The organism is Diaphorobacter nitroreducens (genome assembly GCF_002214645.1).
Classification (GTDB): domain Bacteria; phylum Pseudomonadota; class Gammaproteobacteria; order Burkholderiales; family Burkholderiaceae_C; genus Diaphorobacter; species Diaphorobacter nitroreducens.
The window spans coordinates 2314470-2370455 of sequence record NZ_CP016278.1; the positions used below are offsets into that span (position 1 = coordinate 2314470).

Here is a 55986-nt window from a genome sequence, read left to right on the forward strand (position 1 = left end):
ACGCAGGCGGAGCCGCTGCTCGCGGGTTACCTGGCCGGCAAGCCCCTGCCCGAAGTCCGCATGGCCTACGCACGCCTGCTGCTGGAGTCTCAGCGCCTGGCCGACGCACAGTTCCAGCTGGATGCAGTCAATCGCGAACAGGCCGACATGCCCGAAGCCTGGTTGTTGCAGGCGTCGCTACACCTGCAAGGCGGACGGCTGGAGCAGGCGGAGGAAGCACTGCGGCGTTTTACCGGCTTGCTCGAAGACCTGCCCGCCACGCCCCAACGCAAGCGCGCGCTCACCCAGGCATATCTGATGCACGCGCAAGTAGCGGAGAAGCGTGGCGACTACGCCGGGGCCGAAGGTTGGCTTTCGCGCATTGAAGATGCCGCCGAACTGCTCACGGCTCAAAGCCGCCGCGCTGCACTGCTCGCACGCCAGGGCAAATTGGAAGAGGCGCGCGCATTGATCCGCGCCGTGCCCGCAAGCACCCCGGATCAGGAACGCCTCAAGTTGCAGGCCGAAGCCCAGTTGCTGCGCGAAGCAAAACAATATGCACAGGCCTACACGGTCCTCGGCAAGGCCGTAGCGCTGGCGCCCGCGGACAACGACCTCGCCTACGACCAAGCCATGCTGGCGGAAAAGGCGGGCCGCCTCGACGACATGGAACGCCTCTTGCGCGCCATCATCGCCCGCCAACCCGACTACCACCACGCACTCAATGCCCTGGGTTTTTCCCTCGCAGAGCGGGGCGTGCGTCTGGAGGAAGCCAAGGCGCTCATCGTCAAAGCGCTTGAGTTTGCACCGAACGATCCGTTCATCACCGACAGTCTGGGCTGGGTGGAATTCCGCCTGGGCAACCGCCAGGAAGCGCTGACCATCCTGAAACGCGCCTACGAAACACAACCGGACGCAGAGATAGCAGCCCACATCGGCGAAGTTCTGTGGTCTCTGGGACAGCATGATCGCGCGCGTGACATCTGGCGCGAGGGCCTGCGTATCAACAAAGACAACGACACACTCAAGGGCACGCTCGACCGGCTGGGAGTGCGTCTGTGAGCCAGTCGCAACTGGCGGCTGACCACCGCCCTCTGCGCGGCCGGCTGGTGCTCGGGATAGTTGCAGCGGCAACCCTGGTCGCCTGCGCGCAGCCGCCACGCCCTGCGGATGCCAGCCCGGACCATTGGTCCGGCCGGCTGGCCGTTCAGGTGGAAGACGATGCAGGCCAATCCTTCAGTGCCGGTTTTGAATTGAAGGGCCACCCCTCTGCGGGAGAGCTCACTCTGATCAACCCGCTGGGCAACATCATCGCGCGTGTGGAATGGACTCCGCATCGCGCCGTGCTGGTCCAGGGGCAGGAGCGCAGGGAGGCTGCCTCACTGCAGACCCTGGTACATGACCTGACCGGCAGCGACCTACCCATTTACGCGCTTTTCAGCTGGCTGAAGGGCGAAGCCCTCCAAGTCGCCGGCTGGCGCACCAACCTCGATGCCCTGCAGCAGGGGCGCTTGTCGGCCACGCGCGAGCAGCCGCTGCCTCGCACTACGCTGCGCATTGTCTTGAGCCTCTGACCGCTTTCCATGCAAGCCCTGTACGACGTGCCGGCGCCGGCCAAACTGAACCTGTTTCTGCATGTCACGGGTCGCAGGCCCGATGGCTATCACCTGCTGCAGTCGGTCTTCATGTTGATCGATTGGTGCGATGTTCTGCATTTCGAGGTGCGCGGCAATGGGGCCGTCACACGTGAAGACCTTACCAGCGCCCTGCCTGCGGACGATCTGGTCGTGCGCGCCGCACGTGCGCTGCAAAAGGCCACCGGTTGCCCGCAAGGGGTACATATCGGCGTCTCTAAACACATCCCCGCACAAGCCGGCTTGGGTGGCGGATCTTCGGACGCGGCCAGCACGTTGCTGGCACTCAACCGCCTGTGGAAGTTGAAACTGTCACGGCAGCAGTTGCACTCGATCGCCCTGACGCTGGGCGCCGATGTTCCGTTTTTTTTGTGCGGCGCAAGCGCCTGGGTCGAGGGAATTGGTGACATAATTCGCCCTCTTGAGTTGGAGCACCAACTTCCGCCTGCGGCTTTCGCGGTGGTCAAGCCCGAAGCGGGGCTGGATACGAGAATGATTTTTTCGCATCCCTCCCTTAAACGTGATTCGAGTTGTGCTACAATTTCAGGCTTTGCTGCAACACACTACCAATTTGGAAGTAATGACCTGCAGCCAGTCGCACAGGCCTTGTGCCCTGAGATTACGCAAGCCATCAATTGGCTTGAATCAAAAGGGTTGCAAGGACGCATGACAGGCTCTGGAAGTGCAGTGTTTGCACAAATCACACACGCTGTCGATCTGCACGATGCACCCGCTGCATGGCATGTCAAAGTGTGTGAAAATCTAAAGTCTCATCCGCTAGCGGATTGGGTTTTTGGATGAAAAGATACTGGGTGAGCTGACGCAAGACAGCTGACCTGCGTAGGGGAGTCGCCAAGTTGGTTAAGGCACCGGATTTTGATTCCGGCATGCGAGGGTTCGAGTCCTTCCTCCCCTGCCAAAGATTATTTCCCACACGGGATTTAAATTCAGACGGCTGAGTCGCTCATGCAAACCAATCCCCCCGACTTCGTGGTTTTCACGGGCAATGCCAACCCTGGATTGGCTGCCGAGATCGCTCAAAATCTTGGCACCACTCTCGGCGCCATTGATGTGGGCCGGTTCTCCGACGGCGAAGTCACCGTCGAAATCAAGCAAAACGTCCGCGCCCGCGATGTATTCGTGGTGCAGTCGACCTGCGCGCCGACCAACGAGAACCTGATGGAACTGCTGATCATGGTCGACGCGCTCAAGCGCGCCTCGGCCGAACGCATCAGCGCCGTGATTCCCTACTTTGGTTACGCTCGCCAGGACCGCCGTCCGCGTTCCACACGCGTTCCGATCTCCGCCAAGGTGGTGGCTAACATGCTGCAGGCAGTGGGCGTCGCCCGCGTGCTGACCATGGACCTGCATGCCGACCAGATCCAAGGTTTCTTCGACATTCCGGTGGACAACATCTACGCGTCGCCGGTGCTGCTGGGTGACCTGAACCAGAAGAAGTACGAGAACCTGATCGTGGTGAGCCCGGACGTGGGCGGCGTGGTGCGTGCACGCGCCCTGGCCAAGCAGCTCGGCACCGATCTGGCCATCATCGACAAGCGCCGCCCCAAGGCGAACGTGTCGGAAGTCATGCACGTGATCGGCGACATCGAAGGCCGCAACTGCGTGATCATGGACGACATGATCGACACCGCCGGCACGCTGGTGAAGGCCGCCGAAGTGCTCAAGGAACGCGGCGCCAAGAACGTTTACGCCTATTGCACGCATCCCATTTTCTCGGGCCCGGCCATCGAGCGCATCGCACAAGGCACGGCCCTCGATGAAGTGGTGGTGACCAACACGATCCCCCTGAGCGATGCCGCCAAGGGGTGTTCCAAGATTCGCCAGCTCTCCGTGGCGCCGCTGATCGCCGAAACGATCCAGCGCATTGCCAAGGGTGAGTCGGTGATGAGCCTGTTCTCCGACCAGGCTTGATGATCGCTCCGCCGCTGGCGGAGGTGTCACAGCCCCAAGCCTCCTTCGGGAGGCTTGCTTGTTCGGAGACAGCACGGGCCCATGCCATGGTGGCGTGCGGTCTTTATCAACAGGGCCAGGCTGGTCGCGGCCGGCCCCTTCAGGAGTTCAAACATGCAATTCGTCGCTTTTGAGCGCGCCAAGCAAGGTACGGGTGCGAGCCGCCGTCTGCGCATTTCGGGCAAGGCCCCCGGCATCGTCTATGGCGGCTCCGCCGAGCCCCAGCTGATCGAGATCGATCACAACGCCCTGTGGCACGCCCTCAAGAAGGAAGCGTTCCACTCCAGCATCCTGGACATGGAGCTGAACGGCCAAGTCACCAAGGTGCTGCTGCGTGACGTGCAGTACCACCCCTTCAAGCAGCAAGTGCTGCACGTGGACTTCCAACGCGTGGACGAGAAGACCCGCGTGCACCTGAAGGTGCCGCTGCACTTCGAAGGCGTCGAAGGCTCGCAGGCCGTGAAGGTGGAAGGTTGCACGGTGACCCCGCTGATCCATGAACTGGACGTGATGTGCATGCCCGCGCAACTGCCCGAGTTCATCAAGGTGGACCTGAGCGGCCTGACCTCCAAGTCCACCATGGGCCTGCAGTCCGTGAAGCTGCCCCACGGCGTGAAGGCCGTGGTGCGTGGTTCCAACAAGAACCCCGCCCTGGTGTCGATCAAGCTGCCCGAAGTGGTGGCCGACGCGACCGCAGCCGCAGCACCCGCAGCCGCACCCGCCAAGAAGGGCAAGAAGTAAGCACTTCTGCCGGGCCGTCGCCCTCAGGGGCGGCCTCTTGCGTCTCAACGGCCCACCTCGCGTGGGCCGTTGGCGTTTTGTGGCCCCCTGCAAGCGCACGTCGCGCCGCTTCAGGCGCGCCGGATAATCCCAACATGATCAAACTGTTTGTGGGCCTGGGCAACCCCGGCCCGGAGTACGAGGCCACACGCCACAACGCGGGTTTCTGGTGGATCGACGCGCTGGCGCGCGAACTCAAGGTCACCCTGGTCCCCGAGCGCAGCTACCACGGCCTGGTCGCGCGCGCCAGCGTTGCCGGCCACAGCGTCTGGCTGCTGCAGCCGCAGACCTTCATGAACCTTTCAGGCAAGTCGGTGGCGGCCCTTGCGCGCTTCTTCAAGATCCCGCCGGAGGAAATCCTCGTCGCACACGACGAATTGGACATTCCGCCCGGACAGGCCAAGCTCAAGCGCGGCGGCAGCCACGCAGGCCACAACGGGCTGCGTGACATCCACGCGCAACTGGGCACCAGCGACTACTGGCGGCTGCGCATCGGCATCGGCCACCCCGGCGTGAAGGCGGAGGTGGTGAACTGGGTGCTCAAGAAGCCCGCGCCCGACCAGCGCACGCTGATCGAGGACAGCATTCTTCATTCGCTCAAGGCCTACCCTGCCCTGCTCGCCGGTGACATGGACAAGGCCACGCTTCTCGTGCACACCACCAAGCCGCCCCGCCCCAAGCCCACACGCCCCGCTCAGGCGCAGGCCGCACCACAAACGGGCCTAGATTAACTATTATTTAGATAGCTGGTAGCGCTTACCAGATAAGCGCTAGCGGCCCAAAAAGCCTCCAGGTTCAAGCCACTTTCGGTGGCTTCAGGCGCTGGAACTTCTGCCACAGCGTCTCGCGGCTTTCCTGGTGGGCCGGGTTGACCGGAATGCAGGCCACGGGACAGATGGCCACGCACTGGGGCTCATCGAAATGGCCCACGCATTCGGTGCACTTGGAGGGTTCGATCTCGTAATGCTCCTGGCCCAGGAAGATGGCCTCGTTGGGGCATTCGGGCTCGCACACGTCGCAGTTGATGCACTCGTCCGTGATCATCAACGCCATGGCGCAACTCCCTTGCGGCACATGGCGCAATGCGGTGACAGGCGGGCGGTGAACAGCATCCTGCAATTATCCGCCCACCCCTGTGCCCCCGTGGGGATGGCCGCCATGCGCCCGCGGTTTTTGTCCTATGCTCGGTCCACCACCGCCCCGGCCGCGCGCCGCAGCCTTCACTCCCATGGCCCTGTTCTTCCTCCAACGCCTCGCCACTTTGATCGCCACGCTGCTGGGCGCGTCGGCCGTGGTGTTCGTGGTGCTGGAGGTCCTGCCGGGCAACGCGGCCGAAGTGCTGCTGGGGCCTGACGCCGCACCCGAGGCCGTGGCCGAGCTCGCCGCCCGGCTGGGCCTGGACCAACCCGCGCTCGTGCGTTATGGGCAGTGGCTGGGTGGACTGCTCACGGGCCAGTTAGGGGACAGCCATGCCTACAGCGCGCCCGTGGCCGACCTGATCGGCGAGCGCCTGGCGCTGACCATTCCGCTGGCCCTGCTGGCCATGCTGCTGACCACCGCGCTGGCGCTGGCCGCTGGCGTGTATGCGGCATCGCGCCACAACCGCCTGGGCGACTGGGGAGTGATGGGGCTGGCGCAACTGGGCATTGCCATTCCCAACTTCTGGTTTGCCATCCTGCTGATCCTGCTGTTTTCGGTACAGCTGCAATGGTTCTCGGCCGGGGGCTTTCCCGGCTGGAGCGCCGAAGCCGGCGGCGGCGTGCTGCCCGCGCTGCAGGCCCTGCTGCTGCCCGCCGTGGCCCTGGCCGTGGTGCAGGCCGCCATCCTGGCGCGCATCACGCGCTCCGCCGTGCTGGACGTGCTGCGCGAGGACTTCGTGCGCACGGCGCGCGCCAAGGGGCTCTCGCAACGCGCGGCGCTGTGGGGCCATGTGCTGCGCAACGCCATGATCCCCGTGGTGACGGTGATGGGCCTGCAGTTCGCCAACCTGCTGGCCGGCACCATCGTGGTGGAGAACGTGTTCTACCTGCCCGGGCTGGGCCGGCTGATCTTCCAGTCCATCGCCAACCGCGACCTGGTGGTGGTGCGCAACTGCGTGATGCTGCTGGCGGCCATGGTGGTGGTGGTGAACTTCGTGGTGGACCTGCTGTACGCGGCCATCGACCCGCGCGTAAAGGCCCGCGGTCTATGAGCGCGCTGCCGGCCTTCCCCGCGCCCAGCCCCCACACGCCGGCGTTCTGGCGCCGTGCGCTGCGCCACCCCAGCTGCGCGATCGGTGCCGTGCTCACGCTGGCGCTGGTGCTCTCCGCCCTGCTCTCCTTCGTCTGGACGCCATGGCCGCCTTATGAGATGGCGATGGATGCCGCCCTGCAGCCCCCCGGCGCGCAGCACTGGCTGGGCACCGACGCCTACGGGCGCGACGTGGCCTCGCAGCTGCTCGTGGGCGCGCGCGCGTCCATCGCGGTGGGCGTGATTGCCGTGGGCATCGGCCTGGCGCTGGGCGCCGCGCTGGGGCTGCTGGCAGCGGCGCGCGGCGGCTGGGTGGAGGAAGCCGTCATGCGCCTGGCGGACTTCACCTTCGCGTTCCCCGCGCTGCTGCTGGCCATCATGCTCACGGCCGTTTTCGGCCCCGGCATGGTGAACGCCATCATCGCCATCGGCATCTTCTACATACCGACTTTTGCCCGCGTCACGCGCGCATCGGCCAAGGCGGTGTGGGCGCGTGAATACATCCTGGCGGCGCGCGCCTGCGGCAAGGGCCCATGGCGCATCACCTTCGAGCATGTGCTGCCCAACATCGCTTCGGTGCTCATCGTGCAGGCCACGATCCAGTTCGCGCTGGCGATCCTCGCCGAGGCCGCGCTTTCGTACCTGGGCCTGGGCACGCAGCCCCCGCAACCGTCGTGGGGACGCATGCTGGCCGAGGCCCAGACCCTCATGTTCCAGGCGCCGCTGCTGGCCGTGTGGCCGGGCGTGGCGATTGCGCTGGCGGTGCTGGGCCTGAACCTGCTGGGCGACGGGCTGCGCGATCTGCTGGACCCCCGACTGTCCCGCCAGCGATGACACCAGCGCACGCACCTCCCTCCCCTGCGCCATTGCTGGACGTGCAGCAACTGGCCATCACGCTGCGCACGCCGCTCGGCCCGGTGCGCGCCGTGCATGACGTGGACTTCGCCCTGCAGCCCGGCGCAACGCTGGGGCTGATCGGCGAATCGGGCTGCGGCAAGTCCCTTACCGCGCTCGCGCTCATGGGCCTGCTGCCTGAAGGCGCGCGCGTGCAGGGCCGCATCCGCCTGGACGGGCAGGAACTGCTGCCGATGACCGAGCCCCAGTGGTGCCGGCTGCGCGGCGACCGCATCGGTATGGTGTTCCAGGAACCCATGACCGCGCTCAACCCCGTGCACACCATCGGGCGGCAGGTGGCCGAGCCGCTGCGCCTGCACCGCGGCCTGTCCGCCCGGCAGGCGCACGCCGAGGCCGTTGCGTTGCTGGAACGTGTGGGCATCGCGCAGGCCGCGCAGCGGCTGGACGCCTACCCGCACCAGTTCTCGGGCGGGCAGCGCCAGCGCATCACCATCGCCATGGCGCTGGCCTGCGGGCCGCAGCTCCTGATTGCCGACGAGCCCACCACGGCGCTGGACGTGACGCTGCAACGCCAGATCCTGGAGTTGATCCAGGGTCTGGTGGCCGAGCGCGGCATGGCGCTGATCCTCATCTCGCACGACCTGGGCGTGATCGCGCAGAACGTGCAGCGCACGCTGGTGATGTATGGCGGCACGGTGGTCGAGGCCGGCCCCACGCGCGAAGTCTTCCGCACGCAGGCCCATCCCTACACCCGCGGCCTGTTCGCCGCACGCCCGCAGTGGGGCTCCGCACGCGTACGCGGTGCACGCCTGCCCACGATCGCTGGCACCGTGCCCGACCTGGCCGATCTGCCGCCGGGCTGCCCGTTCGCTGGGCGCTGCCCGCTCACCGTGCCCGACTGCCACGCCGCCCTGCCGCCCGCCACGGCGCTGGGCCCGAGCCACATGGCGCGCTGCATACGGCTGGGGGAGAGCGCGTGAACACTATCAATTCAATAGCTGCCAGCGCTTTCCCTACAAGCGCTACAGGCCATTTCGACCCAAATGCACCCCTTTTGCGCGTACGCGGCCTGCAGCGGGACTATCCGCTGCCCCGCACACGGCCGTGGGGGCCGCGCGCGCAGGTGCAGGCGCTGCGGGGTGTGGACCTGGACATCACCACCGGCCGCAGCCTGGGCGTGGTGGGTGAATCGGGCTCGGGCAAGTCCACGCTGGCGCGCCTGGTGATGGCGCTGGACACGCCCAGCGCCGGCAGCGTGCACCTGCTGGGGCGCGACCTGCACCGGTTGCCCGCGCACGCGCTGCGCGCCGCACGGCGCGACTTCCAGATGGTGTTCCAGGACCCCTACGGCTCGCTGGACCCGCGCCAGACGGTGGAGCGCATCGTCACCGAGCCGCTGCAGGCCCTGGGAAGCGCCACACGCGCCGAACTGCGCGAGCAGGCCGCCGCCGTGTTGCAGCAGGTGGGCCTGCGCGCGGGCGATGCCCACAAGTACCCGCACGAATTCTCGGGCGGCCAGCGCCAGCGCATCGCCATCGCGCGCGCGCTCATCACGCGGCCGCGCCTCATCGTGGCCGACGAGCCCGTGAGCGCGCTGGACGTATCCGTGCAGGCCCAGGTGCTGAACCTGCTGCAGGACCTGCAGGAGCGCCTGGGCGTCACCTACCTGCTCATCAGCCACGACCTGGCCGTGGTGCAGCACCTGTGCGACGAGGTGCTGGTGCTGCACGAGGGGCGCGTCGTGGAGCGCGGCGCGCCGCACACGCTGTTCAGCACGCCGCAACACCCCTACACGCAGGCGCTGGTGGCCGCGGTACCGCGCATCGCGCTCTAGCCGCACGGCGCCAGCGCGCCACGCCCGGCCGCGCCCTGTAGTAAAAAGCAGAGCACAACCCGCCGCACGCATTCCACCCGTCCAAGGAGATCCCGCCCATGTTCACCCGCCGTACCGCCCTCGCCTCCGGCGCCCTGGCCACCGCCGCGCTGGCCACGCCGCTGCACGCGCTGGCGCAAGGCAAGAAGGACGCCGTGACCCTGGCCCTCGCCCTGGAGCCGCCGGGGCTGGACCCCACGGCCGGCGCGGCGTCCTCGATTGCCGAGGTCACGCTCTACAACATTTACGAGACGCTCACCAAGATCAACCCGGACGGCAGCGTCTCGCCGCTGCTGGCCGAGAGCTGGGAGGTCTCGCCCGACCTCAAGACCTACACCTTCCGCCTGCGCAAGGGCGTCACGTTTCACAACGGCGAGCCGCTCAATGCCGCAGCCGTGAAGTTCTCCTTCGACCGCGCGGGCGGCGACAAGAGCACCAACAAGGACAAGCGCAGCTTTGCCAACCTGAGCACCCAGGCGGTGGACGAGTACACCGTGGTGGTGCTCAACAAGGACATCGACCCCGACCTGCTGTTCGTGCTGGGCCAGGCCACGGCCATCATCGTGGAACCCAAGAGCGCCGCCACCAACGCCACCAAGCCCGTGGGCACGGGGCCCTACAAGCTCGCCGGCTGGAGCCGCGGCGCCTCCATCACGCTGGCCGCATGGCCGGGGTGGCGCCAGCCGTCCAGCATCCGCATCCGCCGCGCCACGTTCCGCTTCATTCCCGATGCGGCGGCGCAGGTGGCCGCGCTGCTGGCGGGCGACGTGGACGCCTTCCCGCGCGTCACGCCGCGCAGCATGGCGCAGTTCAAGAACAACCCGCGCTTTCAGGTAGTGGTGAGCGGCTCGCGCGCCAAGACCATCCTCGCGATCAACAACGCGCGCAAGCCCTTGAACGACGTGCGCGTGCGCCGCGCCATCGCCGCCGCGATCGACCGCAAGGCCATCATCCAGGGCGCGGCCGACGGCCTGGGCGTGCCCATCGGCAGCCACTACGTGCCCGGCGCCTTCGGCTATGTGGACACCACGGGCATCAACCCGCATGACGTGGAGAAGGCCAAGCGCCTGCTGGCCGAGGCCGGCGTGAAGACACCCCTTACCCTCACCATGACGCTGCCGCCGGCGCCCTACGCACGCCAGGGCGGCGAGCTGATTGCCTCACAGCTCGCCAAGGTGGGCATCGTTGCCAAGCTGCAGAACGTGGAGTGGGCCCAATGGCTCAGCGGCACCTACGGCAACAAGAACTACGACCTGACGCTGATCTCGCACGTGGAGCCGTTCGACCTGGGCAATTTCGCCAAGCCGGACTACTACTGGGGCTACCACTCCGAACAGTTCGACGCGCTGTACGAGAAGATCCAGAACGCCGCGCGCCCCGCCGACCGCGCCCGCCTGCTGGGCGACGCGCAGCGCCTGCTGGCCGAGGACGCGGTGCACGCCTTCCTGTACCAGCCGCAATGGGTCACCGTGGCCCACAAGCAATTGCGCGGTCTGTGGAAGGACATGCCGGTGTTCGTCAACGACCTGTCGGCATTGCACTGGGCATAAGGAGCTGGCGCGTGCTAGCGCCAGCCCCCTCGGCACGGCCACTTCCGCCCGGGTGGAACTGCCGTTCTCTCCACACCGCCTCCGCGATGACACAAGGATCGCCATGACGCAATTGCACGAGCTGTCCGCCAGCGAACTGCTCGCCGGCTACCGCAGCCGCCAGATCTCTCCGGTGGACGCGTTGCTCGACGTGCTCAGCCACGTCGCGCGGTGGGAGCCCCACCTGCAGGCCACCTACCTGCTGCGCCCCGAGGCTGCGCTGGCCCAGGCCCGCCAGAGCGAGGCCCGCTGGCTGCGCGGCGCCCCCTGCGGCCCGCTGGACGGCGTGCCGGTCACCCTCAAGGACAACATCGCCACGCAGGGCGATCCCACACCGCTGGGCACCGCGGCGCTCCCCCTGGTGCCCGCCGCGGCCGACGCACCGCCTGCGGCCCGTCTGCGCGAGGCGGGCGCCGTACTGCTGGCCAAGACCACCATGCCCGACTACGGCATGCTGTCCTCGGGGCTGTCGAGCTTTCATCCGCTGGCGCGCAACCCCTGGGACCTGTCCAAGGGCCCGGGCGGCTCCAGCGCCGGTGCGGGCGCGGCGGCGGCGGCGGGCTACGGGCCGCTGCACGTGGGCACGGACATCGGCGGCTCGCTGCGCCTGCCGGCCAGCTGGTGCGGCATCTTCACGCTCAAGCCCAGCCTGGGCCGCATTCCCATCGATCCGCCCTACACCGGCCGCGCGGCCGGCCCCATGACGCGCGGCGTGGAGGACGCCGCGCTGATGATGCAGGTGCTGTCGCAGCCCGACGCGCGCGACAGCATGAGCCTGCCAGCACAGCCCATCGACTGGCTGCGGCTCGCGCCCGGCACGCAGCGCCTGCGCGGCCTGCGCCTGGGGCTGCTGCTGGACGCGGGCTGCGGCCTGGCTACCGATCCCGAGGTGCGCGCCGCCGTGCAGGCCGCCGCGCAGCGCCTGGCCGATGCGGGCGCCATCGTCGAGCCCATGGAGCCGTTCCTCACGCGCGCCATGCTGGACGGCATGGACCACTTCTGGCGCATGCGCTCGCACATGGACATGCGCACGCTCACCGTCGAGCAGCGGGGCAAGGTGCTGCCCTACATCCGCGCCTGGGCGGATAGCGCCGCCACGCTCAGCGCGGCCCAGGTGTACGAGGCCAGCCAGCAGTTCCACGCCACGCGCGTAGCCACGGTGCGCGCCTGCGCGGGGTACGACTACGTGCTTTCGCCCGTGGCGCCCATCACCGCCTTCGCGGCCGAGCTGCCCTCGCCCACCGACGACCCGCTGCGGCCGCTGGAGCACATTGCCTTCACCGTGCCGTTCAACATGTCGGAGCAGCCGGCCGCGTCGGTCAACTGCGGCTACAGCGCCAGCGGCCTGCCCATCGGGCTGCAGATTGCCGGACAGCGCTTTGACGACCTGGGCGTACTGCAACTGGCCCACGCCTTCGAGCAGTTGCGCGGCGCGCAGCGGCCCTGGCCCGCGCCGCCCGCGCCTTGAAGGCACGAGCCAAAATGGCCTCCAGCGCTTGATAGACAAGCGCTAGCAGCTATAAAAAGTGAAGTATCAGCGCTCGGCTGTGGCCAGCCGCACGGCCAGGCCCAGGAACACCAGGCCCGCCACGCGGTTGAGCATGCGCTGCGCGCGCGCCGAGCGCTGCAGCAGCGCGCCGAACGCCCCGCTGAAGCATGCGATGGCCCCGAACACCAGGAACGTGGCCAGCATGAACACCACCCCCAGCACCAGGATCTGCCGCGCCATGCCGCCGCGCGCGGGGTCGGCAAACTGCGGCAGGAAGGCCAGGAAGAAGATCAGCACCTTGGGGTTGGTCAGGTTCATCACCACACCGCGCCCCACCATGCGCAGTGCACCACCGGGCACACGGGCGCCCGGCGCCATCGCCGCGCCCGTAGCGGGCGCCTCCTCGGGCACGCTGGCCGGCGCCCGCAACGCCCCCCAGGCCAGATAGGCCAAATAGGCGGCGCCGCAGAACTTGAGCACCGTGAACGCCACGGCCGACGCGGCAAACACGGCCGCCAGTCCCAGCGCCACGGCCGTGGTGTGCCCCACCAGCCCCAGGCACAGCCCCAGCACCACGCACATGCCCGCGCGCCAGCCGCGCTGGGCCGACTGCAGCAGCACGAACAGGTTGTCGGGCCCCGGCGTGAGCGCCAGCAGCACGGAAACACCAAAGAACGCGACAAGGGTTTCGATCGAAGGCATGGGACGGTCTGAGGGTGGGACAGAGAACCGCCGGAGCGGCGGCGCACCATTCTGCACCGCGCACACGGCGGGCGCGTGCGCAGGCACGACAATCGACGGTTTCGCCCGCTTTTCACGGACTTGTCTGCCATGGACTTTTTATTCGTGGTGGCCCTCGCGGCCACCGGCGCCTACATGCTCAACACCCAGCAGCAGCGCCGGCGCATCGTGCTGCTGGCGCAGCATCTGCAGCCCTACCAGATCGAACGGCTCATGGAGACACTGACCCAGGGCTACCTGCGCGCCATGGGCGAACAGGACCCCGAGCGCCGCCAGCAGGTGCTGAACCTGCTGGCCAGCAGCGAGGCACAGTTGAGCGAACAGTTTGAGCGCTTTGCGGCGGACTTCCGCCGCGTGCCCGCACCGCTGGCGCGCGCGAGCCGCCTGGCGCTGGGCCTGCCGTTTGCCACGCAGTTGCTGCCCGCCGCCACCTTCGACATGCGCGAGGCCATTGACGTGCACGCGCGCGGCATCGCCCGCGTGGCGCGCAACGACGTCGGCCTGTCGCCGCGCGACAAGGCCTTCACCATGACGGCCGAGCTGCTGCTGATGCAGCACACCTGCCACTGGTTCTGCAAGTCCAAGACCGTGGCATCGGCCCGCACGCTGGCGCGCCACCAGACGCCGCACGCCCAGCTGGTGGCTGCGGTTTCGCCGGAAACGCGCGCCGCCTACCTCGCCCTGACCGGCCCAGCGCGCTGAAGCGCGGCGGGCGCGGCAACTCGCGCCCCCGTCCTACCCTGCCGGCGCCGGCGCCCGGTTCCAATCAACCAGCCCATGAATACCCTCCCCACCGACAACGATCCCGTCCAGGCCTGGATGGCGCTGGGCGTGCAAAGCGCCATCCTTGCGCGCACCATGCCCGCCGTGCGGCACGACCTGGCGGGGCCGCTGTCGGCCATGCGCATGGCGGCCACCGTGCTCAAACGCCGGCTCGGTACGGGCGAGTTGCCGCCCGCACAGGCAGTGGAGCGGGTGGAGCAGTTCGAAGGCCACCTGACCCGCCTGGCCGACAGTGCCAAGCGCCTGCGCCATTGGGACCTGCCCGCGCAGGACAGCGCTCAGCCCCTGGCGGCCGTGGCCGCCCAGGCGGTTCAGCTGGCCCGGCCGCTGCTGGCCATGCGCGGCACCGACCTGCAAGCGCCCGGCCCGTTGCCCGAGACGCCCGTCGCGGCACACACCACCCTGTGCCTGCTGCTGGGCGCCCTCTATCACCTGGCGGAAACGGGCTCCCCGCCTCCCGCACGCATCACGCTGCAGGCCGCGCAAGGCCGCAGCGGCCTGCGGGTACAGGCGGACGGACAGGCAGACGCCGGCCTGGCGGCATTCGCCTCCCAGCCAGTCCCGCCACTGGATGCCGCTGCGCTGCTCTGCCTGGCGCGGCATGGCGGCGCGCATGTGCAATGCGGCGCAGGCTGGGTGGAGCTGGACGCGGCACCTGCACGACCAGACGTTACGCCGTGACGATCCAGCCCTCCAGCGGGTCCATGTCGGGCGGCAGGCCGTAGCGCAGGTCGCCCTGCTGCCGGCAGCGCCATGCCCATGCGGCCTGCAGCAGGCACAGCACCGCATCCACGCGGTCGCCGCTGCCGTCGTCCAGCAGTGCCGCGCGCTGCGCGGCATCCACTGTCAGGCGCAGGCCCAGGCGGGTGTCGCCGCACTCCAGGCGGCGCAGCAGTTCCGTGCGCGCCGCGTGCCGGTCGGCCGTCTGGCGCGCACGCGCGTCGCTCTTGTAGCTGCGCCGCCCGATCAGCTCGCGCGCCAGCAGGCCGGGGTAGGCCTCCAGCGCCACGCGCCGCGGGTCCCCGGCATGCAGGCCAGGCAGGTGCACGCCGGCCTCCAGCAGCAGCGGCACGCCCGCATGCAGCATGTAGGCCACGGGTGGGTTCACCCATTTCATCGACGGGCTGGAGCCCGCGGGACGGTCCGTGGCGCGGTGGGCCAGCTTGGCGCCGGCAGGGCGCGCGGCGCAGAACGCGGCAAAGGTTTCACGCACTTGCGCGCGCGTGAGGCCGCGGTAGTGCGCGATGCTGCTCGCCCATTCGAGCGGCCAGCCGAGTCCGGTGAGCAGTTCGCGGGGCAGGCCGAAGGGCAGATCGAAGCCGCCCACCCACGCGCGCGGCGCGGCCAGCCATCGGCCGAAGGCGGCGAGCGTATCCAGCGGCTGCAGGTCTTGCAGCACCACGCTGCCGCCCTGCAGCGCGCCCAGCGCCAGCACGATGGGCTTGCGCCGGCTGGGACTGCTGGAAAAATCGCACCCTACCAGCAGCATTGCAGCCAGGGCCTGTTCACACTATTTTTGCCAGTGCGAAGGGCGTGAAAACCGCGCCAATCTAGGCGCGTGACGACGCCAAGGCCGGGGCCTTGGCTAGGAGGGCAAGGACGCGTGGCGCGGTTCTCACTCCGGCCCCCTCGGGTTGCGATCAAAACGGGACATTCGCGGCGGTGCCAAGCCGCGCTGGGGTCACACCCCAGCTTCGTTTGGCGCCTTGCGCCTGGCCCCTTTTGATCGCAACGCATCTGGCAAAAACAGTGTGAACAGTCCCTAGCCCAGCGCCAGCGCCACCACGCCGGCGGCAATCAGCAGCGCCCCCGCCAGGCGCGCGGCGCGGTCGCCCTCGTCCAGCAGGTGCCCGCCGATGAGCGCCGCGAACAGCATGGAGACCTCGCGCGCCGGCGCCACGTGGGCCATGGGCGCCTCCTGCATGGCAAACAGCACCAGCACGTAGGCGATCGGGCTCACCACGGCCACCAGCAGCGCAAAGCGCCACTGCCCGGCCCACAGGCGCGCCGTCTCGGCGCGGTTGCGCAGGGCCACGGGGGCGAGCACTGCCACGCGCACGAAGTTGCCCATGTAGTCCACCAGCACGGGCGACAGCAGCATGGCCTTGACGGCGTAGCCGTCCACCACGGTATAGCTGGCGATGAAGATGCCGGTCAGCACGCCATAGCGCAGGCCCGCGCGCACACGCAGGCGCGCCTGGGGGTCGTGCGCCGCGCGCAACAGCCCGGGGCCGCCCGCAATCAGGAAGACGCCGCCCACCACCGCCACGATGCCCAGCACGCCCCAGGCGGACAGCCGCTCGCCCAGCAGCGTGACGGCCACCAGCGCGGTCAGCAGCGGCCCCGTGCCCCGCGCCAGGGGGTAGACCACGGTGAGGTCGGCCTTGCGGTAGCCGCGCAGCAGGATCACGTAGTACAGCACGTGCAGCACGCCGCTCAGGGCCACGATGGCCCACTCGCGCGCGCCCCACAGCGGCACGGCGTCACGCCCGAGCCACCAGCCCAACGGCGCCCACACCAGCATCATGAGCACCGAGGTGAAGAAGGCGAAACGCGCATCGCCGCCGGCCTTCTTGGCGGCGATGTTCCAGCCGGCGTGGATCAGGCCGGCGAGGAGGATGAGTGCGAAGGCGTTGAGCGACATGAAGGGCCCGCCGCCGCAGCGCCTCGCGGCCGGCTGCGGCGTTCAGGAGGTGGTCGGCGGCATCAGTGCGCCACGGCGGCACCGGCATGCGCCAGACGTGCGCCGCCCGGCAAGCGCCTGGACCGGCAGCACCGCCCCGCCATACTGACGGCGCCCCCGTCCTGCACGACGCGCGGGAGTCGGGGACAGCGGCGCAAGCCGCTCAGGGGGCTGTCCACCCTCAGGCCCGGCCGATGATGCTGGCCGTGGCCATGAGTTCTTCGAGCAGCGCGAACGACACCTTGCCCGAAGCTGCATAGGGGTCGAACTCGGGCCGCTCGGAATACTTGAGCACGATGGAGTGGTTGAGCTTGGTCAGGTTGACCTGGCCCATGGTCCAGCCGCCAAAGCGGCGTTCGGTGATTTCCTCGAAGGCCAGCAATTCCACGTCCTTGTGGCGCGGGTCGCGCTGGATGTGGCCGTACAGGTCGCTGACGGCCGAGCGCCCGCCTTCGATGGCCTGCAGGAAGATGCCGCCGCCGTAGCACAGCACGCCTGTGATGCCACTGGCGGGGTTGTGCTGGCGCGACTGGGTGAGGATGGCCTCGATGGCCTCGGACGAGGTATCGACGGCACGGCTGACGTAGAGAAGACGGACCAGCATGGGTCAGCTCCTTCGGGGAATGAGGGCCAGGAATTCGCGGCGCAGCGTGGGGTTGGTGAGGAACACCCCGCGCATCACCGAGTTGATCATCTTGCTGTCCATCTCGCGCACACCGCGCCAGGACATGCAGAAGTGGCTGGCCTCCATGACGATGGCCAGCCCGTCGGGCTGGGTCTTTTCCATGATGAGGTCGGCCAGCTGCACCACGGCCTCCTCCTGGATCTGGGGACGCCCCATGACCCAGTCCACGAGGCGCGCGTACTTGGACAGGCCGATCACGTTGGTGTGCTCGTTGGGCAGCACGCCGATCCAGATCTTGCCGATCACCGGGCAGAAGTGGTGGCTGCAGGCGCTGCGCACGGTGACGGGGCCGACGATCATCAGCTCGTTCAGGTGCTCGGCGTTGGGAAACTCGGTGATCGCCGGCGGCTGCACGTAGCGGCCCTTGAAGACCTCGTTGAGGTACATCTTGGCCACCCGGCGCGCCGTGGCCTGCGTGTTGTGGTCGCCCGCTGTGTCGATGACCATGCTGTCGAGGACGCCCTGCATCTTGGCCTCGACCTCGTCCAGCAGGCGCTCCAGCTCGCCGGGCTGGATGAACTCCGCGATGTTGTCGTTGGCATGGAAGCGCCGGCGCGCCGCGTTCAGCCGTTCGCGAATCTTGACGGAGACGGGCGTGCCCTCGTCGGGCGCGGCGCCGCTCAGGGGTGCTGGGGGTTCTGAAGACATGGCGGCATGGTACCAGCGAATGCCGATCCAGGCTTTATAAGCCTTATATGCCTCTAGCGCTTATGGGGCAAGCGCGAGCAGCTATCCAAACAATAGCAATATTTTCCCACCGGCAGGGGCGCGGCATTCAGTAGCGGTTGCCCGTCACCCACAGGGCCGCGCGCATGATGCCGAAGGCGATGCGGTCCAGCGCGCGCTCGCGCCAGGGGCGTTCGGCGTAGCGCTGCGGGTCAAGCTGGCGGCCCTCGTGGGCCATGGCGTGGCGCAGCCGCTTGCGCAGGTCCTGGGCAAAGGGGGCGTCGCGCACGATCACATTGGCCTCGCGCGCCAGCAGCAGCGACAGCGGGTCCAGGTTGGACGAGCCCACCGTGGCCCAGGCGCGGCGGCTGTCCGCGTCGATCACCGCCACCTTGGCGTGCAGGAAGCTGGGCGCGTATTCATGAATCTCCACGCCCGCCGCCAGCAGCGTGCCGTACACCGGCCGCGCTGCGTGGTATTGCATGAAGTATTCGTACCGCCCCTGCAGCAGCAGCTGTACGCGCACACCGCGCCGCGCCGCCAGCACCAGCGCGCGGCGCAGCTTGCCACCGGGCACGAAGTAGGCGTTGGCGATGATGACCTCATGCCGCGCGCGGGCAATGGCGCGCAGGTAGGCGCGCTCGATGCGTGCACGGTTGCGCACGTTGTCGCGCAGCACCAGCTCGGCGCGCATGCCCCGCGTACGGCTCTCGGCGCGCCGCGCCGCCAGACGTGCGGCGCTGGCGGCGCGCAGGTCGGCCAGGGCCAGCGACAGGCGGCGCTGGCGTACGTCGCGCACCGCGCGCATGCGCAACCACAGTTGCTCCATGGTCTCGCTGGCCTGCTGCACCAGGCTGCCCTCGGCGCGCACGGCAAAGTCAAAGCGCGGTGCGGTGAGCGCGCCGTGGTTGGGGTCGTGGTAGTCGTCCAGCACGTTGATGCCGCCGCAGTACAGCACGCAGCCATCCACCACGCACAGCTTGCGGTGCAGCCGGCGCCAGCGCATCGGCAGCAGCAGGCCCAGCGGGCCGAGCGGCGAATACACCTGTACGTGCACGCCGGCCTGCACCATGCGGGTGCGCCAGGGCTCGGGCAGCCGCCCCGTGCCCACGCCGTCCAGCGCCAGGTGCACGCGCACGCCGCGCCGGGCTGCGCGCATCAGCGCCTCGGCCACGTCGGCGCCCGCGCCAGTGCAGTCAAAGATGTAGGTCTCGAACTGGATATCGGACAGCGCCGCATCCATCTCGGCGATCAGCGCCGGGAACAACTCCTGCGTGCCCTGCAGCAGCTGGATCTGGTGGTCTCGGCCGGTAGCGTGCGCGCGCGTGGGGGCGACCATGGAATCAGAGCTTGAACTCTGCGATCAGCGGCAAATGGTCCGACATGCGCCACCAGATCCGCCCACGTGGCACCTGCAGCCCCAGCGGGGTAAGGCCCCGCACGTACACATGGTCCAGCTGCACCATGGGCAGACGGGCGGGGTAGGTGAAGGCCTGGGGCGCATCGTCGTACTCGAAGAGCCCGAAGCCCGCAAGCATGCGCTTGATCTGCAGTCCCCAGTCGTTGAAGTCGCCCGCGACGACCAGCGGGGCATCCTCGGGCACCTCGCGCGCGATGAAGCGCTGCAGCTGCGCCACCTGGCGGATGCGGCTGCCGGGCACCAGGCCCAGGTGCACCACGATGGCATGCACCCGGCGGCCCTGTATCTCCACCTCCACATGCAGCAGGCCACGCTGCTCGAAGCGATGGTCGGAGATGTCCTCGTGCTGGTGGCCGATCACCGGCCAGCGCGTGAGCAGCGCGTTGCCGTGCTCTCCGTGGCGCGTGAAGGCATTGGTGCGGTAGATGGCTTCGTAACCTTCGGGGGCCAGGTACTCGGCCTGCGGCACATGGGGCCAACGCTCGAAGTAGCTGGCCTCCTTGCGGTTCATCCTGCGCACCTCCTGCAGGCAGACGATGTCTGCATCGAGCTGCTCGACCGCCAGGCCCAGATTGTGGATCTCCAGCCGGCGCGCGGGGCCCAGCCCCTGCACACCCTTGTGGATGTTATAGGTCGCTACGCGCAGGATGCCGGAATGCTCGGCAGGCAGTTCGATCGGTGTTGCGGTCATCGTCCAACGAATCGTGGCAGCCAGAGTATGGCCTCGGCATTGGAAGGCGAGTAGCAGCGGTCCGCGGCTTCGCGCCAGCCCATCCAAGCATATGCCGTGTGTTCGCGCGGATTCAAGGCCACTGGCGTCTGCGCCGGCACGCACAGGCCGAAGACACGCTCGGTATTCAGGCAGACACCCGGCGCGTAGCGGTGCCGCCATTGCGGGTAGATGGTGTAGATGTTCTCCATGCCCCAGTCGCGCAGCGCGCAGCCCGCAGCGGCGGCCTGGATGCCGGTTTCCTCCGCCGCCTCGCGCGCGGCGGTGACGGCCCAGTCCTCGCCCGCAAAATCCTTGCTGCCGGTGACCGATTGCCAGAAATCTTCGGCCGAGTCGGCACGGCGCAGCAGCAGCACGTCCAGCGCAGGCGTGTGCACCACCACCAGCACGGATTCGGGAATTTTGTACATGGCGCCGTCCCTGTGCATGCGCGCTGCGCTAGCGGCTCGGCACCGGCGGCGGCAGGGGCTTGGCTTGCAGCGCCCGCACCTGCTCCACCAGGGCGTTGTGCGTATCCAGGAAGGCGGCGGCAACCACCTTGGCTTCGTTGGTGTTGCTCCAACCTGCCCCGGATGCGCCCCCCAGCCGCCCGATCATGATGCCGCCGATGCCCAGATCGGTGGTGCGGGCTGCGCCCGTGGCGGCAGCCACCTGTTCGGTGGTTTCGTTGTCCGACAGCAGTAGCGCCGTCTGCGCCTCCTTGAACTTCACCTGCTCGGCCAGGCCGATCAGGCCGGCCAGATCGCGCAGCACCGGAATCATGCCCATGATGCCTGCCAGGCCGCGCCCGGCATCGCTTTCGCTGAAGGTTAGGCTGGGAGTGAGCGTGTACTGCGCCTCATAGCCGCGCCCCTTGGCCACGGTCGAGTTGGGGCGCAGCACGCCGGATTCACGCAATTCGCTCTCCTGTACCGTACCACGCAGCCCCGCGCCACGATCCATCACGCGAAAGCAGCCGCTTTGTTGCACCATGAGCTTGATCAGGGGCACGGGCGAGGTGGGCAGGTTGTAACCACCCGTGGCATAGCCGTGGGGACTCTCGGCCAGCGCCACGGTGGCCACCGGGCTGTCGCAGCGCAGCAGCTCGCGCGCGGCGTTGCGCGGGCCCTGGGGCCCGGCCGAGCCAGTGACCACCGAACCGCCTTCGCCCAGCTCGGTTTTCTTCTCGCCGCAAGCCGATACCCCCAGCGCCACGCACAGCAGCAAACCGGTATGGGACAGCCGTCGAAACAGCATGCGCATGGTCTCCCTCCAAGAGCTTGTGGACACGTTATGGCAAACAAAAACGGCAGGCACGTGAACGCGCCTGCCGCTTAGGTGTCGGAGCCCGCGCGCTCCTCAGTGGGCTGCAGGCAGCGGGTTGCGCAGGCGGATGTGCAGTTCGCGCAGCTGCTTTTCGTCCACAGGCGAAGGGGCCTGGGTCAGCAGATCCTGGGCGCGCTGGGTCTTGGGGAAGGCGATCACGTCGCGGATGGACTCGGCTCCCGTCATCAGCGTGATCAGGCGGTCCAGGCCGAAGGCCAGGCCGCCGTGCGGAGGCGCGCCGTACTGCAACGCGTCCAGCAGGTAGCCGAACTTGGCGCGCTGGTCTTCCGGGCCGATATTGAGCGCCGCAAACACCTTGGCCTGCACATCAGCGCGGTGGATACGCACCGAGCCGCCGCCCAGCTCCCACCCGTTCAGCACCATGTCGTAGGCCTTCGCAATGCACTTGCCGGGGTCGGTGTCCATGAGGTTCTCATGGCCGTCCTTCGGCGACGTGAAGGGGTGGTGCACGGCCACCCAGCGGTCTTCTTCCTCGTCATGCTCGAACATGGGAAAGTCCACCACCCACAGCGGCGCCCAGCGGTTCTCGAACAGACCATTCTTCTTGCCGAATTCGCTGTGGCCGACCTTCAGGCGCAGTGCGCCGATGGCGTCGTTGACGATCTTTTCCTTGTCGGCGCCAAAGAACAGCAGGTCGCCGTCCTGCGCGCCCGTGCGCTGGAGCACTTCGGCCAGTGCGGCGTCATGGATGTTCTTGACGATGGGCGACTGCAGGCCGTCACGGCCCTTGGTCTTATCGTTGACCTTGATGTAAGCCAGACCCTTGGCGCCGTAGATCTTCACGAACTCGGTATAGCCGTCGATCTCGCCGCGCGACAGGCCGCCCTCTTCACGGGCGCCACCGGGCACGCGCAGGGCCACCACACGGCCGCCCTTCATGTTGGCGGCGCCGGAGAAGACCTTGAAGTCCACGTCCTTCATGACATCGGTCAGCTCGGTGAATTCGAGCTTCACGCGCAGGTCAGGCTTGTCGGAGCCGAAGCGGTGCGCTGCTTCCTGGTAGGTCATGGTGGGGAATTCGCCCAGGTCCACGCCCAGTTGCTGCTGGAACACTTCCTTGATCATGCGCTGGAAGATGGCGCGGATCTCTTCCTCATTCAGGAACGAGGTCTCGCAGTCGATCTGCGTGAACTCGGGCTGGCGGTCGGCGCGCAGATCCTCGTCGCGGAAGCACTTGGTGATCTGGTAGTAGCGGTCGTAGCCGGCCACCATCAGCATCTGCTTGTAGAGCTGGGGCGACTGCGGCAGCGCGAAGAACTGGCCGTCGTGCACGCGGCTGGGCACGAGGTAGTCGCGCGCGCCTTCGGGCGTGCTCTTGCCCAGCATGGGCGTCTCGATGTCGATGAAGCCTTCCTTGTCCAGGAAGTTGCGCACCTGGATGGCCGTCTTGTAGCGCAGCATCATGTTGCGCTGCATGTACGGGCGGCGCAGGTCCATCACGCGGTGCGTGAGGCGCGTGGTTTCCGACAAGTTGTCGTCGTCCATCTGGAAGGGCGGCGTCACGGACGGGTTCAGGACGTTGAGCTCCTGGCACAACACCTCGATCTTGCCGCTCTTGAGGCTGTCGTTGGTCGTGCCTTCGGGGCGCGCGCGCACCAAACCCTTGACCTGCACGCAGAACTCGTTACGGACATCCTCGGCCACCTTGAACATCTCGGGACGATCAGGGTCGCAGACCACCTGCACATAGCCTTCGCGGTCGCGCAGGTCGATGAAGATCACGCCGCCATGGTCGCGGCGACGGTTCACCCAGCCCGACAGGGTGACGGTTTGGCCCAAGAGGGCTTCGGTCACAAGACCGCAGTAGTGGGAGCGCATGGCCATGGATCAGTCTTCCTGCGTCCTCGTGGGACGCGACGATGGTTGTTCTTTCCACCCACTCGGCGCACAGGCACGGGCGGGCGACGACGGTTTTCTTATGGAGCGGGTTCCGTGGCAACGGGGTCGGGTGGCGACACCACCCCCATCGACACAATGTACTTGAGGGCCGCATCGATGCTCATGTCCAGCTCGATGCAGTCGCTCCTGCGCATGAGCACGAAGTACCCGCCCGTGGGATTGGGCGTGGTGGGCACGTAGACGCTCACATACTCGTCACGCAGGTAAGCCGCCACCTCGCCGCTGGGCGCGCCGGTGATGAAGGCCACCGTCCACACCCCCTCGCGCGGCCACTGCACCAGCACGGCGGTGCGAAAGGCGTTGCCGCTTTCAGAGAACAGCGTGTCGGAAACCTGCTTGACACTGGAGTAGATCGAACGCACCACGGGAATGCGGCTGACCAGACGGTCGCCCCACTCCACCAGCTTGCGCCCCGCGAAGTTGCTCGCCAAGGCCCCCACCACCAGCAGGATGCTGAGCGTGAGCAGCACCCCGAAGCCGGGGATGTGAAAGCCCAGCAGTTTGTCTGGCTGCCAGGAGCCCGGCAGGATGGCGAGGGTCTGATCCAGGGTACTCACGATCCAGCTCAACACCCATGCGGTGATGACGCCGGGCACGATGACCAGCAGACCCGTGAACAGCCACTTGCGCAAGGCAGCCATGCGAGTTATCCGAGGTTAAGAGTCAGAAGTGGCCGCAGCGCTTGCTGGAGCAGCGCTAGCAGCTTCTGTTTTAGGAGCGTCCGATGCCGCAGCAGGCGCACTGGCACGGCCGCTGAAATCGGTGGCATACCAACCCGTGCCCTTGAGTTGAAAGCCCGCGGCCGTCAGCTGCTTGGAAAAAGCCGGCGCACCGCAGGACGGGCAGACGGCGAGCGGCGCGTCGGAGATTTTTTGCAGCACGTCCTTGGCATGGCCGCAGGAACCGCATCGATAGGCGTAAATAGGCATTACGAAGAAGTGCGAAGAATGTGCAAAACCTTCAATTATAGGCATGCACCCCAGGCCGCACCGTGCGCCCGTGCGTCACTCCACCCCCACCACCCGGTGGTGCGGCGCATGGGAATTGCGCACCACCTGCGGCGCAAGCGAACCGGCAACCATGCCGACCATGGCGGCCAGCAGGCCGGCGAGTTGCTGGGGGAACGCCTCATGCAGCGCGGGGGTGACCATGAACACCAGCCACACGCCAATGCCCAGCGCCACCGCGCACAGCGCGCCTTGCGTGTTGGCACGCTTCCAGTACAGGCCGAATACCAGCGGCACGAACGCCCCCACCAGCGGCACTTGGTAGGCGCTGGACACCAGCTCGTAAATGGGCGTGCCTTCCATCTTGATGGAATAGGCCAGCACACCCACCGCGAACACCAGCACGCTGATGCGCATGGCCAGCAGGTTCTCGCGGTCGCTGATCTTTTCAGGGCGGAACTGCCGCCAGATGTTCTCGGTGAAGGTGACGCTGGGCGCCAGCAGTGTGGCCGAGGCGCAGGACTTGATGGCCGACAGTAGCGCACCGAAGAACAGCACCTGCATGACGAGCGGCATCTTGTCCATCACCAGTGTGGGCAGCACCTTCTGCGGGTCATCCTTGAGCAGTTCGGCCGTCTCCTGCGGCATGATCAGCAGCGCGCTAGCCACGAGGAACATGGGCACGAAGGCGAAGAAGATGTAGGCCGTACCGCCGATCACCGTGCCATGCGTGGCGGCACGCTCGGTATTGGCCGACATGACGCGCTGGAACACGTCCTGCTGCGGGATGGAGCCCAGCATCATGGTGATGGCGGCACCGAAGAAGAAGATGATCTCGTGCCAGGTGGGTTCGGGCCAGAACTGGAACAGGTCGCGGCTGGTGGCCAGCTCGATCACCTTGCCCGCGCCCCCCGCCATGTCGCTGGCGAACCAGGCCAGCACCACCAGGCCGACCACCAGAATGATCATCTGGATGAAATCGGTCACCGCCACCGACCACATGCCACCCCACAGCGTGTAGACCAGGATGGACAGCACGCCGATGGCCATGCCCATGGGGATGCTCACCGCACCGCCGGACAGCAGGTTGAACACCAGCCCCAGCGCCGTGACCTGCGCCGACACCCAGCCCAGGTAGCTGAGCATGATGATGAGCGAGCAGATCACCTCCACTGCGCGGCCGTAGCGCTCGCGGTAGTAGTCGCTGATGGTCAGCAGTGTCATGCGGTAGAGCTTGGCCGCGAAGAACAACCCCACCAGAATCAAGCACATGCCGGCGCCAAACGGGTCTTCCACCACGGCCTTGAGCCCCCCTTCGATGAACTTGGCGGGCACGCCCAGCACGATCTCGGAGCCGAACCACGTGGCGAACGTGGTGGTGATGATCATGTACATGGGCAGGTGGCGTCCGGCAATCGCGAAATCAGCCGTGTTCTTCACCCGTTGGGCAGCCCACAAGCCAATGCCGATGGTGACAAACAGGTAGGCAATCACCATGAAGAGCAACACGCTGGTACTCCTGAGGAATGGGAGAGGGAAGGAAGTTAGAAGATGCGCACGCGCACGAAGAGCTGCATGACCAGCAGCCCCAGCACGAAGCCCAGGCCGCCATAGATGATGCTTTGCAGCAGCCGGTTGGTGCGCTTCTGGGTGGCCAGCAGTTCCTGCAGATCGCCCCGGTTGTCATGGGGCCGCTGGCGCAGGAAGTCGTGGAGCAGGCGTGGCAGGTCGGGCAGGATCTTGGCGTAGTGCGGCGCCTCGGCACGCAGCTCGCGCCACAGGCGTTGGGGACCCAGCTGATCGAGCATCCACTTCTCCAGGAAGGGCTTGGCCGTACTCCACAGGTCCAGGTCGGGGTCCAACTGCCGGCCCAGCCCTTCGATGTTGAGCAAGGTTTTTTGCAGCAGCACCAGCTGCGGCTGGATCTCCACCTGGAAGCGCCGCGAGGTCTGGAACAGCCGCAGCAGCACCATGCCCAAAGAGATTTCCTTGAGCGGCCGGTCGAAATACGGCTCGCACACGGTGCGGATAGCGGCTTCCAGTTCGTTCACGCGGGTATGGGCGGGAACCCAACCGCTTTCGATGTGCAGTTCGGCCACGCGCTTGTAGTCGCGCCTGAAAAAAGCCGTGAAGTTCTGCGCAAGGTATTCCTTGTCGAACTCGGTCAGCGTCCCGACGATGCCAAAGTCCAGCGAGATGTAGCGGCCGAAGGTCTCGGGCGCCAGGCTCACCTGGATGTTGCCGGGATGCATGTCGGCATGAAAGAACCCGTCGCGGAACACCTGGGTGAAGAAGATGGTCACGCCGTCGCGGGCCAGCTTGGGAATGTCCACGCCCGCGCTGCGCAGGCGATCCACCTGGTTGATGGGCACGCCCTTCATGCGCTCCATCACCAACACTTCGGCATGGCAGAAATCCCAGAACACCTCCGGGATGAGCACCAAGTCCAGCCCCTGCATGTTGCGGCGCAGCTGCGCCGCGTTGGCCGCCTCGCGCACCAAATCGAGTTCGTCGTGCAGGTAGTTGTCGAACTCGGCCACGACCTCGCGCGGCTTGAGGCGCTTGCCGTCGGCGGACAGGCTTTCCACCCACCCGGCCATCATGCGCATGAGCGCCAAATCCTTGTCGATCACCGGCAGCATGCCGGGGCGCAGCACCTTCACGGCGACTTCACGCGCGTGCCCTTGGCGGTCACGGATCACCGCGAAGTGCACCTGTGCGATGGACGCGCTGGCCACGGGCTGCCGGTCGAACGAGACGAACACCTCGCCGATCGGGCGGCGAAATGCGCGCTCGATGGTGGCGATCGCCACATCGGGGTCGAACGGCGGCACGCGATCCTGCAGCAGCGCCAGCTCGTCCGCAATGTCCGGCGGCATGAGGTCGCGGCGCGTAGACAGGACCTGCCCGAACTTCACGAAAATCGGACCCAGGCTCTCCAAGGCCTCGCGCAGCCGCTGGCCGCGCGGCGCGTCCAGCTTGCGACCGAAGGTGATGACCCGCGTGACGGCGCGCAGCCACGGCTGCCGGAAGGTCGACAGCACCAGTTCGTCGAGTCCATAGCGCAGCACCACCCAGACGATGGTGATGCCGCGGGCAAAGCGGCTCATGGCGGGGAGCGGTCCGGCAACTCGCCCGCTGCGGGCGCGGGCGCCTGGCCGCCGGGCACGCGTGCGCCCACGAAGCTGCGCAACGCCTGCACGGCGCGTCCCACAACGGATGCCACAGCGCGGGCCGGGGCATCGCCGATCACGCGCGCCATGTCTTCCTCGACATCCCAGCGCACATGGTCCACCAGCCAATTGATCTCGGCCGCGAACTGCACGTCGCCTTCGATGCGGATGGTGGGCTTGTCGCCGCGCAGCGCACTGCCGGCCAGCGACAGCGGAGAGGTCTCGGACACTTCCAGCCGGAGGTCGGCCACGGCCTCTGCAGGCGCGAGATCGAACAGCCCGGCGGGCGTCACCTGCAGCGCCATAGAGAAGATGCGCCACTGCACGCGCGCGACGCGGCCGCGCTGGCGTGCCAGACGGTCCATGGCTTCCCGCTCCTGCATCAGCACATGGTTGAGGAACAGCACCGTTCGGTGCTGCACCTCATGCACCAGCCACGCGGGCGGCAGGGGGCCAGACATGACGCGTTCGAAGAGCCCGTCCAGGAAAGAAAAAGGGGACCGTGTTGCCATAGTCCCCGATTATTCCCCGAACTGGGCGCAGCGCAGCAGGCTTTTTCGCCGTGCGCCGCCCGGTTCCAGCGGCGCCATGCTTACTGCAGCGCCTGCACGCCTGCGACCAGCCAGCCGCTGGCGCCGTTCTTGGGCTTGGTCATGTTCCAGACCTCGCGGAACGGGCTCGGGCCGGCCGAAGGCTCCTCGCGGATCATGCCGGAGAACTCCACGCTGGCCATGTAGCCGTCGCCCAGGTCCTCGATGCCCAGCAGTTGCGCCTCGAGCATGATCACATCGGTCTGATTGGGCTGCTGGTCGCCGCGGTGCGATTCGCGCTCGTTGAGCTGCGTGCGAATCTCGTCAACCATGCTGTCGGTCATCATGGAGCGCAGCGTGGCGACGTCGGAGCGATCCCAGGCGGCCTGCAGCGTAGTGAAGTTGCGCTTGGCGGCCGACAGGAAGCCTTCGGTGTCGAAGCCGGCCGGCACGCCCCAGTTCTGCGAACCCGACAGCGCCGAGCCGATGATCCCGCCGGTAGCGGCAGCGGCCGGCGCCTGGAAGGCCATGCCGCCGCGCTCCCACGGGCGGGCGGACGCGTCGTTACCCACCTTGTCCGGGCTGTACTGGCGCGGCATGCGCGCATCTGCGGCGGGCGCGGAACCCGCGCCCTGGAACGCGAAGGGCGAGGCGTTCACCGGCGCACCTGCGGATTTGCGCGCACGCATGACCATGCCGACCACCACCATGACCACCAGTGCCAGCAGGGCGATCAGCAGGAACTGGCCGAACTCTGCGCCCAGGCCCAGCGAGCTGGCCAGCCAGGCCAGGCCCAGGCCCGCGGCCAGGCCGCCCAGCATGGCGCCCCAGGGCTTCCTGGGGGCGGCTGCGGCGGTATTGGGCGCCGCGGCGGGCTTGGCCGCAGTGGTGCCTGCCGCCGCATTCTGCGTGGGTGCGGCAGGAGCGGCGGGGGGCGTCGCAGCGTCGCGCTGGGTCACGTTGCTGGACTGCTTGCCGATGGATTTGCCGCCCCCGAGACGGCGCGCATCCGCATCCAGATGCACGACCGCCAACATGGCGACCAAGACCACTGACCACAGTTTCATCATGGCTTCTCCGAAATATCGATAGTTTTCAATGAACTCTTTCAGCACTTGATTCCAACATGCAAGGCGACGATGCCGCCAGTCATGTTGTGATAGTCCACATGCCCAAAGCCACTTTGCCGCATGAGGGATTTGAGCTCTTCCTGGCCCGGGTGCATGCGGATGGACTCGGCCAGGTAGCGGTAGCTCGAATCGTCGCCCGCCACCAGCTTGCCCAGCCGCGGCAACACCTGGAACGAATACCAGTCATAGGCCTTTTCCAGCGGCTTGGCGACGCGGGAAAACTCCAGCACCAGCAGCCGGCCGCGCGGCTTGAGCACGCGGCACATCTCGCGCAGCGCAGCGTCCTTGTGCGTCATGTTGCGCAGGCCGAAGGCCACGCTCACCAGGTCGAAGTGGTTGTCAGGAAACGGCAGGTGCTCGGCATCGCACACCGTCGTGGGCAGCACCACGCCTTCGTTGATCAACCGGTCGCGTCCCACGCGCAGCATGGCCTCATTGATGTCGGTATGCACGACGCGGCCCGTGGCGCCCACTTTCTTGGAAAAGGCCAGCGACAGGTCGCCCGTGCCGCCCGCGATGTCCAGCACCTGGTCGCCCTCGCGCAGGTTGGCCACCATGACGGTGTAGGCCTTCCAGGCGCGGTGCAACCCGGCCGACATCAGGTCGTTCATCAGGTCGTACTTGGGCGCAACAGAATCGAACACGCCGCGCACGTGGCGCGCCTTGTCCTCTTCCTGAACCGACTGGAATCCGAAATGCGTGGTACTCATACCACGATGCTAAGCGCCCACTGACCATGCGTACAGCGGCAACCCCGCATGCGCCTAGGTCATCTGTCGCTATTTAGGCTAAAGCGTGGCGCGGCGCGGCCACGCGGGCGGGCCGTGCTGCGCCTCAATGCCCGCCGCAGCCGTGGCCGCCGGCCTTGGGCGCCATGGGTGCATCACGGTCCACGCCGGCGGCGGCCAGCCGCTCGGCATAGTCTGCCCACAGCGCCTGCTCGTTACGGCCCAGTTCGTACAGGTAGTCCCACGAGAAGATGCCGCTGTCGTGCCCGTCGGAGAAGGTGGGCTGCACGGCGTAGTTGCCTACCGGCTCCAGCCGCGTCAACGTGACGTCGCGTTTGCCGGTCTGCAGCACCTGCTGGCCCGGCCCATGGCCCTGCACTTCGGCCGAGGGGGAATACACGCGCATCAGCTCGAACGGGATGCGAAAGTGTGCGCCGTCGGAAAACGTCACCTCCAGCACGCGCGACTGCTCGTGCACCGTGATGGATTGGGGCATGGGCGCGCCCGCCGTCAGACCTGCCATGGATTCACCTGCGCAATGAAAAGAAATGAACACCGGCGGCGGAGACCGCGCACCGCCGCCCTGCCGCTATTGTCCGCCGCCGGAGCCAAGGCGGCGCGATGCGAGCCAAATCAGCCCCCAGCGCCCAAGGGGAAAGCGCTGGCAGCTATCAATTGATGAGCATCACTGCTCACCCAGGTCGGCCCAGCGCTCCAGACGCTCGCGCATCAGCGCGTGCAGGGCGGGCAAGCGCTCGGCCACCAGCGTCTCACGCGCGGTGTCGCACTCGCGCTGGGGGTGCGCCCAGACGGGTGCGGGGAAGTGGCTGTCCCACTCGTAGCGCGCGATCACGTGCCAGTGCAGGTGCGGCACCACGTTGCCCAGGCTGGCCAGATTGATCTTGGCCGGCGCCAGTTGCTCGCGCAGCGCCTGCTCCACCAGCGTCACGGCCTCCATGCAGTGCTGGCGGTCGGCGGGGGAGAGGTCGGAGAACTCCGCCACATGGTCCGCCCAGATCACGCGGTAGAAGGCCGGAAAGCCGGCCTCCTGCGCATGGATCACGCGCAGCTTGGCGCCGCGCCAGACAAACGCACCCGCGTCGGAGTCACACAGGGGGCACGCGCCAGCGCCACCCGTGGAAGGCGCGGACATGCCGGGCATGGCGGACTGGCTCATACCAGCACCCGCTCGATGCCGCCGGCGTTGGCGCGTTGCACGTACTCGGGCAGCCAGTTCTCGCCCAGGATCTGCTTGGCCATCTCGATGACGATGTAATCGGCTTCCAGCAGGCCGGTGGACAGGTCGTCCTGGTAGCGCGAGATGCCCTGCAGGCAGCTGGGGCAGCTGGTCAGGATCTTGATGTTGTCCTGCGCGCCCACCGCGCCGCTGGAACGCAAGGCCGCCTCGCCCTTGCGGATTTCCTCGGTCTTGCGAAAGCGCACCTGGGTGGAAACATCGGGGCGCGTCACGCCCAGCGTGCCCGACTCGCCGCAGCAGCGGTCGCTCTTGAGCACCTTGTCGCCCACCAGGGCGCGCACGGTCTTCATCGAGTCGCCCTGCTTCATCGGGTTGTGGCAGGGCTCGTGGTACAGGTAGCCGCCCTGCCCCGCGGGCAGGGTGATGCCCTTTTCCAGCAGGTACTCGTGGATGTCGATGATGCGGCTGCCGGGGAAGATCTTGTCGAACTGGTAGCCCTGCAACTGGTCGTAGCAGGTGCCGCACGAGACCACCACGGTCTTGATGTCCAGGTAGTTCAGCGTGGTGGCCACGCGGTGGAACAGCACCCGGTTGTCGGTGATCATCTTCTCGGCCTTGTCGAACTGGCCGCTGCCGCGCTGCGGATACCCGCAGCACAGGTAGCCCGGCGGCAGCACGGTCTGCACGCCGGCGTGCCAGAGCATGGCCTGCGTGGCCAGCCCCACCTGGCTGAACAGGCGCTCCGACCCGCAGCCGGGGAAGTAGAACACCGCCTCCGTGTCGGCCGACGTGGCGGCCGGGTTGCGGATGATGGGCACGTAGTCCTTGTCCTCGATGTCCAGCAGCGCGCGCGCCGTCTTGGTGGGCAGGCCACCGGGCAGCTTCTTGTTCACGAAGTGGATCACCTGCTCCTTGACCGGCGCCGTGCCCACGGTGGCGGGCGGGTGCGCGGTCTGCTTGCGGCTCACGCTGCGCAGCACGTCCACGGCCATGCGCTGGGCCTTGAAGCCCACGTTGACCATGCCCGCGCGCAGCAGCTTGATGGTGTCGGGGTTGGTGGCGTTGAGCATCGCCATGGCCATCTTGTTGCCGGGGCGGAAGCTTTTCTTGCCCATCTTGCGCAGCAGGTTGCGCATGTTCATGGTCACGTCGCCGAAGTCGATCTTGACCGGGCACGGCGAGTAGCACTTGTGGCACACGGTGCAGTGGTCGGCCACGTCCTCGAATTCCTGCCAGTGGCGGATGGACACGCCGCGGCGCGTCTGCTCCTCGTACAGGAAGGCCTCGGCCAGCAGCGAGGTGGCCAGGATCTTGTTGCGCGGGCTGTACAGCAGGTTGGCACGCGGCACGTGCGTGGAGCACACGGGCTTGCACTTGCCGCAGCGCAGGCAGTCCTTCACGCTGGCAACGATGTCGCCGATGTCGCTCTGCTGCATGATCAGCGACTCGTGCCCCATCAGCCCGAAGCTGGGCGTGTAGGCATTGGTCAGGTCCGCGAACATCAGCGAGGTGCGCGAGCCTTTATGCGCCAAATGGGCCTGCAGCGCTTGCCCGTCCTGCGCGAGCAGCTCCTGATTGCGTAGCAGCTTGCCGCGGTTGAAGCGGCCTTGCGGGTCCACCTTGCGCTTGTACTCGGCGAACGGCGCCAGTTCCTCGTCGGTCAAAAACTCCAGCTTGGTGATGCCGATGCCGTGCTCGCCCGAGATCACGCCACCCAGGCTGCGCGCCAGCACCATGATGCGCGCCACCGCTTCGTGCGCGGTCTGCAGCATGGCGTAGTTGTCGCTGTGCACGGGGATGTTGGTGTGCACGTTGCCGTCGCCGGCGTGCATGTGCAGCGCCACCCACACCCGGCCCTTGAGCACGCGCTTTTGCACATCGCCCAGCGCCTGCATCAGCGGCTCGAAGTCGCTGCCGGTGAAGATGTTGCGCAGCGGGTCGCGGATCTGCGTCTTCCAGCTGGCGCGCAGGCGGTGGTCCTGCAGCTGGGGGAACAGTTCTTCCACGCGCTGCAGCCAGTCCTGCCAGAGCGCGCGCGTCTCGCGCACCAGGGCCAGGGCCAGGGCCAGCTTTTCCTCCAGCAGCTCGGGCGAAGGCGGCTCGCCGCCCGCCTCGGGCTTGCCCAGCGGCAGGTTGCCGCGCGCGAGGAACTCCTCCAGCGCGTCGGCCAGCTCGATCTTGTTGCGCAGGCTGAGTTCGATGTTGATGCGCTCGATGCCGTCGGTGTACTCGGCCATGCGCGGCAGCGGGATCACCACGTCTTCGTTGATCTTGAAGGCGTTGGTGTGGCGGCTGATGGCGGCCGTCTTCTTGCGGTCGGCCCAGAACTTCTTGCGGGCCTCGGCGCTCACCGCCGTGAAGCCCTCGCCGCTGCGGCTGTTGGCGATGCGCACCACCTCGGCGGTGGCGCGGGCCACGGCATCAGGGTCGTCGCCCACGATGTCGCCCACCAGCAGCATCTTGGGCAGGCCGCCGCGCTTGGACTTGGTGGTGTAGCCCACGGCGCGCAGGTAGCGGTCGTCCAGGTGCTCCAGGCCCGCCAGCAGCACGCCGCTGCGCTTTTGCTCGGCGAACATGAAGTCCTTGATCTCCACGATGCTGGGCACGGCGTCCTTGGCGTTGCCAAAGAACTCCAGGCACACGGTGCGCGTGTGCTCGGGCATGCGATGCACGATCCAGCGCGCGCTGGTGATCAGGCCGTCGGTGCCTTCCTTTTGCACACCGGGCAGGCCGCTGAGGAACTTGTCCGTCACGTCCTTGCCCAGGCCCTCCTTGCGGAAGGTCTTGCCGGGGATGTCCAGGCGCTCGGTGCGGATCGGCGTCTTGCCGTCGGCCTGGAAGTACTGCAGCTCGAAGCTGGCGACGTCGGCGTCGTGGATCTTGCCCAGGTTGTGCCCCACGCGCGTGACCTCCAGCCACTGCCCTTCAGGCGTCACCATGCGCCAGCTGGCCAGGTTGTCCAGCGCCGTGCCCCACAGCACGGCCTTCTTGCCGCCCGCGTTCATGGCGATGTTGCCGCCGACGCACGAAGCCTCGGCGCTGGTCGGGTCCACGGCGAACACGAAACCGGCGGCTTCGGCCGCGTCGGCCACGCGCTGGGTGACCACGCCGGCCTCGGTCCAGATGGTGGCCACCTCGGCGTCCAGGCCCGGCAGGCGGCGCATCTGCACCTCGGTCATGGCCTCGAGCTTTTCGGTGTTGATGACGGCGCTGCGCCAGGTGAGCGGAATGGCGCCGCCCGTGTAGCCGGTGCCGCCCCCGCGCGGGATGATGGTCAGTTCCAGCTCGATGCAGGCCTTGACCAGCTGCGCCATCTCGGCCTCGGTGTCGGGCGTGAGCACCACGAACGGGTATTCCACGCGCCAGTCGGTCGCATCGGTCACGTGCGACACGCGCGACAGGCCGTCGAACTTGATGTTGTCCTTGGCGGTGTGGCGGCCCAGGCGGCGCGCCACCTTCTTGCGCAGGTCGCTGGCCTCGACCAGCGTGGCGTCGAACTCGTCGATGGCGCGGCGCGCTGCGTCCACCAGCACGCCCACGCGGCGGTCGCGCTCGGCGTCTTCCTGCGGCAGGCGGCGCTTTTCGATCTCGGCCATGCGGTGCTGCAGCGCATCCACCAGCAGCTTGCGCCGGGCGGGGTTGTGCAGCAGGTCGTCTTGCAGGTAGGGGTTGCGCTGCACGGCCCAGATGTCGCCCAGCACCTCATACAGCATGCGGGCGGATCGGCCCGTGCGGCGCTCGCGGCGCAACTGGTCCAGCACATCCCAGGCGGAGGCGCCCAGCAGGCGGATCACGATTTCCCGGTCGGAAAACGAGGTGTAGTTGTACGGAATTTCGCGCAAACGGGCAGGCTCGGCGCCTTGCGTCTGCAGGGCGGCCAGCGCAATCGGAACATTCATGGGATCAACCTGGGTTGGGCGTGCAGGGCGCCCTCGTGCCTCGGGGTCGGGATTTTAAGCCAGTGCCCGTTACCGCACTGTCCTGCCCGTAGAGCCCCGCCGCTGGCGCGGGGCGGCCAAGGACGGGCAAGAGCCAAATCAGGCCCCAACGCCCGTCCATTCAGCGCAAGCAGCTATTAAAACAATAGCTATTTAATACAGCACTCGGCTGCGGATGGTGCCGGGCACCTGGGCCAGCTTCTCCAGCGCCAGGTCGGACGAGCGCGCGTCGAGGTCGATCACCACGTAGCCGATCTTCTCGTTGGTCTGCAGGTACTGCGCCGCGATGTTGATGTGGTTGTCCGACAGGATGCTGTTGATCTGCGAGAGCACGCCCGGCACGTTGTGGTGCACGTGCAGCAGGCGGTGCTTGCCGGCATGCTCGGGCAGCGCCACCTCGGGGAAGTTGACCGACGAGGTGCTGGTGCCGTTGTCGCTGTACCTGACGAGCTTTTCCGCCACCTCCAGGCCGATGTTGGCCTGCGCCTCCATGGTGGAGCCGCCGATGTGAGGCGTGAGGAGGGCGTTGTCCAGCCCGCGCAGCGGCGAGACGAACTCGTCCTTGTTGCTCTTGGGCTCCACGGGGAACACGTCCACGGCCGCGCCCAGCAAGTTGCCGCCCTTCAGCGCCTGGGCCAGGGGGTCGATCTCCACCACCGTGCCGCGCGAGGCGTTGATGAGGATGCCGCCCGGCTTCATGGCCGCGATCTCGGCGGCGCCAATCATCCACTGGGTGGAAGGCAGCTCAGGCACGTGCAGGGTCACGATGTCGGCCTGGCCCAGCAGCTCGTGCAGCGAACCCACCTGGCGCGCATTGCCCAGCGGCAGCTTGTGCACCACGTCGTGGAAGATCACGTGCATGCCCAGCGCCTCGGCCAGCACCGACAGCTGGGTGCCGATGGAGCCGTAGCCCACGATGCCCAGCGTCTTGCCGCGGATCTCGTAGGCGTTCGTGGCGCTCTTGAGCCAGCCGCCGCGGTGGGCCGCGGCGTTCTTCTCGGGCACGCCGCGCAGCAGCAGGATGGCCTCGGCCAGCACCAGCTCGGCCACGGAGCGGGTGTTGGAATACGGCGCATTGAACACGGCGATGCCGCGCTCGCGCGCAGCGTTCAGGTCTACCTGGTTGGTGCCGATGCAAAAGCACCCCACGGCCACGAGCTTGTGCGCATGCGCGAACACGTCCGCCGTGAGCTGCGTGCGCGAGCGGATGCCAATGAAGTGCACGTCGGCGATCTTGCGGCGCAGCTCCTCGCCCTCCAGCGCCCCGGCCATCACCTCGACCTGCGTATACCCCGCGGACCGCAACACTTCCACCGCGGAGGGATGGATGCCCTCCAGCAACAGGAACTTGATCTTGCTTTTATCCAGGGAAGTCTTGGCCATGGCGTGCAAATTGAGAGGAAATGAAAACACCCAGGCGGCGCGCGCCGCTGGACAGGAGAGGGGATCATTGTGCAATGCACAAATCCCTGTCGGCATCCATGCGATTGCCCGCGGCGGCCCATGCATGCCCCCAGCGCGTCCGGATGTTTGTCACAACATCGTCATGCCAGTGACACAATTCGTCACCCAAGCGCCGCGGGGTTTACCCCGTTGCTGCGCTTTTTGCAGTGTGCGAGAACGACACATTCCTGTCACGGAACGCGACCACCATCGCCGCTTTCCTGCCTATCGTCTATCAACGAGGAGTATTCATGCAGATCAAACACTTGGCGCTGGCCGCCGCAGTGGCCGCCACCAGCCTGGCCGCACAAGCTCAAACAGAGATCCAGTGGTGGCACTCCATGACGGCTGTCAACAACGAGTGGGTCAATGACCTGGCCAAGCAGTTCAACGAGAGCCAGAAGGAGTACAAGGTCATCCCTACCTTCAAGGGGACGTATGACGAAAGCATGACGGCCGCGATCGCCGCGTTCCGCTCGGGCAATGCGCCGCACGTCCTACAGGTGTTCGAGGTGGGTACGGCCACGATGATGGCCAGCAAGGGCGCCACCGTACCCGTGGGCAAGGTGATGAAGGACGCGGGCGCCGCCTTCGACCCGAGCGCGTACATCCCCGCCGTGGCTGCGTACTACACCGACCCCAACGGCCAGATGCTGAGCTTCCCGTTCAACAGCTCCACAACCATCTTTTATTACAACAAGGACGCCTTCAAGAAGGCCGGCCTGAACCCCGACAAGGCTCCCGCCACCTGGCCCGAAGTGTTCGAGGCTGCCAAGAAGCTCAAGGCCAGCGGCCACAGCTGCCCCATGACGCTGGCCTGGATGGGCTGGACGCAGCTCGAATCGTTCTCCGCCTGGCACAACGTGGAGTTCGCCACCGAGAAGAACGGCCTGTCGCCCAACGGCTACAAGGCCCGCATGAAGATCAATTCGCCGCTGCACGTGCGCCACATCGACAACCTGTCGCAGGCCGCCAAGGCGGGCGAGTTCGTCTACAAGGGCCGCGGCTCGGCGGCCCAGGCGTCGTTCACCTCGGGTGAGTGCGCCATGATCCAGACGTCGTCGGGCTTCTACGGCGACGTGGCCAAGAACGCCAAGTTCGCCTACGGCCTGGCGCCCCTGCCCTACTACCCCGACGTGAAGGGTGCACCGCAGAACACCGTGATCGGCGGCGCATCGCTGTGGGTCATGGCCGGCAAGAAGCCCGCCGAATACAAGGGCGTGGCCAAGTTCTTCGAGTTCCTGTCCGACACCAAGGTGCAGGCCGCCAGCCACCAGCGCACGGGCTACCTGCCCATCACCATGGGCGCGTATGAGCTGACCGACAAGTCCGGTTTCTACGCCAAGCACCCCGGCACCGACACGGCCGTGAACCAGATGGTGCGCAAGGTGACCGACAACTCGCGCGGCATCCGCCTGGGCAACTACGTGCAGATCCGCACCATCGAGGACGAAGAACTCGAGCAGGTCTGGGCCGGCAAGAAGACGGCCAAGGAAGCCCTGGACTCCATCGTGAGCCGCGGCAACGAACTGCTGGCGCGCTTCGAGCGCTCGTACAAGAAGTAAGCCCTGTCATCCGTGACGGGCGAGGCGTTCCCATGAACGCCCCTTCGGTCAGCGGCCCCTGCCTGGGGGCCGCTTTTCCTTTTCCCGCTGGTGCAGCCTTGCGCCAGCGGTTTTCTCGTTTGTGAACGTCATGGAAAAACGCGTACTTTTCCGCTCGGCGTGGCTGCCCTGGGTGTTGATCGCCCCGCAGTTGCTCATCATCGGCATCTTCTTCTTCCTGCCCGCGGGCCAGGCCATCCTGCAGTCCTTCCAGATGGAAGACGCGTTTGGCATGAGCACCGAGTGGGTGGGGCTGGACAATTTCAAGCAGCTTTTCGACGATCCGTCCTATCTGGAATCCTTCCAGCGCACGGCGTTGTTCTCGGTGCTGGTGGCGGGCATCGGCATCGTGGTGTCGCTGGCGCTGGCCATCTTCGCGGACCGCATCGTGCGCTTTGCCATGGTCTACAAGACCCTGCTCATCGTGCCCTATGCCGTGGCCCCGGTGATCGCGGGCGTGCTGTGGGTGTTCCTGTTCTCGCCCTCCATCGGCGTGGTGACCTACTACCTGGGTGAGCTGGGCTACGGCTGGAACCACATGATGAACGACAACCAGGCCATGACGCTGATCGTCATCGCCTCGGTGTGGAAGCAGATCTCCTACAACTTCCTGTTCTTCCTGGCGGGCCTGCAGTCGATTCCGAAGGCGCTGATCGAGGCGGCCTCCATCGACGGCGCGGGCGCATGGCGGCGCTTCTGGAACATCCAGCTGCCGCTCTTGTCGCCCACCACGTTCTTCCTGCTGGTGATCAACATCGTTTACGCCTTCTTTGACACCTTCGGCATCATCGACGCGGCCACGCAAGGCGGGCCGGGGCAGTCCACGTCCATCCTCGTCTACAAGGTGTACCAGGACGGCTTCAAGGCGCTGGACCTCGGCGGCTCGGCGGCGCAGTCCGTGATCCTGATGCTGATCGTCATCGCGCTCACCGTGGTGCAGTTCCGCTACGTCGAGAAGAAAGTGCAGTACTGACCATGATCGACCGTAACCCCTGGCTCAATTTCATTTCGCACGCCGTGCTGGTCCTCGGCGTGGCCATCGTGGCCTTCCCGCTGTACCTGGCGCTGGTGGCCTCCACCCACACGGCGGATGCCATCGTGCAGTCGCCCATGCCGCTGCTGCCGGGCAGCCACCTGTGGGAGAACTACCAGGCCGCGCTGTTCGGCTCGGGCAAGCTGGGCTCCAACACCAACGTGGTGCACATGATGTGGGTGAGCTTCGTGGTGGCCATGGTCATCACCGTGGGCAAGATCGCCATCTCGCTGCTGTCGGCGTTCGCCATCGTGTACTTCCGCTTCCCGTTCAAGATGCTGTGCTTCTGGGCCATCTTCGTGACGCTGATGCTGCCGGTGGAAGTGCGCATCCTGCCCACCTACAAGGTGGTGGCAGACCTGGGCCTGCTCAACAGCTACGCCGGCCTCACGCTGCCGCTGATCGCCTCGGCCACCGCCACATTCCTGTTCCGCCAGTTCTTCCTGACAGTGCCCGACGAGCTGGTGGAGGCCGCGCGCATCGACGGCGCCGGGCCCATGCGTTTTTTCAAGGACGTGCTGGTGCCGCTGTCGCGCACCTCGATCGCGGCGCTGTTCGTGATCCAGTTCATCTACGGCTGGAACCAGTACCTGTGGCCGCTGCTGATGACCACCTCCGAAGACATGTACCCGGTGGTGATCGGCATCAAGCGCATGCTGGCCGGCGGCGAGGCCGCCGTGGACTGGAACATCGTGATGGCCACCGCCATCGTTGCCATGCTGCCGCCGACGGCCGTGGTGATCCTGATGCAGAAGTGGTTCGTCAAGGGCCTGGTCGACACCGAGAAATAAACATCAAAACCGGCTGTAGCGCCCACCCTTCAAGCGCAAACAGCTATTGATTAAATAGCACATATGGCATCCCTTACCCTCACCAACGTCGTCAAGCACTACGGCAGCGGCAAGCAGATCGTGCCCGTGATCCACGGCGTCAACGCCGAGATCCGGGACGGCGAGTTCATCGTCATCGTCGGCCCCTCGGGCTGCGGCAAATCCACCCTGCTGCGCATGGTGGCCGGCCTGGAGGAAATCACCGGCGGCACCATCGCCATCGGCGAGCGCGTGGTCAACAACCTGGAGCCGGCCAGGCGCGACATCGCCATGGTGTTCCAGAACTACGCCCTGTACCCGCACATGAGCGTGTTCGACAACATGGCCTACGGCCTGAAGATCGCCAAGGTGGCCAAGGACGAGATCAAGGCGCGCGTGGACAAGGCCGCCAAGATCCTCGAGCTGGGCCACCTGCTGGAGCGCAAGCCGCGCCAGCTCTCGGGCGGCCAGCGCCAGCGCGTGGCCATGGGCCGCGCCATCGTGCGCCAGCCCCAGGTGTTCCTGTTCGACGAGCCGCTGTCCAACCTGGACGCCAAGCTGCGCGCGCAGACCCGTATCGAAATCCAGAAGCTGCACCGCGAACTGGGCATCACCAGCCTGTTCGTGACCCACGACCAGGTGGAGGCCATGACGCTCGCGCAGCGCATGATCGTCATGAACGCCGGCAACATGGAGCAGTTCGGCACGCCCGAGGAGGTCTACCACACACCGGCCTCCACCTTCGTGGCCAGCTTCATCGGCTCGCCGCCGATGAACCTGCTCAACCACGCCCCGGGCGCCCAGGCCGGCACCACGCTGGGCATCCGCCCCGAGCACCTGGACATCACCGCCGACGGCGGCTGGGCCGTGCAGGTAGAGACGGTGGAGCTGCTGGGCGCCGAGCGCCTGGTGTATGGCCGCGTGGGCGACGAACAGCTCATCGTGCGCATCGAGGAAGGCGCCCCCGCGCCACAGCCGGGCGACACCATCCACGTCACGCCGCGCGCCCACCGCCTGCACACCTTCGATGCCGGCACCGGCAAGCGCCTGTAGCACCCGACCGCCTGGAGCACCGCGCATGACGACACCTTCCGCCTGGCCCTACCCCCGCTGGATCGCCCACCGCGGCGCCGGCAAGCTGGCGCCCGAGAACACGCTGGCCGCCTTCCGCCTGGGCGCGCAGCACGGCTACCGCATGTTCGAGTGCGACGCCAAGCTGAGCAGCGACGGCGTGGCCTTCCTGCTGCACGACGCCACGCTGGAGCGCACCACCAACGGCCACGGCACCGCAGGCGATCAGCCCTGGGGCACGCTGGCCCAGCTGGACGCCGGTGCCTGGCATTCGCGCACGTACGCGGGCGAGCCGCTGCCCACGCTGGAGCACCTGGCGCGCTGGTGCATCGCCAACGGCCACTTCCTCAACATCGAGATCAAGCCCACGCCCGGCACCGAAGCCGAAACCGGCCGCGCCGTGGCCGCGCTGGCGGCACGCCTGTGGCACGGCCAGAGCGTGCCACCGCTGCTCACCTCGTTCAAACCGCAGGCGCTGGCCGGCGCGCGCGAGACCGCGCCGCATCTGCCCCGCGGCCTGCTGCTGGACCAACTGCATGACGGCTGGCTGGACACCGCGCGCCAGTTGGGCTGCGTGGCCGTGGTCTGCAACCATGCGCTGTGGAGCGCCGCCACCGTGGCCGAGGTGCACCTGGCCGGCATGCGCGCCCTGAGCTACACCGTGAACGACGACTGGGCCTCCCAGCGGCTGCTGGCGCTGCACACCGACGGCATCATCACCGACCGCGTGGACCTGTTCAGCCCCGCCGGGGCCTGACGCGGCGCCACCCGTCCACGCCGGCGGGGCGTGCCGGGCACGCCGCTCGCGCTGCCGTCTGGCAAGGCCGGGGCCGCTCGACAGCGGACAATGCGCGCATGCATCGCCTTCCCCGCACCGGCGCGCGCCCGCTGCGCCGCCGTCTCCCCGAGCAGAGCGCACGCCACCTTTGGCAGTGGTTGGTACTGGCCTGCTGCCTGTGGCTGGGCGGCACGCCCGCCCTTGCCCAGACCCGACCCGCTGCGGCCCCCGCCTCCACCGCGGCCAGCGCGGTGGACACGCTGGGTGAGGACAACGCCCCCCTGCCCTCGGTGGACGAACTGCGCAAGCAGCTCGACGCCATTCCCGCAAAGCTCGGCGAGGAGGACGACGGCCGCAAGCTGCTGACCGAGGTGGCCGCCATCGGCACCGCGGCCGAGCGCGTGGTCGCCCAGCGCACCAGCGACCTGGCGGACCTGGACCGCCGCCTGGAAGGCCTGGGCCCCACGCCCGAAAAGGGCGCACCGGCGGATGCGCCCGACGTGGCCGAGCAGCGCACCGCGCTGAACAAGCAGCGCGGCGTGATCGATGCGGAACTCAAGCTCGCCCGCCTGGTGGCCGTGGATGCCGAGCAGCGCAGCGCGGAGATCGGGCGCCAGCGGCGCGCGCTGTTCCAGGCGGCCCTCACGACGCGCGTCGATTCGCCACTGGCCCCCGCCTTCTGGCGCAGCCTGCGCTACGCCGCGCCCGGCGACAGTGCGCGGCTGCAGGCGCTGGGCGCCAACCTGCGCCGCGCCGTGCAGGCCACGCTGGACTCGCCGCGCCGCGGCACCTTCCTGGGTTACCTGGCCCTGGCCGTCGCCCTGGCCGTGGTGGGCACCTGGCTGGCGGAGCGTGTGCTGGTGCGCGCGCTGCCCGCGCGGCTGCCGGCCACCCGGCTGCGGCGCACGCTGCTGGCGGCGGCGGCGGTGGTGGCAAACGTGCTGATCGTCAGCGCTGCGCTGCAACTCGCGTGGAGCGGCGTCAAGCTCGGCGGCGTGCTGGACGAGGACGTGCGCGCCGTGCAGCAGGCCAGCCTGCGCGCCGCGGCCTACGCCACCTTCGTTATTACGCTCGGGCACGCACTGCTGTCGCGCCGGCGCAGTTCCTGGCGGCTGCTGCCCATCTCCGACGCGCTCGCCCGCCGGCTCAGCCCCTTCCCGTGGTGGATCGCGGCACTGTCGGCGCTGGGCGGGCTGGTCACACAGGTCAACGCCATCGTGGGCGCCAGCCTGGCGGCCGAAGTGCTGGTGCACGCCGTGTCCGCGGTGTTGCTGTCGGTGACGGTGGCCGTCGCGCTGGGCCGGCTGCGGGCAACGCCCCAGGCAGCGGACGCGGCCGATGGCGCCACCGACGCGGCGCCCGCGGAGAAGGCGGGCCGCCCCCTCTGGGTGGGGTTGATCCTGGCCAGCGCGGGCCTTGCCGCGGCCGCGGCCGCGCTGGCCGTGGTGCTGGGCTTCGTGGCGCTGGGCGGCACGCTGGCGCGGCAGATGGTGTGGTCGGGCGTGGTGTTTGCCACCACCTATCTGCTGATGCAGTTGGTGGACGACCTGTGCGACGCGTTGCTCTCCTCCCACGGCGGCCTGGGCGCGCGCATCCACGCCGCGTTGGCCATCGACGCCCAGTTGCTGGACCAGGCCGCGGTGCTGCTGGCCGGCGTGCTGCGTGTGGCGCTGTTCTTCTACATGGCGATCGCGCTGATGGCGCCGCTGGGCACCAACCCGGACGAGCTGTTCCGCCGCGGCAGCAAGCTGGACCACAGCCTGCAGATCGGCGACTTCACGCTGGCGCCCCAGGCACTGCTCACGGCGCTGGCGGTGATCTGTGCGGGCTTCCTGGCGATACGCATCGTCAAGCGCTGGCTCAGCGACCGCTACTTCCCCCACACATCGCTGGAGCCGGGCATGCGCAGCTCCATCGTCACGCTGCTGGGCTACGTGGGCGGCGTGGTGGTGATCGCCGTGGCGCTGGCGGGCCTGGGCATCAGCGTGGAGCGCATCGCCTGGGTGGCGAGCGCGCTGTCGGTGGGCATCGGCTTCGGCCTGCAGGCCATCGTGCAGAACTTCATCTCGGGCCTGATCCTGCTGGCCGAACGGCCGGTCAAGGTGGGCGACTGGGTGGTGCTGGGCGACACCGAGGGCGACGTGCGCCGCGTGAACGTGCGCGCCACCGAGATCCAGCTGGGCGACCGCTCCACGGTGATCGTGCCCAACTCGGAATTCATCACCAAGACCGTGCGCAACATGACGCTGGGCAGCGCCCAGGGCCGGGTGCTGCTGCGCTTGCCCGCACCGCTGGACACCGACGCGCGGCGCATGCGCGAGCTGATCCTGCAGGCCTTTCATGCGCACGAGGACATCCTGGAGAGCCCCGCGCCATCTGTGACGCTGGAAGGCATCCAGAGCGGCACGCTCACCTTCCTGGCGATCGGCTACGTGAGCAGCCCGCGCAACGCGGGAGGCGTGCGCAGCGACGTGCTGTTCGCCATTTTGGAGGCGCTGCGCGACGCGGGCCTGTCGCTGTCGCCTCCAGCCACCACCTCGGTGGCGCAGGCGCCGCGCGACGCCGCCCAGGAAGCGCCGCCGCTGTCGGAGCGCGTCTGAACGGAGTCCGATTCGCTCCTTTTTCAATAGCTGCTAGCGCTTATCAGACAAGCGCTACAGGCCAATTTTGCTTCAAACCGACAGCTGCGACCGCACATAGCCCGCCACCACTCCCAGCAACTGGTCCAGGTGCTGCTGCAGCGGCGCAAAGCCGGCGTTGGGCGCACGCGTGTCCTCGTCCATGTACACCGGGCGGCGGATCTCGATCTGCAGGCTGTGGCGCCCCAGGTGCGGCTGGCCGATGCGGCCGATCAGCTCCACACCCTTGTAGGGCTCGTTCAGCGCCACGCTGTAGCCAAAGCCGCGCAGCTGCTCGGCGATCAGGTGCACGAACTCGGGCGCGCAGGTGGTGCCGTCGCGGTCGCCCAGCACGAAATCGGCCAGCGGCGGCGCGTCCGTGCGGCCCAGGCGCCGGTACACGTCATTGGGCATCGAATGCAAATTCAGGTGCCACACGCGGCCAAAGCGCTGCACGCTCGCGTCGATCGCCTGCTGCAGCTGCGCATGGTAGGGGCGCCAGTAGCCCTCGATGCGCCGCTGCACCTCGGCCACCGTGCGCGCACGCGCATACAGCGGCGTGGCCACGCCGTCCTTGCTGATCTGCTGCCAGACCAGGCCCAGGCCCTGGCGCGTCTTGGGGCCGGGAGCGAGCGGCACGGGCCACGCGCCGTCGATCTGCGCGGGGTCCAGGTCCGTGTCGGCCCGGTTCACGTCGATGTAGGTGCGCGGGAAGGTCGCGGCGATCAGTGTGGCACCGTGCGCGGGCGCGGTATGCCAGAGGCGGTGCACGTGCGTGTCCTCGCCGCGACGCAGCAGCGCCAGCGGCACGGCGTGGCCGAAGTCTTCGGGATAGGCCGTGCCGCTGTGGGGCGAGTCGCACACCAGCGGCAGCGGCTGCCCCGTGGGTTGCCAGACCTCGACCGGAGTGTCCGGCCGGGGGCTCAGGTCGTCATGCAACGCTGTCAAAGGCGCACCATCAGTCCAGCTTGATGTTGGCGCGCTTGGCCACGGCCGTGTAGCGCGCGATGGCGGCGTCGATCTGCTTGGCAAACTGCGCGGGCGTGTTGGCCATGGATTCGCCGGAGATGCTCTTTTGCTTCTCCAGGTAGTCGGGCATGGCCATGGCCTTGTGCGCGGCGGCGTTCAGCTTGGCGATGATCTCCTTAGGCGTGCCCGCGGGCGCCACCAGGCCGAACCAGCCGCCGTCACCCATGCCGGCGTAGCCCAGCTCGGTGTAGGTGGGCACGTCGGGCAGCACGGGGCTACGCTTCAAGGCCAGCACGGCCAGCGGGCGCAGCTTGCCCGACTGGATGTTGGCCAGCGTGGAGGGCAGGTTGTCCGTCATCGCGTTGACCTGGCCGGCCAGTGCATCGGTCGCGGCCTGGCCCGCGCCCTTGTAGGGGATGTGCAGCAGGTCGATGCCCGCCAGGCTCATGAAGTTCTCGATGTTGGCATGCCCCAGCGAGCCCGTGCCTGGCGAGGCAAAGGTGTACTTGCCGGGGTTGGCCTTGGCCAGCGCCACGAACTCCTGCATGGTCTTGGCGGGCACGCTGGGGTGCACCACGAAGACGCTGGGCACGCTCATCACGTTGGTGATGGGGGCGAAGTCCTTCACCGCGTCATACGGCAGCTTGGCGTAGATGGCGGGGTTGGCGCCGTGGGTGCTCACCGTGGCCATGCCGATGGTGTAGCCGTCCGGTGCCGCCTTGGCGATGGCGTCGGCGCCGATGGAGCCGCCGGCTCCGCCCTTGTTGTCCACCACCACGGCCTTGCCCAGGATGGGGCCCATCTTGTCGGCCAGCAGGCGGGCCACCATGTCGGTGGAGCCGCCGGGCGCGAACGGCACGATCAGCTTGATGGGGCGGTTGGGGTAGTCGCCCGCCTGGGCGTGCGCCAGGGGTGCGAAAGCCGCAGCGGCGGCGCAGGCGGCCAGGGTGGACAGCAGGGTGCGGCGCAGTGCCATGGGGATCTCCTCGGTATTTGAATGAATGGGGGCAGCCCCATTCTTGAGCGCCCCCGCGTTTACGAAAAGCGACAAAATGGCGGCAATCCATTACCAACGCTCATCCATCAGCCATCCATGCGCATCCACTCGCCGTCGCTGCCCGAACTGCACGCCTTTGCCGTCGCGGCGCGGCTGGGCAGCTTCTCGCAGGCGGCCGACGAACTCAGCGTGACTCAGGGCGCCATCAGCCGCGCCATCGCCCGGCTGGAGGAGCACCTGGGCGTGGCGCTGTTCGCGCGCGAGGGCCGGCGCAGCGTGCTCACACGCGCGGGGGCCGACTACCTGCAGGCGGTGGGCCCGTCGATCGCCACCATCGAATCCGCCACGCTGGCCGTGCGCACGCGGCGCAACCCGCGCCAGTTGCGCCTGTCGGTCGCGCCCACGCTGTTCAGCCACTGGCTGATCCCGCGCCTGCCCGATTTCCACGCGCGCCACCCCGGCATCGCACTGTCGTTCGCACCCTACCGGCGCGACGACCCTTTGAGCGCGCCCGAGATCGATGCCTGGATCCGCGTGGGCCGCGCCGACTGGCCTGCGGGCATCGCGGCCGACTACCTGGTGGGGCGCGAGCTGGTACCCATCTGCCGCCCGGCCGACCTGCAGGGGCCCCAGGCCATCCGCGCACCGGCCGACCTGCTCGCGCGGCCGCTACTGTTCCACACGAATTACCCGGACAACTGGGCGCACTGGTTCGCCGGTGTGGGCTGTGTCCACGGGCCGCTCACGCCGGCGGCGGACTTCGAGTTGGTGTCGCTGCTGGTGCAGGCGGTGATCGCCGGCCTGGGCGTGGCGGTGGTGCAGCGCGCGCTGGTGGAGCCGGAGCTGGCCGCCGGGCGCATCGCCATCGCCATCGACCACCCCGTGCTGCTGGACCGCGGCTACCACCTGTGCATTCCGACGGGGCGCGCGCCCAATCCGGCCCTGGACGACCTGCGCGGCTGGCTGCTGGCGCAGGCGTGCGGACAGGGCGGGGGTTGAATCAGCCGCGCCAGGCGCGCAGCAACAACCACTGACTGGTGGCGCAGGCCGCCGCCAAGCCGGCGTAGGTGGCCATGCGGCCGTCGCGCCCCAGCAGCACCAACCCCGCCACGAGGACGCAACACCCCACTACAAAGTTGATAGCTATTGGCGCAATCCAGCCGTGCGCTCTGGCCAGTTTTCGCATAAAGACGTGGCTGCATGCCACCAGCAGCACGGCGACCGCCAGCGCGGGTGCGGTGAAGTTCAGTAGATGGTTGAGGGCGAGCAGCAGGTCCATGGAGTCATGATGCAGATCAAGCCATTGGCGCGGTGGCCTGCCTGAGTGCGCGGCGGATTTTATAATCCCACCCCATGGCAGTCTGGGCCCTCGGCATCAACCACCACACCGCTCCGCTTGATCTGCGGGGCCGGTTCGCGTTCGCCCTGGACCAGATCGCGCCCACGCTGCACGGGCTGCGCGATTCGCTGTCCAGCGCCTCGGGCCGCCACCCGGGCGTGGAGACAGCCATCATCTCCACCTGCAACCGCACCGAGATCTACTGCGCAGCCGAGGCCCCGGCGCTGGACCACACGCTGGACTGGCTGGCCCACAGCGGCGGTGTGAGCCCCGCGCTGCTGCGTTCGCACTCCTACAGCCTGGAAAACGGCCTCGTCGCCCGCCACGCCTTCCGCGTGGCCAGCGGGCTTGATTCCATGGTGCTGGGCGAGGCCCAGATCCTCGGCCAGATGAAGGACGCCGTGCGCGCCGCTGAAGGCGCAGGGGCGCTCGGCACCACGCTCAACCAGCTCTTTCAGCGCAGCTTTGCCGTGGCCAAGGAGGTGCGTACCAGCACCGACATCGGCGCGCACAGCATCAGCATGGCCGCCGCGGCCGTGCGGCTGGCCGGCCAGTTGTTCGAAGACCTGACGAAGATCCGCGTGCTGTTCGTGGGCGCGGGCGAGATGATCGAGCTGTGCACCACGCACTTCGCGGCCAAGACGCCCCAGCAGATCACGATCGCCAACCGCACGCTGGAGCGCGGAGAAAAGCTCGCCACGCGCTTTGGCGGCGAGGTCATGCGCCTGGCCGACCTGCCCGACCACCTGCACGAGTTCGACGCGGTCATCAGCTGCACCGCGAGCACGCTGCCCATCATTGGCCTGGGCGCCGTGGAGCGCGCGCTGAAAAAGCGCCGCCACCGCCCCATCTTCATGGTGGACCTGGCCGTGCCGCGCGACATCGAGCCCGAGGTCAAGCAGCTCGAAGACGTGTACCTGTACACCGTGGACGACCTGGCCAGCGTGGTACAGACGGCACAGGCGCATCGCCAGGCCGCCGTGGCGCAGGCCGAGGCCATCATCGACGCGGGCGTGCAGAGCTTCGTGCACTGGATGGAGCTGCGCAGCCCCGCCGCGCAGAACGGCGGCGTGGTGCCGCTGATCCAGCAACTCAACTCCCAGGCCGACGAATGGCGCGCCCTGGAGATCGCCCGCGCCAAGAAGCGCCTGGCCAAGGGCGAGGACATCGAGACCGTGCTTGAGGCGCTGTCGCGCGGCCTCACGCAAAAGATGCTGCACGGCACCATGGCCGAGCTGCGCGCGGGCGATGCCGAAGCGCGCGCCCAGACCGCACAGGCCGTCTCGCGCCTGTTCCTGCGCTCGCACAGCAAAAACGGGCTGTAGCGGCGCTCGCTCGCGCACCCCTGATTTCATAAGCCCCATCGGCCTACCGCGCTTACCAGACAAGCGCAAGCAGCTACCAAACTGGTAGCAAAACCCTTCTTTCACACCCCTTGATGAAACCCTTTCTCCGCAGCCAGCTGGAACGCTACGCGCAACGCCTGCAGGAACTCGACTTCCTGCTCTCGCGCGAAGACATCATGGCGGACATGCAGCAGTACCGCAGCATCTCGCGCGAGCACGCCGAGGTCACCCAGGTCGCGGGCCGCTACGCCCGCTACCAGCAGCGCGAGGCCGACCTGGCCGGCGCGCGCGAGATGCTGGAAGACCCCGACATGGCCGAGATGGCGCAGGAGGAAATCGACGCCGCAGAGACCGAACTCGTGCAGTTGGAGGACGAGCTGCAGCGCCTGCTGCTACCCAAAGACCCCGACGACGAGCGCAACGCCTTCATCGAAATCCGCGCCGGCACGGGCGGCGACGAATCCGCCCTGTTCGCGGGCGACCTGGCGCGCATGTACACGCGCTACGCCGCCACCGTGGGCTGGAAGGTCGAGGTCATGAGCGCCAACGAGAGCGAGATCGGCGGCTACAAGGAAGTGGTGCTGCGCATTGAGGGCCAGCCCGGGACGGGCCCCTCCGGTAGCGGTGTGTACGGCGCACTCAAGTTCGAGTCCGGCGGCCACCGCGTGCAGCGCGTGCCCGCCACCGAGACGCAGGGCCGAATCCACACCAGCGCCTGCACCGTGGCGGTGATGCCCGAGCCCGACGAGCACCAGGCCATCACGCTGAACCCGGCGGACCTGCGCATCGACACCTTCCGCGCCAGCGGCGCGGGCGGCCAGCACATCAACAAGACCGACTCGGCCGTGCGCGTGGTGCACTTGCCCACCGGCATCGTCGCCGAATGCCAGGACGGGCGCAGCCAGCACAGCAACAAGGCCAAGGCACTGCAGGTGCTGCAGGCGCGCATTCAAGAGAAAGAGCGCAGCGAGCGCGCCGCCAAGGAGGCCGCGCTGCGCAAGGGCCTGATCGGCAGCGGCGACCGCAGCGACCGCATCCGCACCTACAACTTTCCGCAGGGGCGCCTCACCGACCACCGCATCAACCTCACGCTGTACAAGCTGCTGGCCATCATGGAAGGTGACCTGGGCGAGGTGCTGCAGGCCCTGCAGCATGCGCGTGAAGCCGAACTGCTGGCCGAACTGGGTTTGGAGTGATTTTGGCCTCTAGCGCCCACACAGCAAGCGCCAACAGCTATCCATAGAGAAGCACCCATGCCTTCAATCACACTGGCCCAGGCGTTGGCCCAGGCCCAAGCCGCAGGGCTGGGGCGCATCGACGCGCAGATGCTGCTGCTGCATGTGCTGGGGCGTGCGCCGGCCGACCGCGCCTGGCTGCTGGCGCACGACGGCGACACGCTGCCCGCGGTGGCCATGGAGCAGTACGCCGCGCTGTGCGCGCGCCGGGCCAAGGGAGAACCCGTGGCCTACCTTCTTGGGCGCAAAGAGTTCTGGGGCCTGCCGCTGTCCGTGGACGCGCGCGTGCTGGACCCGCGCCCCGACACCGAGACACTGGTGGCCTGGACGCTGGAGGTGCTGGCCACCCGCACCGCGCCGCGCGTGGCCGATCTGGGCACGGGCAGCGGGGCCATCGCCCTGGCGCTGCAGCATGAGCGCCCCGACGCCCAGGTGCTGGCCGTGGACGCCAGCGCCGGCGCGCTGGCCGTCGCCCGCGCCAATGCCGGGCAGTTGGGCCTGCCCGTGCGCTTCATCCAAGGCAACTGGCTGCACGGGGTGGATGGTCCGTTCGATGCCATCGTGAGCAACCCGCCCTACATCCCCGCGCAGGACCCGCACCTGGCCGCGCTCACCCATGAGCCGCTGTCCGCGCTGGCCAGCGGCGCCGACGGCCTGGAGGACATCCGCACCATCGTGGCGCAGGCGCCTGCGCGGCTGGCACCTGGCGGCTGGCTGCTGCTGGAGCATGGCTGGGACCAGGCCGAGGCCGTGCAAGCGCTGCTGCGCGACGCAGGCTTTGACCAGGTGCAAAGCCGCCACGATCTGGCCGGCATAGCCCGATGCTCCGGCGGGTCAATGCCCGGCGGCGCCCCGCAGTGAAATAATCCCCCCATCGCCGCCCTGCCCCAGGGCGCCCCCCTTCAGGAGAACCCCATGAGCGACGTCCAGCAACGCATCGACCAACTGGTCAAGACCAACGACATTCTGCTGTTCATGAAAGGCAACGCCAGCTTTCCGATGTGCGGCTTCTCGGGCCGCGCCGTGCAGATCCTCAAGGCCTGCGGCGTGGACCCCAAGAATATCGCCACCGTGAACGTGCTGGACGACCAGGAAATCCGCCAGGGCATCAAGGACTACAGCCACTGGCCCACCATCCCCCAGCTCTACGTGAAGGGTGAGTTCATCGGTGGCTCGGACATCATGATGGAGATGTACGAGTCCGGTGAACTGCAGCAGGTGCTGGGCACCGGCGACGCCGCCTGAAGCGCCGCGTCCTGCCGCTAGTGGACCAACCGCCCTCTTCGGGCGGTTTTTTTATGTCTGCCGGCGCGCGCGGCGCCCCGCCACGCGGGCCCGCTACACTTGGCGGCACCTGGCCCCGTGTCTGCGTGCTTGGCACACCCCGCTGCACGACAGGCGCGCGGCATTGCATCCTCGCTCCATGCCTTTGTCCGAAAGCCTGATCGTCATCACCGCCCTCATCGGGGCCAGTGCCTTCTTCTCGCTGGCCGAGATTTCCCTTGCGGCATCGCGTCGCCTGCGGCTGCGCCAACTGGCCGACGAGGGCGACCACCGCGCCGACCGCGTGCTGCGGCTGCAGGAAAACCCGGGCGACTATTTCACCGCCGTGCAGATCGGCCAGAACGCCGTGGCCGTGCTGGGCGGCATCGTGGGCGAAGGCACCTTGAGCCCGCACTTCTCCGACTTCTTCGGTATGTGGCTGGGCGCATCGCATGCGCAGACGGCCGGTTTCCTGCTGTCATTCACCGTCATCACGTCGCTGTTCATCCTGTTTGCCGACCTGTTCCCCAAGCGCATGGGCATGGCGGAGCCCGAGCGCCTGGCGCTGCGCGTGGTGGCGCCCATGCAGGCCACCATGGCGCTGTTGCGGCCCGTGGTATGGCTGTACAGCCGCTGCGCGGACCTGCTGTTCCGCGTGCTGGGCATGAACGCGCTGCGCGACGACCGCGTCACCTCCGATGACATCCTGGCCATGATGGAAGCTGGCGCACGCGCCGGCGTACTGGCCGCGCGCGAGCAGCAGGTGATCGAGAATGTGTTCGAGCTGGATACGCGCAGCGTGGCGAGCAGCATGTCGCCGCGCGACCGCGTGGCTTATTTCCTGCGCGACGATCCCGACACGGTGATCCGCGCACGCATTGCGGCCGAGCCGTTTTCCACCTACCCCGTGTGCGAAGGCGACATCGACCACGTGGTCGGCTACGTGGACGCCAAGGACCTGTTCCAGCGCGTGCTGAACAACCAGCCCATCTCGCTGGCCGACGAGGGCCTGGTACGCAAGGTGCTCATCGTGCCGGACCGGCTGTCGCTGGCCGAAGTGCTGGAGCAGTTCCGCCAGGTGCATGAGGACTTCGCCGTCATCGTCAACGAGTACAGCCTGGTCGTGGGCGTGGTCACACTCAACGATGTGATGAGCACGGTGATGGGTGACCTGGTGGGCCCGGCGGATGAGGAGCAGATCGTGCGTCGCGACGAGAATTCCTGGCTCATCGACGGCACCACGCCCGTGTCCGACGTGCTGCACGCCCTGGGCCTGGACGAGCTGCCGCACGCCGATGAGTACGAGACCCTGGCGGGCTTTCTGATGGTGATGCTGCGCCGGGTGCCGCGCCGCACCGACAGCGTGACCTTCGGGGGCTACAAGTTCGAAGTGCTGGACGTGGACAGCTATCGCATCGACCAGGTGATGGTGTCAAGGCTGGAAGGCGCACCCAAACCAGTGCTGCCCGTTGAATAAGGGGCGGCGCTGCTGACAAGGGCCGCACCAGCCGGCGTGTGTGGCCATCCGCAAGACGCGGTATGGCCCGCTGGCCGACGGTAGATCAGGCGTCCGAAGTACGCTCCTGGAAGAACCAGTTGCGCTGCGCTGCGAACACGGCGCTCGGATACGGCGCCTTGCCCCGGCTGCCGTTGTAGCGGCCCAGCGCCATGTACAGGTCGCCCCGCTCGCGGTCGAGGTAGTGGCGCAGGATCACGCAGCCAAAGCGCAGGTTGGTCTGCATGTGGAACAGCTTGCCCGGGTCGCCGTCACCGATCACGCGGGTCCAAAACGGCATCACCTGCATATAGCCGCGCGCACCCACCGGAGAGACGGCGAACTTGCGGAATGCGCTCTCCACCTGGATCAGGCCCATGACCAGCGACACATCCAGCCCCGAGCGCTTGGACTCGTACCACACCGTCTGCAGGAAGTCGCGGCGCACTTCCCATTCGGGCTTGCGTCGGCGCAGGCGGTCGCTCATGGTGCCAAGCCAGCGCAGATACAGCAGGCGGGCCTCGGTGGAGGCAAATAGCGGCTCGGGCGGTGCCAGGTCTGCCACGGCGGAGCTGAGCGCGGTGCGCACGGAATCGATCAACGGCTCCTCCAGCTGGCTCCCCGCATGCACAGGTGCAGCCACGCCCAGCCATGCAGCCGGCCCCGCCGCCAGCGAAGCCAGGCAGGCGCGGCGCGACAGCCGGCCCTGCCGTTCGTCGGTCATTGGACCACCTACCGCCGCGTTCATGCTGCCAGCCGTTCCTTCACATGCGCCAGGATGTCCGCCACGCCCACTTTGGTGGCAGATGCATCGCGGCGGTGCTGGTATTCGACCTGCCCTTCCTTGAGGCTCTTGTCGCCAATGGTCACGCGATGGGGCACGCCGATCAGTTCCCAGTCGGCAAACATGGCGCCCGGGCGCTCGCCGCGATCGTCCAGGATCACGTCCACACCGGCGGCTAGCAGGTCGGCGTACAGCGACTCGGCCTGTGCCTTGACGGCTTCGCTGCGGTCCATGCCCACGGGGCAGATGACCACGGTGAACGGGGCGATGGCGTCGGGCCAGATGATGCCGCGCTCGTCATGGTTCTGCTCAATGGCCGCTGCCGGCAGGCGCGTGACGCCAATGCCGTAGCAGCCCATCTCGAAGAAGGCGGGCTTGCCGTCTTCGCCGAGGAAGGTGGCATTCATGGCTTGGGAATACTTGGTGCCGAGGTAGAACACGTGGCCGACTTCGATGCCGCGCTCGATGGCAAGTTCCCCCTGGCCGTCCGGCGACAGGTCGCCAGCCACCACATTGCGCAGGTCGGCCACCATGTCGGGCTCCGGCAGGTCGCGGCCCCAGTTCACGCCGGTGATGTGGTGACCTTCCTGGTTGGCTCCGCAGATCCAGTCGGCCATCACGGCCACGTCGCGGTCCACCACCAGCTTCACCGGCTTCTGCAGGTTCAGCGGGCCCAGGTAGCCCGGCTTGCAGCCAAAGTGGTCCGCGATCTCGGCCACGGTGGCAAAGCGGAAACCCGCGTCCAGGCCCGGCACCTTGGCCACCTTGATCTCGTTCATGTCGTGGTCGCCGCGCAGCAGCAGCAGCCAGACCTGGCTGCGGATGATCTCGCCCGCCGCATCGGTTTCGTCCGTGGCCAGCACCAGCGATTTCACCGTAGTGCTCAGCGGCACGCTCAGCAGTTCGGCCACGTCCGCGCAGGTGCTCTTGCCAGGCGTGGGTGTCACCGTCAGCGGCTGCTTAGCCGCGGGACGCGCGCCCGCGGGGGCCAGCGCTTCGGCCTTTTCCATGTTGGCCGCGTAATCGCTGGCGGGGCAGTAGACGATCGCGTCCTCACCCGTGGCGGCGATCACCTGGAACTCTTCGCTCAAGTCGCCGCCGATGGCGCCCGAATCCGCCGCCACGGCGCGGTAGCGCAGGCCGAAGCGGTCGAAGATGCGGCGATAGGCCTGCGCCATCACCTGGTAGCTCGCCTTGGCGCCGGCCTGGTCCCGGTCGAAGCTGTAGGCGTCCTTCATGATGAATTCGCGCCCGCGCATCAGCCCGAAGCGCGGGCGGCGTTCGTCGCGGAACTTGGTCTGGATCTGGTAGAGGTTCTTGGGCAGCTGCTTGTAGCTACGCAGTTCCTGGCGTGCGATGTCAGTGACCACTTCCTCGCTGGTGGGCTGGATCACGAAGTCACGCCCATGGCGGTCGTGAATACGCAGCAACTCGGGGCCCATCTTGTCGAAGCGCCCGGTCTCCTGCCACAGCTCGGCGGGCTGCACCACGGGCATGGTGCATTCCACGGCACCGGCGCGGTTCATCTCCTCGCGCACGATGGCTTCCACCTTGCGGATCACGCGCAGGCCCATGGGCATGTAGTTGTAAATCCCGGCACCCAACTTCTTGATGAGGCCTGCGCGCATCATGAGTTGGTGACTGACAACCTCGGCGTCGGCAGGCGCCTCTTTCAAGGTGGAAATGAAAAATTGGGAAGCTTTCATCGAACGGGCTTGACAACTGGGGCGGGTGCGCTTGCCGCACGCGAGGTAGCGTGCATAATGACCGCAGTTTTAAAAATTTGGGGTTAGATTATGCTCGACCGGGACGGATTCCGCCCAAATGTCGGCATCATCCTGCTCAACCAGAGAAACCAGGTATTCTGGGGCAAGCGCATACGCACCCATAGCTGGCAGTTCCCTCAAGGCGGCATCGACCGCGGAGAAACCCCCGAGCAGGCCATGTTCAGGGAACTGCACGAAGAGGTAGGACTGCTGCCGCCCCAGGTGCGTGTGATTGCCCGTACGCGGGACTGGTTGCGCTACGAGGTGCCAGACCGGTTCATCCGCCGCGATGCACGCGGACACTACAAGGGTCAGAAACAGATCTGGTACCTGCTGCAATTGCTGGGGCACGACTGGGACCTGAACCTGCGCGCCACCAACCATCCAGAGTTCGATGCCTGGCGCTGGAACGACTACTGGGTTCCGCTGGACGTGGTGGTCGAGTTCAAGCGAGGCGTAT

At 67.5% G+C, this 55986-nt stretch carries 54 protein-coding genes and 1 tRNA gene (2 of these 55 running past the window's edge); 28 read left to right on the plus strand and 27 right to left on the minus strand.

From position 1 onward, the window contains the following. From BA022_RS10840 to pth, 7 genes are all read left to right on the plus strand, one after another. Positions 1 to 1041: the 3' portion of a tetratricopeptide repeat protein gene (locus BA022_RS10840; RefSeq protein ID WP_088887503.1), read on the plus strand. The gene continues 759 nt to the left of window position 1, outside the view; 1041 of the gene's 1800 nt are visible here — the last part of the coding sequence; its start codon lies off the left edge, out of view; its stop codon occupies positions 1039 to 1041. Continuing rightward, the gene (locus tag BA022_RS10845; protein ID WP_088887504.1) at positions 1038 to 1553 is read left to right on the plus strand and encodes an outer membrane lipoprotein LolB; all 516 of its coding nucleotides are present in this window, start codon (positions 1038 to 1040) and stop codon (positions 1551 to 1553) included. The genes BA022_RS10840 and BA022_RS10845 overlap by 4 nt, the downstream gene beginning before the upstream one ends. Positions 1554 to 1562: 9 nt before the next feature. Then, the gene (gene ispE / locus BA022_RS10850; protein WP_088887505.1) at positions 1563 to 2414 is read left to right on the plus strand and encodes a 4-(cytidine 5'-diphospho)-2-C-methyl-D-erythritol kinase; all 852 of its coding nucleotides are present in this window, start codon (positions 1563 to 1565) and stop codon (positions 2412 to 2414) included. A gap of 41 nt (positions 2415 to 2455) precedes the next feature. Next, positions 2456 to 2532: transfer RNA gene (locus BA022_RS10855), tRNA-Gln, on the plus strand. A gap of 47 nt (positions 2533 to 2579) precedes the next feature. Beyond that, on the plus strand, positions 2580 to 3545 hold the full coding sequence (locus BA022_RS10860; RefSeq protein WP_011804339.1) for a ribose-phosphate pyrophosphokinase: 966 nt from the start codon (positions 2580 to 2582) through the stop codon (positions 3543 to 3545). Between the two features lie 153 nt (positions 3546 to 3698). Then, positions 3699 to 4325 carry a 50S ribosomal protein L25/general stress protein Ctc gene (locus BA022_RS10865; RefSeq protein WP_011804338.1) on the plus strand — a complete coding sequence of 209 codons (627 nt, stop codon included), beginning with the start codon at positions 3699 to 3701 and terminating at the stop codon, positions 4323 to 4325. 134 nt (positions 4326 to 4459) lie between these two features. Next, the gene (pth, locus tag BA022_RS10870; protein WP_088887506.1) at positions 4460 to 5095 is read left to right on the plus strand and encodes an aminoacyl-tRNA hydrolase; all 636 of its coding nucleotides are present in this window, start codon (positions 4460 to 4462) and stop codon (positions 5093 to 5095) included. 64 nt (positions 5096 to 5159) lie between these two features. On the opposite strand, the gene BA022_RS10875 is transcribed toward pth, so the two are convergent. Continuing rightward, positions 5160 to 5417 carry a YfhL family 4Fe-4S dicluster ferredoxin gene (locus tag BA022_RS10875; RefSeq protein ID WP_012655793.1) on the minus strand — a complete coding sequence of 86 codons (258 nt, stop codon included), beginning with the start codon at positions 5415 to 5417 and terminating at the stop codon, positions 5160 to 5162. A 175-nt stretch (positions 5418 to 5592) separates the two neighbouring features. Here BA022_RS10875 and BA022_RS10880 point away from each other — a divergent pair, with 175 nt between their 5' ends. The 6 genes from BA022_RS10880 to BA022_RS10905 all read left to right on the plus strand — a co-directional run bounded on the left by BA022_RS10880 (position 5593) and on the right by BA022_RS10905 (position 12378). Further along, positions 5593 to 6555: an ABC transporter permease gene (locus tag BA022_RS10880; RefSeq protein WP_012655792.1), complete on the plus strand. Its 963-nt coding sequence runs from the start codon at positions 5593 to 5595 to the stop codon at positions 6553 to 6555. After that, a complete protein-coding gene (locus BA022_RS10885; RefSeq protein ID WP_088887507.1) occupies positions 6552 to 7427 on the plus strand; it encodes an ABC transporter permease in 876 nt (291 codons plus the stop codon). The genes BA022_RS10880 and BA022_RS10885 overlap by 4 nt, the downstream gene beginning before the upstream one ends. Further along, positions 7424 to 8428: an ABC transporter ATP-binding protein gene (locus BA022_RS10890; RefSeq protein WP_088887508.1), complete on the plus strand. Its 1005-nt coding sequence runs from the start codon at positions 7424 to 7426 to the stop codon at positions 8426 to 8428. Before BA022_RS10885 ends, BA022_RS10890 begins: the two co-directional genes overlap by 4 nt. After that, positions 8425 to 9282: an ATP-binding cassette domain-containing protein gene (locus BA022_RS10895; protein WP_012655790.1), complete on the plus strand. Its 858-nt coding sequence runs from the start codon at positions 8425 to 8427 to the stop codon at positions 9280 to 9282. The genes BA022_RS10890 and BA022_RS10895 overlap by 4 nt, the downstream gene beginning before the upstream one ends. A gap of 98 nt (positions 9283 to 9380) precedes the next feature. Continuing rightward, on the plus strand, positions 9381 to 10871 hold the full coding sequence (locus BA022_RS10900; protein ID WP_088887509.1) for an ABC transporter substrate-binding protein: 1491 nt from the start codon (positions 9381 to 9383) through the stop codon (positions 10869 to 10871). 103 nt (positions 10872 to 10974) lie between these two features. After that, on the plus strand, positions 10975 to 12378 hold the full coding sequence (locus BA022_RS10905; protein WP_088887510.1) for an amidase: 1404 nt from the start codon (positions 10975 to 10977) through the stop codon (positions 12376 to 12378). Positions 12379 to 12444: 66 nt separating this feature from the next. Here BA022_RS10905 and BA022_RS10910 read toward each other — a convergent pair whose 3' ends face one another. Beyond that, entirely contained in the window at positions 12445 to 13101 is a 657-nt protein-coding gene (locus BA022_RS10910; RefSeq protein ID WP_011804329.1) for a LysE family translocator, read from the minus strand. Between the two features lie 129 nt (positions 13102 to 13230). On the opposite strand from BA022_RS10910, the gene BA022_RS10915 reads away from it, so the two are divergent. After that, positions 13231 to 13842: a hypothetical protein gene (locus BA022_RS10915; protein WP_088887511.1), complete on the plus strand. Its 612-nt coding sequence runs from the start codon at positions 13231 to 13233 to the stop codon at positions 13840 to 13842. Positions 13843 to 13917: 75 nt separating this feature from the next. Continuing rightward, complete coding sequence (locus BA022_RS10920; RefSeq protein WP_088887512.1) at positions 13918 to 14604, plus strand: hypothetical protein; 687 nt, start codon at positions 13918 to 13920, stop codon at positions 14602 to 14604. Here the strand turns inward: BA022_RS10920 and BA022_RS10925 are convergent. From BA022_RS10925 to serA, 20 genes are all read right to left on the minus strand, one after another. Further along, positions 14594 to 15412 (minus strand): DUF429 domain-containing protein, encoded by an 819-nt coding sequence (locus BA022_RS10925; RefSeq protein WP_088887513.1) that lies wholly within the window; start codon positions 15410 to 15412, stop codon positions 14594 to 14596. The two genes, BA022_RS10920 and BA022_RS10925, sit on opposite strands and share 11 nt — an antisense overlap. Before the next feature lie 273 nt (positions 15413 to 15685). Then, positions 15686 to 16567 carry an EamA family transporter gene (locus BA022_RS10930; RefSeq protein ID WP_012655785.1) on the minus strand — a complete coding sequence of 294 codons (882 nt, stop codon included), beginning with the start codon at positions 16565 to 16567 and terminating at the stop codon, positions 15686 to 15688. A 220-nt stretch (positions 16568 to 16787) separates the two neighbouring features. Continuing rightward, positions 16788 to 17210: a BLUF domain-containing protein gene (locus BA022_RS10935; RefSeq protein ID WP_011804324.1), complete on the minus strand. Its 423-nt coding sequence runs from the start codon at positions 17208 to 17210 to the stop codon at positions 16788 to 16790. A 3-nt stretch (positions 17211 to 17213) separates the two neighbouring features. Then, a complete protein-coding gene (folE, locus tag BA022_RS10940; protein WP_011804323.1) occupies positions 17214 to 17939 on the minus strand; it encodes a GTP cyclohydrolase I in 726 nt (241 codons plus the stop codon). A 127-nt stretch (positions 17940 to 18066) separates the two neighbouring features. Beyond that, a complete protein-coding gene (gene clsB / locus BA022_RS10945) occupies positions 18067 to 19296 on the minus strand; it encodes a cardiolipin synthase ClsB (protein ID WP_088887514.1) in 1230 nt (409 codons plus the stop codon). A 4-nt stretch (positions 19297 to 19300) separates the two neighbouring features. Next, positions 19301 to 20068 carry an endonuclease/exonuclease/phosphatase family protein gene (locus BA022_RS10950; protein ID WP_011804321.1) on the minus strand — a complete coding sequence of 256 codons (768 nt, stop codon included), beginning with the start codon at positions 20066 to 20068 and terminating at the stop codon, positions 19301 to 19303. Continuing rightward, positions 20065 to 20517, minus strand: a complete 453-nt coding sequence (gene nudB, locus BA022_RS10955) for a dihydroneopterin triphosphate diphosphatase (RefSeq protein WP_103737776.1) — start codon at positions 20515 to 20517, stop codon at positions 20065 to 20067. The genes BA022_RS10950 and nudB overlap by 4 nt, the downstream gene beginning before the upstream one ends. Positions 20518 to 20545: 28 nt before the next feature. Beyond that, complete coding sequence (locus BA022_RS10960; RefSeq protein ID WP_088887516.1) at positions 20546 to 21349, minus strand: curli production assembly/transport component CsgG; 804 nt, start codon at positions 21347 to 21349, stop codon at positions 20546 to 20548. 96 nt (positions 21350 to 21445) lie between these two features. Further along, complete coding sequence (gene aspS / locus BA022_RS10965) at positions 21446 to 23257, minus strand: aspartate--tRNA ligase (RefSeq protein ID WP_088887517.1); 1812 nt, start codon at positions 23255 to 23257, stop codon at positions 21446 to 21448. 92 nt (positions 23258 to 23349) lie between these two features. Continuing rightward, positions 23350 to 23973 (minus strand): DUF502 domain-containing protein, encoded by a 624-nt coding sequence (locus tag BA022_RS10970; RefSeq protein WP_011804317.1) that lies wholly within the window; start codon positions 23971 to 23973, stop codon positions 23350 to 23352. Between the two features lie 15 nt (positions 23974 to 23988). Continuing rightward, the gene (locus BA022_RS10975; protein ID WP_088887518.1) at positions 23989 to 24261 is read right to left on the minus strand and encodes an FmdB family zinc ribbon protein; all 273 of its coding nucleotides are present in this window, start codon (positions 24259 to 24261) and stop codon (positions 23989 to 23991) included. Between the two features lie 75 nt (positions 24262 to 24336). Further along, positions 24337 to 25788 carry a high affinity choline transporter 1 gene (locus BA022_RS10980; RefSeq protein WP_012655779.1) on the minus strand — a complete coding sequence of 484 codons (1452 nt, stop codon included), beginning with the start codon at positions 25786 to 25788 and terminating at the stop codon, positions 24337 to 24339. A gap of 35 nt (positions 25789 to 25823) precedes the next feature. Next, the gene (gene ubiB, locus BA022_RS10985) at positions 25824 to 27389 is read right to left on the minus strand and encodes a ubiquinone biosynthesis regulatory protein kinase UbiB (protein WP_088887519.1); all 1566 of its coding nucleotides are present in this window, start codon (positions 27387 to 27389) and stop codon (positions 25824 to 25826) included. Then, positions 27386 to 27964 carry a hypothetical protein gene (locus BA022_RS10990; RefSeq protein WP_012655777.1) on the minus strand — a complete coding sequence of 193 codons (579 nt, stop codon included), beginning with the start codon at positions 27962 to 27964 and terminating at the stop codon, positions 27386 to 27388. Before BA022_RS10990 ends, ubiB begins: the two co-directional genes overlap by 4 nt. 80 nt (positions 27965 to 28044) lie before the next feature. Further along, positions 28045 to 29052: a Tim44 domain-containing protein gene (locus tag BA022_RS10995; RefSeq protein ID WP_011804312.1), complete on the minus strand. Its 1008-nt coding sequence runs from the start codon at positions 29050 to 29052 to the stop codon at positions 28045 to 28047. Positions 29053 to 29090: 38 nt separating this feature from the next. Next, positions 29091 to 29822, minus strand: a complete 732-nt coding sequence (gene ubiE, locus BA022_RS11000; RefSeq protein WP_088887520.1) for a bifunctional demethylmenaquinone methyltransferase/2-methoxy-6-polyprenyl-1,4-benzoquinol methylase UbiE — start codon at positions 29820 to 29822, stop codon at positions 29091 to 29093. Positions 29823 to 29946: 124 nt separating this feature from the next. Continuing rightward, the gene (locus BA022_RS11005; RefSeq protein ID WP_088887521.1) at positions 29947 to 30363 is read right to left on the minus strand and encodes a gamma-butyrobetaine hydroxylase family protein; all 417 of its coding nucleotides are present in this window, start codon (positions 30361 to 30363) and stop codon (positions 29947 to 29949) included. A 162-nt stretch (positions 30364 to 30525) separates the two neighbouring features. After that, positions 30526 to 31017, minus strand: a complete 492-nt coding sequence (locus BA022_RS11010; protein WP_228403567.1) for an HIT family protein — start codon at positions 31015 to 31017, stop codon at positions 30526 to 30528. Further along, a complete protein-coding gene (locus BA022_RS11015) occupies positions 31014 to 34937 on the minus strand; it encodes a DUF3683 domain-containing protein (protein ID WP_088887522.1) in 3924 nt (1307 codons plus the stop codon). The genes BA022_RS11010 and BA022_RS11015 overlap by 4 nt, the downstream gene beginning before the upstream one ends. Before the next feature lie 192 nt (positions 34938 to 35129). Further along, complete coding sequence (gene serA, locus BA022_RS11020) at positions 35130 to 36359, minus strand: phosphoglycerate dehydrogenase (RefSeq protein ID WP_088887523.1); 1230 nt, start codon at positions 36357 to 36359, stop codon at positions 35130 to 35132. Between the two features lie 311 nt (positions 36360 to 36670). Between serA and ugpB the strand changes: the two genes are divergently transcribed. From ugpB to BA022_RS11050, 6 genes are all read left to right on the plus strand, one after another. Then, positions 36671 to 37984, plus strand: a complete 1314-nt coding sequence (gene ugpB / locus BA022_RS11025; protein ID WP_088887524.1) for a sn-glycerol-3-phosphate ABC transporter substrate-binding protein UgpB — start codon at positions 36671 to 36673, stop codon at positions 37982 to 37984. A gap of 130 nt (positions 37985 to 38114) precedes the next feature. Further along, the gene (ugpA, locus tag BA022_RS11030; RefSeq protein ID WP_012655769.1) at positions 38115 to 38996 is read left to right on the plus strand and encodes a sn-glycerol-3-phosphate ABC transporter permease UgpA; all 882 of its coding nucleotides are present in this window, start codon (positions 38115 to 38117) and stop codon (positions 38994 to 38996) included. Positions 38997 to 38998: 2 nt separating this feature from the next. Beyond that, complete coding sequence (gene ugpE / locus BA022_RS11035) at positions 38999 to 39847, plus strand: sn-glycerol-3-phosphate ABC transporter permease UgpE (RefSeq protein ID WP_011804304.1); 849 nt, start codon at positions 38999 to 39001, stop codon at positions 39845 to 39847. Positions 39848 to 39910: 63 nt separating this feature from the next. Continuing rightward, positions 39911 to 40918, plus strand: coding sequence for a sn-glycerol-3-phosphate import ATP-binding protein UgpC (locus BA022_RS11040; protein WP_011804303.1), 1008 nt, complete (start codon positions 39911 to 39913; stop codon positions 40916 to 40918). Between the two features lie 25 nt (positions 40919 to 40943). Next, positions 40944 to 41693 carry a glycerophosphodiester phosphodiesterase gene (gene ugpQ / locus BA022_RS11045; RefSeq protein ID WP_088887525.1) on the plus strand — a complete coding sequence of 250 codons (750 nt, stop codon included), beginning with the start codon at positions 40944 to 40946 and terminating at the stop codon, positions 41691 to 41693. 98 nt (positions 41694 to 41791) lie between these two features. Then, complete coding sequence (locus BA022_RS11050; protein WP_088887526.1) at positions 41792 to 44314, plus strand: DUF3772 domain-containing protein; 2523 nt, start codon at positions 41792 to 41794, stop codon at positions 44312 to 44314. Positions 44315 to 44386: 72 nt separating this feature from the next. Here BA022_RS11050 and BA022_RS11055 read toward each other — a convergent pair whose 3' ends face one another. Together BA022_RS11055 and BA022_RS11060 are read right to left on the minus strand one after the other, a co-directional pair. Then, a complete protein-coding gene (locus BA022_RS11055) occupies positions 44387 to 45280 on the minus strand; it encodes an N-formylglutamate amidohydrolase (protein WP_148665170.1) in 894 nt (297 codons plus the stop codon). Between the two features lie 10 nt (positions 45281 to 45290). Then, the gene (locus tag BA022_RS11060) at positions 45291 to 46277 is read right to left on the minus strand and encodes a tripartite tricarboxylate transporter substrate binding protein BugE (protein ID WP_088887528.1); all 987 of its coding nucleotides are present in this window, start codon (positions 46275 to 46277) and stop codon (positions 45291 to 45293) included. A 117-nt stretch (positions 46278 to 46394) separates the two neighbouring features. Here BA022_RS11060 and BA022_RS11065 point away from each other — a divergent pair, with 117 nt between their 5' ends. Further along, the gene (locus tag BA022_RS11065; RefSeq protein ID WP_088887529.1) at positions 46395 to 47297 is read left to right on the plus strand and encodes a LysR substrate-binding domain-containing protein; all 903 of its coding nucleotides are present in this window, start codon (positions 46395 to 46397) and stop codon (positions 47295 to 47297) included. Between the two features lies 1 nt (position 47298). Here BA022_RS11065 and BA022_RS11070 read toward each other — a convergent pair whose 3' ends face one another. Beyond that, entirely contained in the window at positions 47299 to 47577 is a 279-nt protein-coding gene (locus tag BA022_RS11070) for a hypothetical protein (RefSeq protein ID WP_012655762.1), read from the minus strand. A gap of 74 nt (positions 47578 to 47651) precedes the next feature. On the opposite strand from BA022_RS11070, the gene hemA reads away from it, so the two are divergent. The 5 genes from hemA (at position 47652) to paeA (ending at position 52958) form a co-directional block, all read left to right on the plus strand. Continuing rightward, positions 47652 to 48962: a glutamyl-tRNA reductase gene (gene hemA, locus BA022_RS11075; protein WP_012655761.1), complete on the plus strand. Its 1311-nt coding sequence runs from the start codon at positions 47652 to 47654 to the stop codon at positions 48960 to 48962. A 113-nt stretch (positions 48963 to 49075) separates the two neighbouring features. Continuing rightward, the gene (gene prfA, locus BA022_RS11080; protein ID WP_088887530.1) at positions 49076 to 50179 is read left to right on the plus strand and encodes a peptide chain release factor 1; all 1104 of its coding nucleotides are present in this window, start codon (positions 49076 to 49078) and stop codon (positions 50177 to 50179) included. Positions 50180 to 50236: 57 nt separating this feature from the next. Next, the gene (prmC, locus tag BA022_RS11085; protein WP_088887531.1) at positions 50237 to 51079 is read left to right on the plus strand and encodes a peptide chain release factor N(5)-glutamine methyltransferase; all 843 of its coding nucleotides are present in this window, start codon (positions 50237 to 50239) and stop codon (positions 51077 to 51079) included. A gap of 54 nt (positions 51080 to 51133) precedes the next feature. After that, on the plus strand, positions 51134 to 51463 hold the full coding sequence (gene grxD / locus BA022_RS11090; protein ID WP_011804293.1) for a Grx4 family monothiol glutaredoxin: 330 nt from the start codon (positions 51134 to 51136) through the stop codon (positions 51461 to 51463). 178 nt (positions 51464 to 51641) lie between these two features. Next, positions 51642 to 52958: a polyamine export protein PaeA gene (paeA, locus tag BA022_RS11095; RefSeq protein WP_088887532.1), complete on the plus strand. Its 1317-nt coding sequence runs from the start codon at positions 51642 to 51644 to the stop codon at positions 52956 to 52958. Positions 52959 to 53043: 85 nt separating this feature from the next. Here paeA and BA022_RS11100 read toward each other — a convergent pair whose 3' ends face one another. Then, the gene (locus BA022_RS11100; RefSeq protein WP_088887533.1) at positions 53044 to 53700 is read right to left on the minus strand and encodes a lytic transglycosylase domain-containing protein; all 657 of its coding nucleotides are present in this window, start codon (positions 53698 to 53700) and stop codon (positions 53044 to 53046) included. 20 nt (positions 53701 to 53720) lie between these two features. Next, positions 53721 to 55466, minus strand: coding sequence for a proline--tRNA ligase (locus tag BA022_RS11105; RefSeq protein ID WP_088887534.1), 1746 nt, complete (start codon positions 55464 to 55466; stop codon positions 53721 to 53723). Between the two features lie 90 nt (positions 55467 to 55556). Here BA022_RS11105 and BA022_RS11110 point away from each other — a divergent pair, with 90 nt between their 5' ends. Beyond that, positions 55557 to 55986, plus strand: the 5' portion of a protein-coding gene (locus BA022_RS11110; protein WP_011804289.1) for an RNA pyrophosphohydrolase. The gene runs 260 nt beyond the window's last position; only the first 430 of its 690 coding nucleotides appear in the window; its start codon is at positions 55557 to 55559; its stop codon lies beyond the right edge, outside the window.

Excerpts from the sequence above, each read along its gene's own strand:
- BA022_RS10935 (WP_011804324.1), bottom strand. The coding sequence starts at position 17,210 with ATGCTGGTCCGTCTTCTCTACGTCAGCCGTGCCGTCGATACCTCGTCC.
- BA022_RS10880 (WP_012655792.1), top strand. The coding sequence starts at position 5,593 with ATGGCCCTGTTCTTCCTCCAACGCCTCGCCACTTTGATCGCCACGCTG.
- nudB (WP_103737776.1), bottom strand. The coding sequence starts at position 20,517 with ATGTACAAAATTCCCGAATCCGTGCTGGTGGTGGTGCACACGCCTGCG.
- BA022_RS11100 (WP_088887533.1), bottom strand. The coding sequence starts at position 53,700 with ATGACCGACGAACGGCAGGGCCGGCTGTCGCGCCGCGCCTGCCTGGCT.
- grxD (WP_011804293.1), top strand. The coding sequence starts at position 51,134 with ATGAGCGACGTCCAGCAACGCATCGACCAACTGGTCAAGACCAACGAC.
- BA022_RS10900 (WP_088887509.1), top strand. The coding sequence starts at position 9,381 with ATGTTCACCCGCCGTACCGCCCTCGCCTCCGGCGCCCTGGCCACCGCC.
- BA022_RS10990 (WP_012655777.1), bottom strand. The coding sequence starts at position 27,964 with ATGGCAACACGGTCCCCTTTTTCTTTCCTGGACGGGCTCTTCGAACGC.
- BA022_RS10910 (WP_011804329.1), bottom strand. The coding sequence starts at position 13,101 with ATGCCTTCGATCGAAACCCTTGTCGCGTTCTTTGGTGTTTCCGTGCTG.
- BA022_RS10890 (WP_088887508.1), top strand. The coding sequence starts at position 7,424 with ATGACACCAGCGCACGCACCTCCCTCCCCTGCGCCATTGCTGGACGTG.
- BA022_RS11040 (WP_011804303.1), top strand. The coding sequence starts at position 39,911 with ATGGCATCCCTTACCCTCACCAACGTCGTCAAGCACTACGGCAGCGGC.
- BA022_RS10975 (WP_088887518.1), bottom strand. The coding sequence starts at position 24,261 with ATGCCTATTTACGCCTATCGATGCGGTTCCTGCGGCCATGCCAAGGAC.
- BA022_RS10860 (WP_011804339.1), top strand. The coding sequence starts at position 2,580 with ATGCAAACCAATCCCCCCGACTTCGTGGTTTTCACGGGCAATGCCAAC.
- hemA (WP_012655761.1), top strand. The coding sequence starts at position 47,652 with ATGGCAGTCTGGGCCCTCGGCATCAACCACCACACCGCTCCGCTTGAT.
- BA022_RS10970 (WP_011804317.1), bottom strand. The coding sequence starts at position 23,973 with ATGGCTGCCTTGCGCAAGTGGCTGTTCACGGGTCTGCTGGTCATCGTG.
- serA (WP_088887523.1), bottom strand. The coding sequence starts at position 36,359 with ATGGCCAAGACTTCCCTGGATAAAAGCAAGATCAAGTTCCTGTTGCTG.
- BA022_RS11105 (WP_088887534.1), bottom strand. The coding sequence starts at position 55,466 with ATGAAAGCTTCCCAATTTTTCATTTCCACCTTGAAAGAGGCGCCTGCC.
- BA022_RS11070 (WP_012655762.1), bottom strand. The coding sequence starts at position 47,577 with ATGGACCTGCTGCTCGCCCTCAACCATCTACTGAACTTCACCGCACCC.
- BA022_RS10995 (WP_011804312.1), bottom strand. The coding sequence starts at position 29,052 with ATGATGAAACTGTGGTCAGTGGTCTTGGTCGCCATGTTGGCGGTCGTG.
- BA022_RS10885 (WP_088887507.1), top strand. The coding sequence starts at position 6,552 with ATGAGCGCGCTGCCGGCCTTCCCCGCGCCCAGCCCCCACACGCCGGCG.
- ugpB (WP_088887524.1), top strand. The coding sequence starts at position 36,671 with ATGCAGATCAAACACTTGGCGCTGGCCGCCGCAGTGGCCGCCACCAGC.
- ugpQ (WP_088887525.1), top strand. The coding sequence starts at position 40,944 with ATGACGACACCTTCCGCCTGGCCCTACCCCCGCTGGATCGCCCACCGC.
- pth (WP_088887506.1), top strand. The coding sequence starts at position 4,460 with ATGATCAAACTGTTTGTGGGCCTGGGCAACCCCGGCCCGGAGTACGAG.
- ispE (WP_088887505.1), top strand. The coding sequence starts at position 1,563 with ATGCAAGCCCTGTACGACGTGCCGGCGCCGGCCAAACTGAACCTGTTT.
- BA022_RS10915 (WP_088887511.1), top strand. The coding sequence starts at position 13,231 with ATGGACTTTTTATTCGTGGTGGCCCTCGCGGCCACCGGCGCCTACATG.
- prmC (WP_088887531.1), top strand. The coding sequence starts at position 50,237 with ATGCCTTCAATCACACTGGCCCAGGCGTTGGCCCAGGCCCAAGCCGCA.
- BA022_RS10905 (WP_088887510.1), top strand. The coding sequence starts at position 10,975 with ATGACGCAATTGCACGAGCTGTCCGCCAGCGAACTGCTCGCCGGCTAC.
- BA022_RS10950 (WP_011804321.1), bottom strand. The coding sequence starts at position 20,068 with ATGACCGCAACACCGATCGAACTGCCTGCCGAGCATTCCGGCATCCTG.
- BA022_RS11065 (WP_088887529.1), top strand. The coding sequence starts at position 46,395 with ATGCGCATCCACTCGCCGTCGCTGCCCGAACTGCACGCCTTTGCCGTC.
- BA022_RS11050 (WP_088887526.1), top strand. The coding sequence starts at position 41,792 with ATGCATCGCCTTCCCCGCACCGGCGCGCGCCCGCTGCGCCGCCGTCTC.
- BA022_RS10865 (WP_011804338.1), top strand. The coding sequence starts at position 3,699 with ATGCAATTCGTCGCTTTTGAGCGCGCCAAGCAAGGTACGGGTGCGAGC.
- prfA (WP_088887530.1), top strand. The coding sequence starts at position 49,076 with ATGAAACCCTTTCTCCGCAGCCAGCTGGAACGCTACGCGCAACGCCTG.
- BA022_RS10920 (WP_088887512.1), top strand. The coding sequence starts at position 13,918 with ATGAATACCCTCCCCACCGACAACGATCCCGTCCAGGCCTGGATGGCG.
- clsB (WP_088887514.1), bottom strand. The coding sequence starts at position 19,296 with ATGGTCGCCCCCACGCGCGCGCACGCTACCGGCCGAGACCACCAGATC.
- ubiB (WP_088887519.1), bottom strand. The coding sequence starts at position 27,389 with ATGAGCCGCTTTGCCCGCGGCATCACCATCGTCTGGGTGGTGCTGCGC.
- BA022_RS11010 (WP_228403567.1), bottom strand. The coding sequence starts at position 31,017 with ATGAGCCAGTCCGCCATGCCCGGCATGTCCGCGCCTTCCACGGGTGGC.
- BA022_RS10930 (WP_012655785.1), bottom strand. The coding sequence starts at position 16,567 with ATGTCGCTCAACGCCTTCGCACTCATCCTCCTCGCCGGCCTGATCCAC.
- ugpE (WP_011804304.1), top strand. The coding sequence starts at position 38,999 with ATGATCGACCGTAACCCCTGGCTCAATTTCATTTCGCACGCCGTGCTG.
- BA022_RS10960 (WP_088887516.1), bottom strand. The coding sequence starts at position 21,349 with ATGCGCATGCTGTTTCGACGGCTGTCCCATACCGGTTTGCTGCTGTGC.
- folE (WP_011804323.1), bottom strand. The coding sequence starts at position 17,939 with ATGTCTTCAGAACCCCCAGCACCCCTGAGCGGCGCCGCGCCCGACGAG.
- BA022_RS11015 (WP_088887522.1), bottom strand. The coding sequence starts at position 34,937 with ATGAATGTTCCGATTGCGCTGGCCGCCCTGCAGACGCAAGGCGCCGAG.
- BA022_RS11005 (WP_088887521.1), bottom strand. The coding sequence starts at position 30,363 with ATGGCAGGTCTGACGGCGGGCGCGCCCATGCCCCAATCCATCACGGTG.
- BA022_RS10875 (WP_012655793.1), bottom strand. The coding sequence starts at position 5,417 with ATGGCGTTGATGATCACGGACGAGTGCATCAACTGCGACGTGTGCGAG.
- paeA (WP_088887532.1), top strand. The coding sequence starts at position 51,642 with ATGCCTTTGTCCGAAAGCCTGATCGTCATCACCGCCCTCATCGGGGCC.
- BA022_RS10925 (WP_088887513.1), bottom strand. The coding sequence starts at position 15,412 with ATGCTGCTGGTAGGGTGCGATTTTTCCAGCAGTCCCAGCCGGCGCAAG.
- BA022_RS11060 (WP_088887528.1), bottom strand. The coding sequence starts at position 46,277 with ATGGCACTGCGCCGCACCCTGCTGTCCACCCTGGCCGCCTGCGCCGCC.
- aspS (WP_088887517.1), bottom strand. The coding sequence starts at position 23,257 with ATGGCCATGCGCTCCCACTACTGCGGTCTTGTGACCGAAGCCCTCTTG.
- ubiE (WP_088887520.1), bottom strand. The coding sequence starts at position 29,822 with ATGAGTACCACGCATTTCGGATTCCAGTCGGTTCAGGAAGAGGACAAG.
- ugpA (WP_012655769.1), top strand. The coding sequence starts at position 38,115 with ATGGAAAAACGCGTACTTTTCCGCTCGGCGTGGCTGCCCTGGGTGTTG.